The sequence below is a fragment of the Streptomyces sp. NPDC049813 genome, from assembly GCF_044465085.1.
Lineage (GTDB): Bacteria > Actinomycetota > Actinomycetes > Streptomycetales > Streptomycetaceae > Streptomyces.
The window spans coordinates 1-57,671 of sequence record NZ_JBITLI010000005.1 but is presented as its reverse complement, the minus strand read 5'-3'; the positions used below and the strand labels follow the sequence as shown (position 1 = coordinate 57,671).

The 57,671-nt window shown below is 72.9% G+C and carries 43 protein-coding genes and 2 pseudogenes (1 of these 45 running past the window's edge); 27 read left to right on the top strand and 18 right to left on the bottom strand.

Annotated features, from left to right (window positions below):
* Together ACIBW6_RS13045 and ACIBW6_RS13040 are read left to right on the top strand one after the other, a co-directional pair.
* Nucleotides 1-740 carry the 3' portion of an aminoglycoside adenylyltransferase domain-containing protein gene (locus tag ACIBW6_RS13045; RefSeq protein WP_399059348.1) on the top strand. 70 nt of this gene lie to the left of the window's left edge, so 740 of the gene's 810 nt are visible here — the last part of the coding sequence; its start codon lies beyond the left edge, outside the window; its stop codon occupies nt 738-740.
* A gap of 127 nt (nt 741-867) precedes the next feature.
* Nucleotides 868-1,077 carry a DUF4287 domain-containing protein gene (locus ACIBW6_RS13040; protein ID WP_399059347.1) on the top strand — a complete coding sequence of 70 codons (210 nt, stop codon included), beginning with the start codon at nt 868-870 and terminating at the stop codon, nt 1,075-1,077.
* 33 nt (nt 1,078-1,110) lie between these two features.
* Here ACIBW6_RS13040 and ACIBW6_RS13035 read toward each other — a convergent pair whose 3' ends face one another.
* A complete protein-coding gene (locus ACIBW6_RS13035) occupies nt 1,111-1,683 on the bottom strand; it encodes a hypothetical protein (RefSeq protein ID WP_399059346.1) in 573 nt (190 codons plus the stop codon).
* Nucleotides 1,684-1,901: 218 nt separating this feature from the next.
* Here ACIBW6_RS13035 and ACIBW6_RS13030 point away from each other — a divergent pair, with 218 nt between their 5' ends.
* Genes ACIBW6_RS13030 through rbsD form a run of 5 tightly spaced genes read left to right on the top strand, consistent with a single transcriptional unit; the run spans nt 1,902 to nt 7,763 of the window.
* The gene (locus ACIBW6_RS13030) at nt 1,902-2,945 is read left to right on the top strand and encodes a LacI family DNA-binding transcriptional regulator (protein ID WP_399059345.1); all 1,044 of its coding nucleotides are present in this window, start codon (nt 1,902-1,904) and stop codon (nt 2,943-2,945) included.
* On the top strand, nt 2,942-4,474 hold the full coding sequence (locus ACIBW6_RS13025) for a sugar ABC transporter ATP-binding protein (protein ID WP_399059344.1): 1,533 nt from the start codon (nt 2,942-2,944) through the stop codon (nt 4,472-4,474). The genes ACIBW6_RS13030 and ACIBW6_RS13025 overlap by 4 nt, the downstream gene beginning before the upstream one ends.
* A complete protein-coding gene (locus ACIBW6_RS13020) occupies nt 4,464-6,416 on the top strand; it encodes a substrate-binding domain-containing protein (protein ID WP_399059697.1) in 1,953 nt (650 codons plus the stop codon). The genes ACIBW6_RS13025 and ACIBW6_RS13020 overlap by 11 nt, the downstream gene beginning before the upstream one ends.
* Nucleotides 6,417-6,459: 43 nt before the next feature.
* Nucleotides 6,460-7,377 carry a ribokinase gene (locus ACIBW6_RS13015; RefSeq protein WP_399059343.1) on the top strand — a complete coding sequence of 306 codons (918 nt, stop codon included), beginning with the start codon at nt 6,460-6,462 and terminating at the stop codon, nt 7,375-7,377.
* Entirely contained in the window at nt 7,374-7,763 is a 390-nt protein-coding gene (gene rbsD / locus ACIBW6_RS13010) for a D-ribose pyranase (RefSeq protein WP_399059342.1), read from the top strand. Before ACIBW6_RS13015 ends, rbsD begins: the two co-directional genes overlap by 4 nt.
* Before the next feature lie 188 nt (nt 7,764-7,951).
* Here rbsD and ACIBW6_RS13005 read toward each other — a convergent pair whose 3' ends face one another.
* The 3 genes from ACIBW6_RS13005 to ACIBW6_RS12995 are packed head-to-tail and all read right to left on the bottom strand — an operon-like array spanning nt 7,952 to nt 11,093.
* Nucleotides 7,952-8,785: a sugar phosphate isomerase/epimerase family protein gene (locus tag ACIBW6_RS13005; protein ID WP_399059340.1), complete on the bottom strand. Its 834-nt coding sequence runs from the start codon at nt 8,783-8,785 to the stop codon at nt 7,952-7,954.
* Nucleotides 8,782-9,939, bottom strand: a complete 1,158-nt coding sequence (locus tag ACIBW6_RS13000; protein WP_399059339.1) for a dihydrodipicolinate synthase family protein — start codon at nt 9,937-9,939, stop codon at nt 8,782-8,784. The genes ACIBW6_RS13005 and ACIBW6_RS13000 overlap by 4 nt, the downstream gene beginning before the upstream one ends.
* Entirely contained in the window at nt 9,936-11,093 is a 1,158-nt protein-coding gene (locus ACIBW6_RS12995) for a Gfo/Idh/MocA family protein (protein ID WP_399059338.1), read from the bottom strand. Before ACIBW6_RS12995 ends, ACIBW6_RS13000 begins: the two co-directional genes overlap by 4 nt.
* Nucleotides 11,094-11,311: 218 nt before the next feature.
* Here ACIBW6_RS12995 and ACIBW6_RS12990 point away from each other — a divergent pair, with 218 nt between their 5' ends.
* A complete protein-coding gene (locus ACIBW6_RS12990) occupies nt 11,312-12,361 on the top strand; it encodes a LacI family DNA-binding transcriptional regulator (protein WP_399059337.1) in 1,050 nt (349 codons plus the stop codon).
* Nucleotides 12,362-12,904: 543 nt separating this feature from the next.
* Here the strand turns inward: ACIBW6_RS12990 and ACIBW6_RS12985 are convergent.
* Nucleotides 12,905-14,332 carry an alkaline phosphatase family protein gene (locus tag ACIBW6_RS12985; RefSeq protein ID WP_399059336.1) on the bottom strand — a complete coding sequence of 476 codons (1,428 nt, stop codon included), beginning with the start codon at nt 14,330-14,332 and terminating at the stop codon, nt 12,905-12,907.
* A 360-nt stretch (nt 14,333-14,692) separates the two neighbouring features.
* Between ACIBW6_RS12985 and ACIBW6_RS12980 the strand changes: the two are divergent.
* Together ACIBW6_RS12980 and ACIBW6_RS12975 are read left to right on the top strand one after the other, a co-directional pair.
* Nucleotides 14,693-14,820: pseudogene (locus ACIBW6_RS12980) on the top strand (MarR family transcriptional regulator); the annotation flags it as partial.
* Between the two features lie 107 nt (nt 14,821-14,927).
* On the top strand, nt 14,928-15,737 hold the full coding sequence (locus ACIBW6_RS12975; protein ID WP_399059335.1) for a sugar phosphate isomerase/epimerase family protein: 810 nt from the start codon (nt 14,928-14,930) through the stop codon (nt 15,735-15,737).
* Here ACIBW6_RS12975 and ACIBW6_RS12970 read toward each other — a convergent pair.
* Nucleotides 15,721-16,698, bottom strand: coding sequence for an EamA family transporter (locus ACIBW6_RS12970; protein ID WP_399059334.1), 978 nt, complete (start codon nt 16,696-16,698; stop codon nt 15,721-15,723). The two genes, ACIBW6_RS12975 and ACIBW6_RS12970, sit on opposite strands and share 17 nt — an antisense overlap.
* 126 nt (nt 16,699-16,824) lie before the next feature.
* Between ACIBW6_RS12970 and ACIBW6_RS12965 the strand changes: the two genes are divergently transcribed.
* Both ACIBW6_RS12965 and ACIBW6_RS12960 read left to right on the top strand, forming a co-directional pair.
* On the top strand, nt 16,825-17,736 hold the full coding sequence (locus ACIBW6_RS12965) for a LysR family transcriptional regulator (RefSeq protein WP_399059696.1): 912 nt from the start codon (nt 16,825-16,827) through the stop codon (nt 17,734-17,736).
* 641 nt (nt 17,737-18,377) lie between these two features.
* The gene (locus ACIBW6_RS12960) at nt 18,378-20,225 is read left to right on the top strand and encodes a glycoside hydrolase family 3 protein (protein WP_399059333.1); all 1,848 of its coding nucleotides are present in this window, start codon (nt 18,378-18,380) and stop codon (nt 20,223-20,225) included.
* 54 nt (nt 20,226-20,279) lie between these two features.
* On the opposite strand, the gene ACIBW6_RS12955 is transcribed toward ACIBW6_RS12960, so the two are convergent.
* The 3 genes from ACIBW6_RS12955 to ACIBW6_RS12945 all read right to left on the bottom strand — a co-directional run bounded on the left by ACIBW6_RS12955 (nt 20,280) and on the right by ACIBW6_RS12945 (nt 26,072).
* Nucleotides 20,280-21,686, bottom strand: coding sequence for a S28 family serine protease (locus ACIBW6_RS12955; protein ID WP_399059332.1), 1,407 nt, complete (start codon nt 21,684-21,686; stop codon nt 20,280-20,282).
* A gap of 114 nt (nt 21,687-21,800) precedes the next feature.
* Nucleotides 21,801-22,217 (bottom strand): hypothetical protein, encoded by a 417-nt coding sequence (locus tag ACIBW6_RS12950; RefSeq protein ID WP_399059695.1) that lies wholly within the window; start codon nt 22,215-22,217, stop codon nt 21,801-21,803.
* A 126-nt stretch (nt 22,218-22,343) separates the two neighbouring features.
* Nucleotides 22,344-26,072, bottom strand: a complete 3,729-nt coding sequence (locus ACIBW6_RS12945; protein ID WP_399059331.1) for an ABC transporter ATP-binding protein — start codon at nt 26,070-26,072, stop codon at nt 22,344-22,346.
* Nucleotides 26,073-26,237: 165 nt separating this feature from the next.
* On the opposite strand from ACIBW6_RS12945, the pseudogene ACIBW6_RS12940 reads away from it, so the two are divergent.
* Both ACIBW6_RS12940 and ACIBW6_RS12935 read left to right on the top strand, forming a co-directional pair.
* A pseudogene (locus ACIBW6_RS12940) lies at nt 26,238-28,548 on the top strand (ArnT family glycosyltransferase).
* A gap of 160 nt (nt 28,549-28,708) precedes the next feature.
* Nucleotides 28,709-29,503 carry an endonuclease I family protein gene (locus ACIBW6_RS12935; protein ID WP_399059330.1) on the top strand — a complete coding sequence of 265 codons (795 nt, stop codon included), beginning with the start codon at nt 28,709-28,711 and terminating at the stop codon, nt 29,501-29,503.
* A gap of 37 nt (nt 29,504-29,540) precedes the next feature.
* Here the strand turns inward: ACIBW6_RS12935 and ACIBW6_RS12930 are convergent, their stop codons facing one another.
* The 4 genes from ACIBW6_RS12930 to ACIBW6_RS12915 all read right to left on the bottom strand — a co-directional run bounded on the left by ACIBW6_RS12930 (nt 29,541) and on the right by ACIBW6_RS12915 (nt 34,698).
* On the bottom strand, nt 29,541-30,365 hold the full coding sequence (locus ACIBW6_RS12930; protein ID WP_399059329.1) for a nitrilase-related carbon-nitrogen hydrolase: 825 nt from the start codon (nt 30,363-30,365) through the stop codon (nt 29,541-29,543).
* Complete coding sequence (locus ACIBW6_RS12925) at nt 30,362-32,068, bottom strand: thiamine pyrophosphate-binding protein (protein ID WP_399059328.1); 1,707 nt, start codon at nt 32,066-32,068, stop codon at nt 30,362-30,364. The genes ACIBW6_RS12930 and ACIBW6_RS12925 overlap by 4 nt, the downstream gene beginning before the upstream one ends.
* Nucleotides 32,069-32,204: 136 nt before the next feature.
* Nucleotides 32,205-33,200 carry an agmatinase gene (gene speB / locus ACIBW6_RS12920; RefSeq protein ID WP_399059327.1) on the bottom strand — a complete coding sequence of 332 codons (996 nt, stop codon included), beginning with the start codon at nt 33,198-33,200 and terminating at the stop codon, nt 32,205-32,207.
* A 28-nt stretch (nt 33,201-33,228) separates the two neighbouring features.
* Complete coding sequence (locus tag ACIBW6_RS12915; protein ID WP_399059326.1) at nt 33,229-34,698, bottom strand: sodium:solute symporter; 1,470 nt, start codon at nt 34,696-34,698, stop codon at nt 33,229-33,231.
* 205 nt (nt 34,699-34,903) lie between these two features.
* On the opposite strand from ACIBW6_RS12915, the gene ACIBW6_RS12910 reads away from it, so the two are divergent.
* Nucleotides 34,904-36,319, top strand: a complete 1,416-nt coding sequence (locus tag ACIBW6_RS12910; RefSeq protein WP_399059694.1) for a PucR family transcriptional regulator — start codon at nt 34,904-34,906, stop codon at nt 36,317-36,319.
* Nucleotides 36,320-36,393: 74 nt separating this feature from the next.
* A complete protein-coding gene (locus ACIBW6_RS12905; RefSeq protein WP_399059325.1) occupies nt 36,394-37,197 on the top strand; it encodes a phosphatase in 804 nt (267 codons plus the stop codon).
* 365 nt (nt 37,198-37,562) lie between these two features.
* Here the strand turns inward: ACIBW6_RS12905 and ACIBW6_RS12900 are convergent, their stop codons facing one another.
* The 4 genes from ACIBW6_RS12900 to ACIBW6_RS12885 form a co-directional block, all read right to left on the bottom strand.
* Nucleotides 37,563-38,564, bottom strand: coding sequence for a cation diffusion facilitator family transporter (locus tag ACIBW6_RS12900; RefSeq protein ID WP_399059324.1), 1,002 nt, complete (start codon nt 38,562-38,564; stop codon nt 37,563-37,565).
* 20 nt (nt 38,565-38,584) lie between these two features.
* Entirely contained in the window at nt 38,585-39,472 is an 888-nt protein-coding gene (locus ACIBW6_RS12895; RefSeq protein ID WP_399059323.1) for an acyl-CoA thioesterase, read from the bottom strand.
* Nucleotides 39,473-39,508: 36 nt separating this feature from the next.
* Complete coding sequence (locus ACIBW6_RS12890; protein ID WP_399059322.1) at nt 39,509-40,666, bottom strand: acyl-CoA dehydrogenase family protein; 1,158 nt, start codon at nt 40,664-40,666, stop codon at nt 39,509-39,511.
* A gap of 127 nt (nt 40,667-40,793) precedes the next feature.
* Entirely contained in the window at nt 40,794-41,399 is a 606-nt protein-coding gene (locus ACIBW6_RS12885; RefSeq protein WP_399059321.1) for a TetR/AcrR family transcriptional regulator, read from the bottom strand.
* A gap of 129 nt (nt 41,400-41,528) precedes the next feature.
* On the opposite strand from ACIBW6_RS12885, the gene ACIBW6_RS12880 reads away from it, so the two are divergent.
* The 10 genes from ACIBW6_RS12880 to ACIBW6_RS12835 all read left to right on the top strand — a co-directional run bounded on the left by ACIBW6_RS12880 (nt 41,529) and on the right by ACIBW6_RS12835 (nt 54,800).
* Nucleotides 41,529-43,151: a carboxyl transferase domain-containing protein gene (locus ACIBW6_RS12880; protein ID WP_399059319.1), complete on the top strand. Its 1,623-nt coding sequence runs from the start codon at nt 41,529-41,531 to the stop codon at nt 43,149-43,151.
* A gap of 5 nt (nt 43,152-43,156) precedes the next feature.
* The gene (locus ACIBW6_RS12875) at nt 43,157-45,148 is read left to right on the top strand and encodes a biotin carboxylase N-terminal domain-containing protein (RefSeq protein WP_399059318.1); all 1,992 of its coding nucleotides are present in this window, start codon (nt 43,157-43,159) and stop codon (nt 45,146-45,148) included.
* Between the two features lie 228 nt (nt 45,149-45,376).
* Nucleotides 45,377-46,318: a hydroxymethylglutaryl-CoA lyase gene (locus tag ACIBW6_RS12870; protein WP_399059317.1), complete on the top strand. Its 942-nt coding sequence runs from the start codon at nt 45,377-45,379 to the stop codon at nt 46,316-46,318.
* Between the two features lie 7 nt (nt 46,319-46,325).
* Nucleotides 46,326-47,480, top strand: coding sequence for an acyl-CoA dehydrogenase family protein (locus ACIBW6_RS12865; protein ID WP_399059316.1), 1,155 nt, complete (start codon nt 46,326-46,328; stop codon nt 47,478-47,480).
* A gap of 179 nt (nt 47,481-47,659) precedes the next feature.
* Nucleotides 47,660-48,706 (top strand): ABC transporter substrate-binding protein, encoded by a 1,047-nt coding sequence (locus ACIBW6_RS12860; protein WP_399059315.1) that lies wholly within the window; start codon nt 47,660-47,662, stop codon nt 48,704-48,706.
* A gap of 4 nt (nt 48,707-48,710) precedes the next feature.
* The gene (locus ACIBW6_RS12855) at nt 48,711-49,589 is read left to right on the top strand and encodes a siderophore-interacting protein (RefSeq protein ID WP_399059314.1); all 879 of its coding nucleotides are present in this window, start codon (nt 48,711-48,713) and stop codon (nt 49,587-49,589) included.
* A 169-nt stretch (nt 49,590-49,758) separates the two neighbouring features.
* A complete protein-coding gene (gene desA / locus ACIBW6_RS12850) occupies nt 49,759-51,225 on the top strand; it encodes a lysine decarboxylase DesA (RefSeq protein ID WP_399059313.1) in 1,467 nt (488 codons plus the stop codon).
* Complete coding sequence (locus ACIBW6_RS12845) at nt 51,182-52,489, top strand: lysine N(6)-hydroxylase/L-ornithine N(5)-oxygenase family protein (RefSeq protein WP_399059312.1); 1,308 nt, start codon at nt 51,182-51,184, stop codon at nt 52,487-52,489. The genes desA and ACIBW6_RS12845 overlap by 44 nt, the downstream gene beginning before the upstream one ends.
* Nucleotides 52,486-53,028, top strand: a complete 543-nt coding sequence (locus ACIBW6_RS12840) for a GNAT family N-acetyltransferase (protein WP_399059311.1) — start codon at nt 52,486-52,488, stop codon at nt 53,026-53,028. The genes ACIBW6_RS12845 and ACIBW6_RS12840 overlap by 4 nt, the downstream gene beginning before the upstream one ends.
* Nucleotides 53,025-54,800 carry an IucA/IucC family protein gene (locus ACIBW6_RS12835; RefSeq protein ID WP_399059310.1) on the top strand — a complete coding sequence of 592 codons (1,776 nt, stop codon included), beginning with the start codon at nt 53,025-53,027 and terminating at the stop codon, nt 54,798-54,800. Before ACIBW6_RS12840 ends, ACIBW6_RS12835 begins: the two co-directional genes overlap by 4 nt.
* A gap of 68 nt (nt 54,801-54,868) precedes the next feature.
* Here ACIBW6_RS12835 and ACIBW6_RS12830 read toward each other — a convergent pair whose 3' ends face one another.
* On the bottom strand, nt 54,869-56,452 hold the full coding sequence (locus tag ACIBW6_RS12830; RefSeq protein WP_399059693.1) for a beta-N-acetylhexosaminidase: 1,584 nt from the start codon (nt 56,450-56,452) through the stop codon (nt 54,869-54,871).
* Between the two features lie 222 nt (nt 56,453-56,674).
* On the opposite strand from ACIBW6_RS12830, the gene ACIBW6_RS12825 reads away from it, so the two are divergent.
* Entirely contained in the window at nt 56,675-57,565 is an 891-nt protein-coding gene (locus ACIBW6_RS12825; protein ID WP_399059309.1) for a DUF4429 domain-containing protein, read from the top strand.
* Nucleotides 57,566-57,671 lie beyond the last annotated feature (106 nt).

Here is a 57,671-nt window from a genome sequence, read left to right as displayed (position 1 = left end):
CGGTCGTCGGCGAGCGGCTGGTGGGCGTCTGGCTGTACGGGTCCGCGGCGACCGGGTCGTTCGAGCGCGGGGTCAGCGACGTCGACGTGCTGGTGGGCACGGAAGGCTCCGGGCTCGGCTCCGGACCCGGCTTCGGGCTCGACGAGGTGCGGGCCGCCGAGGCGCGGGTCCTGCGGGCGCACCCCGGGTTCCGGGACCGGCTCGACCTGACCTTCGCGCCGGCCGCCGCCCTCGCCGGCAGCCTCCTCGAACCCCTGCTGGTGGTCTCCCCCGGCGAACCTCCCCACACCGCGCGCGTGCTGCCGCGCTGGGCGCTGACCCGGGCCCTGGTCCGGACGACGGGCCTGACCCTGGCCGGCCGGCCCGCGCGGGAGGCGCTGGCCCCCGCGCAGCCCCAGGAGGTGCGCACCGCGCTGATCGACTCCGTCGCGGGGCTGCGGGACCTGGCCCCGCGGGTGCGGCACCGGGGCGGCCACGCCTACCTGGTGCTGACCGCCTGCCGGGCCCTGCGCGCCCTGACCACCGGCGAACTGGCGGACAAGGCGCAGGCGGCGCAGTGGACGGCCGAGCGCCGGCCGCGGCTGCGGCCCCTGCTGGAGGCGGCGCTCGCCTGGCGCCGGACGCAGGCCGTCCGGGACGAGACCCCGCTGCCGGCGGAGCTGGCCGCGCTGCGGGACGAGCTCCTGGACCTCGCGGCGACGGCGGCGAGCGGCGGGGAGGCGGACCTGCGCGGCGGGTAGCGCCGGGCGGCGGCGCAGGGGCCGCCGCGGCGAGTGACGTGGATCACTGCACCGGACGGGTGAGTTCCGCGCGTGCGCGGCGTCCTACAGGGCGACACCATCCGCTCACGGCCGACAGGAACCCGCCATGACCAGCGTCAAGGGACCCGCCAGCTACTTCCCCTCCATCGAGAAGACGTACGGGCAGCCGGTCTCGCACTGGCAGCAGCTCATCCGGACCTCGCCGCTGACCAAGCACATGGAGCTGGTCGCCTGGCTCAAGGCCGAGCACGGCCTCGGGCACGGGCACGCCAACGCCCTGGTCGCCCACACCCTCTCCGAGGACCGGGGCAAGTGACGGCCGGCGGGGTCGACCCGCCCTTCCGGGCGGTCAGATCCCGCCCATCGGCTTCACGTCGACCTTCACCGCGGTCCCCCACACCCGCACCACCTCGTAGTCCGTGAACTCGTGCACCAGCCGGTAGGCCATCGCCGCGTCCGGGCGGCGGCGCTGGGCCGCCAGGTACAGGTCCGCCTCGCGCCGGTCGTGGCGCGGGGTGCCGCACAGCTGCCACACCTGCCCGTTCCACATCTCCGGGATCCAGCGCTGCTGGGGCTGCGGGCGGTCCTCGCGCGTGCCGTAGCGCGACATCACGGGCTGCTCCGCGGCCTGCGGGCGGGCGGGGCCGCCCCCGTACTCCGAGCGGCGCGCCTGGCGGCGGCGGGTCTCGCAGAGCAGGCACAGGTCCGGCGCCGACTCGTCGACCGCGCCCTGCGGGTGCTCGGCGCAGCGGGTCGTGGGCGCCGTGCCGGTGACCGTGTCGTCGAGGAGCTCCAGGGCCCGCTTCACGTCACCGCGCACCTCGTGGAGCCGGGCGTCCGAGGTGTCGCCCGTCAGGGCGTCGCCGTGCTCCCCGAGCAGGCGCAGAGCGCGTCCGAGTGCGGTGAGCTGCGCGTGGTTCACAGTCCTTGTCTCCGTTCGTCGCCGGGTCGGCGTCCCTCATGACCCCGCTCCCCACCATGGCATGCCCCACCGACAACGCCGCCCGCTCCGCCCCCGCCGCATCACAATCCGGTCACGACAACCGGAATCCCCCTTGCCAGCACCTCGTGTAATCGATTCCAATCCTCCATGCAGCACGATGTAATCGATTCCACGACGCCACAAGGAGGTGGCCCGTGATGCCGTCGAGCACGAGCATCAAGGACGTCGCGGCCGCGGCCGGGGTCTCCGTCGCCACGGTCTCCCGCGTCCTGAACAGCCACCCGTCCGTCAGCCCCGCCGCGCGGGCCCGGGTGCTGGCCGCCGTGGAGTCGCTCGGCTACCGGCCCAACGCCGTCGCCCGCTCCCTGCGCACCGACCAGACCCGCACCCTCGGCCTGGTCATCAGCGACGTGCTGAACCCGTACTTCACCGAGCTGGCCCGCTCGGTCGAGGAAGAGGCCCGCGCACTCGGCTACAGCGTGATCATCGGCAACGCCGACGAGCGGCCCGACCTCCAGGACCACCACGTACGGACCCTGCTCGACCGGCGGATCGACGGGCTGCTCGTCTCCCCCACCGACGGCGGCTCCCCACTGATGCTGGACGCGGCCAGGGGCGGCACCCCGATGGTCTTCGTCGACCGGTGGATCGCGGGCGTGGACGTGCCGGTGGTGCGCTCCGACGGCCGGGCCGCCATCACCGCGCTCGTCGCGCACCTGCACCGGCTCGGGCACCGCAGGCTCGCCATCATCGCGGGCCCGGCGGCCACCACGACGGGCAGTGAGCGCGTCGCCGCCTTCCGGGAGGCGCTCGCCTCGTACGCGATCGAGCTGCCGGAGGCCTACATAGGGCAGGGCGACTTCCAGGCGGGCAGCGGGCGCCGCGTGACGGACGGGTTCCTGGACCTGCCCGAGCCGCCCGAGGTCGTCTTCGCGGCCGACAACCTGATGGCGCTCGGCGCGCTCGACGCGATCCGCGCGCGCGGGCTGCGCGTCCCGGACGACATCGCGCTCGCCGCGTTCGACGACATCCCCTGGTTCGTGCACACCGACCCGCCGGTCACGGCGATCGCCCAGCCGACCAAGGAGCTGGGGCGGGCCGCGGTGCGCGCGCTGGTCGACCGCATCGAGGGCAGGCCGCCCGCGTCGGTGACGCTCCCCGCCCACCTCGTCGTACGGCACTCGTGCGGCGAGCCCCGCACCTCACAACCGCCCACCTCAACGGAGAGGAGAGCCCGGTGAAACAGCCGCGCAACCCGGACGAGTTGCTGCGTATCGAAGGGATACGGAAGACCTTCCCCGGTGTCGTCGCGCTCGACAGCGTCGACTTCGACCTGCGCCGGGGCGAGGTGCACGTCCTGCTCGGCGAGAACGGGGCCGGCAAGAGCACGCTGATCAAGATGCTCTCCGGCGCCTACACGCCCGACGCGGGCCGCATCACCGTCGGCGGCGAGCAGGTCCGCATCCACGGCGCGCAGGACGCCGAACGGCTGGGGATCGCCACGATCTACCAGGAGTTCAACCTCGTCCCCGACCTGACCGTGGCCGAGAACATCTTCCTGGGGCGCCAGCCGCGCCGCTTCGGTCTCATCGACCGCAAGAAGATGGAGGCCGACGCCGAGGCGCTGCTCGCGCGGGTGGGCGTCAGCGTGTCGCCCCGCGCGCGGGTGCGGGAACTCGGCATCGCCCGGCTCCAGATGGTCGAGATCGCCAAGGCGCTCAGCCTGGACGCCCGCGTACTGATCATGGACGAGCCGACCGCCGTGCTCACCTCGGAGGAGGTGGAGAAGCTCTTCGCCATCGTGCGCGCGCTGCGCGCGGACGGCGTCGGCGTCGTCTTCATCACCCACCACCTGGAGGAGATCGCCGCGCTCGGCGACCGGGTCACCGTCATCCGGGACGGCCGCAGCGTGGGCCAAGTGCCCGCCGCGACCCCCGAGGACGAACTCGTACGGCTCATGGTGGGACGCTCGATCGAGCAGCAGTACCCGCGCGAGCGGCCCGAGACGGGTGCCGCGCTGCTGAAGGTGGAGGGGCTGACCCGGGACGGCGTCTTCCAGGACGTCAGCTTCGAGGTGCGGGCCGGTGAGGTCGTCGGCATCGCCGGGCTCGTCGGCGCGGGCCGCACGGAGGTCGTGCGGGCCGTCTTCGGCGCCGACCCCTACGACGCGGGCCGGGTCGAGGTCGGCGGGGCGCCGCTGCCCCGGCACGACGTGAACGCCGCGATGGCCGCCGGGGTCGGGCTCGTGCCCGAGGACCGCAAGGGCCAGGGCCTGGTGCTCGACCAGTCGGTGGCGGAGAACCTGGGGCTCGTGACCCTGCGGACGGCGACCCGGGGCGGGTTCGTCGACCTCAAGGGCCAGTACGCCGCCGCCGGGCGGATCGCCGCCCAGCTCGGCGTGCGGATGGCCGGGCTCCACCAGCACGTGCGCACCCTGTCCGGCGGCAACCAGCAGAAGGTCGTCATCGGCAAGTGGCTGCTCGCCGACATCAAGGTGCTGATCCTCGACGAGCCGACGCGCGGCATCGACGTCGGCGCGAAGGTCGAGATCTACCAGCTGATCAACGAGCTGACCGCCGCCGGCCACGCCGTGCTGATGATCTCCAGCGACCTGCCCGAGGTGCTCGGCATGAGCGACCGCGTGCTGGTGATGGCGCAGGGGCGCCTCGCCGGTGAACTCGCCGCGGCCGACGCCACCCAGGACTCCGTGATGGCGCTCGCCGTCAGCACCCCCACGACCAAGGAAAGCGAGGCCCGTGGTGGCCACTGACACGCTGGAGAAGAACGCGGCGGGCTCGTCGCGCACGAGCGCCGCGGCCATCCGCCGCCTGCTGCTCGACAACGGCGCGCTGACCGCGCTGATCGTCCTGGTGATCGCCCTGTCGGCGCTCTCCGGTGACTTCCTGACCACCGACAACCTGCTCAACATCGGCGTGCAGGCGGCCGTGACCGCCATCCTCGCCTTCGGTGTCACCTTCGTGATCGTCTCGGCGGGCATCGACCTGTCGGTGGGTTCGGTGGCCGCGCTGTCGGCGACCGTCCTCGCGTGGAGCGCCACGAACCACGGGGTGCCGGTGGTGCTCGCGGTGGTGCTCGCCGTCGCCACGGGCGTGGTCGCGGGTCTGGTGAACGGTTTCCTCATCGCGTACGGGAAGCTGCCGCCGTTCATCGCGACGCTGGCGATGCTGTCGGTGGGCCGCGGGCTCGCGCTCGTGCTCTCGGACGGCTCGCCGATCCCGTTCCCCGACTCGGTCTCCCACCTGGGCGACACCCTCGGCGGCTGGCTGCCGGTGCCGGTGCTCGTGATGATCGTGATGGGTCTGATCGCTGCCGTGATCCTCGGCCGTACGTACATAGGCCGCTCGATGTACGCGATCGGCGGCAACGAGGAGGCCGCGCGCCTGTCGGGGCTGCGGGTGAAGAAGCAGAAGCTCGTCATCTACGCGCTGTCCGGCCTGTTCGCCGCCGCCGCGGGCATCGTGCTCGCCTCCCGGCTCTCCTCGGCGCAGCCGCAGGCCGCCGACGGCTACGAGCTGGACGCGATCGCCGCCGTCGTCATCGGCGGCGCCTCGCTCGCGGGCGGCACCGGCAAGGCGTCGGGCACTCTGATCGGCGCGCTGATCCTCGCGGTGCTGCGCAACGGCCTCAACCTGCTGAACGTGTCCGCGTTCTGGCAGCAGGTCGTCATCGGTGTCGTCATCGCGCTGGCCGTGCTCCTGGACACGCTGCGCCGCAAGGCCGGGGCCACCCCGGCGGCCGCGGGCGCCGGCGGCGGCAAGGGCAAGCAGGCCCTGACGTACGGGCTCGCCGCCGTGGTGACCGTCGCGATCGTGGGCGCCACGTCCTTCCTGCACGGCGGCTCCTCCGGCTCCGACCAGCGCAAGGTGGGCCTGTCGCTGTCGACGCTGAACAACCCGTTCTTCGTGCAGATCCGGGCCGGCGCGCAGGCCGAGGCCCGGAAGCTCGGCGTGGACCTGCGGGTCACCGACGCGCAGAACGACGCCTCGCAGCAGGCCAACCAGATGCAGAACTTCGCCAGCGCGGGCCTGGACGCCGTCATCCTCAACCCGGTCGACTCGGAGGCCGCGGGCAATTCGGTGAAGGCCGCCAACGACGACGGCACCCCCGTCGTCGCCGTGGACCGCGGCGTGAACAAGGGGAAGGTCGCCACCCTCGTCGCCTCCGACAACGTCGCGGGCGGGGTGCTGTCCGCGCGGACGATGGCCGAGAAGCTCGGCGGCAAGGGCCGGATCGTGATCCTCCAGGGGCAGGCCGGCACCTCTGCGGCCCGGGAGCGCGCGGCGGGCTTCGCCAAGGGGCTCAAGGAGTTCCCCGGCATCAAGGTCGTCGCCCAGCAGCCCGCCGACTTCGACCGCACCAAGGGCCTCGACGTGATGTCGAACCTGCTCCAGTCGCACCCGGACGTGCAGGGCGTGATCGCGGCGAACGACGAGATGGCGCTCGGCGCGATCAAGGCGCTCGGCGCCAAGGCCGGCAAGTCCGTCCCGGTGATCGGCTTCGACGGCGAGGCCGACGGGATCAAGGCGGTCGCCGCGGGCACGATGTACGCCTCGGTGGCCCAGCAGCCGCGCGAACTCGGCGAGATCGCCGTGCGCAACGCCCTGAAGGCGGCGCAGGGCGAGAAGATCGCGGGCGCGGTGAAGGTGCCGGTGAAGGTCGTGACGGAGAAGAACGCCGCCGACTTCGGCTGACACCCTCGTACTGTTTGCACACACGTACGAAGAAAGGCACAGCATGAACACGTACGACCTCCTCGTCGTCGGGTCGGCCAACGCCGACCTGGTGGTGGGCGTCGAGCGCCGCCCGGCCGCCGGGGAGACCGTCCTCGGCTCCGACCTCGTGGTCCACCCGGGCGGCAAGGGCGCCAACCAGGCGGTCGCCGCGGCCCGGCTCGGCGCCCGTACGGCGCTCCTCGCGCGGGTCGGCGACGACGGGCACGGGGCGCTGCTGCGGGAGTCGCTGGGGAGCGCGGGCGTCGACACCTCCGGCGTCCTGGTCGGCGGGGCGCCCACCGGGGTCGCGCTGATCACGGTCGACCCGTCCGGGGACAACTCCATCGTGGTGTCGCCGGGGGCGAACGGGCGGCTGACGCCGGACGACGTGCGGGCGGCGGGCGAGCTGTTCGCCGGGGCGAAGGTCGTCTCCACGCTCCTGGAGATCCCGCTGGAGACGGTCACGGAGGTGGCGCGCTCGCTGACCGACGGGGCCCGGCTCGTGCTGAACCCGTCGCCGCCCGCGCCGCTGCCGGACGAGGTCCTCGCGGTCTGCGACCCGCTGATCGTGAACGAGCACGAGGCCCGCGTGGTCCTCGGCGCGGACGCCGGGGCCGGCTCCGGGGACGGCGACGACTGGGACGCGTGGGCGCGGGCGCTGCTCGCGCTCGGCCCGCGCTCGGTCGTCATCACGCTCGGCGCCGAGGGCGCGCTCGTCGCGGACGCGTCGGGCTCCTCGCGGGTGGCGTCGGTGAAGGTGCGGGCGGTGGACACCACGGGCGCCGGGGACGCGTTCACGGCGGCGCTCGCCTGGCGGCTGGGGACCGGCGCGCCGCTCGCCGAGGCGGCGGCCTACGCGGCCCGGGTCGGCGCCGCGGCCGTCACCAAGCAGGGCGCGCAGGTGTCGTACCCGACCGCGGACGAGGTCGCGGCCCTGTGAAGAGATCCGGCGTGCTCAACCGCCATCTGGCGGGCGCCCTCGCCGAGTTGGGGCACGGGGACGGGGTGCTGATCTGTGACGCGGGGCTGCCGGTCCCGGCCGGGCCGCGCCTGGTCGACCTCGCCTTCCGGGCCGGGGTGCCGTCCTTCGCCGAGGTCCTCGACGGACTCCTCGACGAGCTGGTGGTCGAGGCGGGCACGGCCGCGCACGAGGTGCGGGCCGCCAACCCCGAGGCGGCCGGGCTGCTCCGCGAGCGGGTCCCCGCCCTGGGCTTCGTCGGCCACGAGGAGCTGAAGGGGCTGTCCGCGGGCGCGCGCCTGATCGTGCGGACCGGTGAGGCACGGCCGTACGCGAACGTGCTGCTGCGGTGCGGCGTCTTCTTCTGAACCCCGCCCCGGGGTGATCCGGAACCGACGAGGGGCCCGGTCCGCGGACCGGGCCCCTCGGGCCTTCCCCCTCCTGCGCCAGGACTTCCTCGATCCCCCCAGATCCCCCTCCGAAAGTCCTGACGCACGTTAGACCCGCGACCGCCGGAAAGGTTGCACGGCGGCGGAGCGTTTTCTTCCCGGGATTCTCAGCAGGCGTGCTCGGTGAACCTGGCCACGGTCTCCGCCAGCACCTCGCGGCCGTCGCGCGCCCACAGGCCGTCGTTGAACAACTCGACCTCGATGGGCCCGGAGTAGCCCTGCGCCTCCACCAGTGCGCGCCAGTGCCGCAGGTCGACGGAGCCGTCACCGAGCTGGCCGCGCCCGTTCAGCACCCCCGCGGGCAGCGGCGTCGTCCAGTCCGCGAGCTGGAAGGCCGCGATCCGGCCCTGCGCCCCGGCCCGCGCGAGCTGCGCGGGCGCCCGGTCGTCCCACCAGATGTGGTACGTGTCCACGCAGACGCCGACCTGGTGCGCCGGGAAGCGCTCGGCGAGGTCCAGGGCCTGGCCGAGCGTGGAGACGACACAGCGGTCCGACGCGAACATCGGGTGCAGCGGTTCGATGGCCAGCCGCACCCCGTGCGCGGCGGCGTACGGGGCGAGTTCGCCGAGGCCGTCGGCGATCCGCTCGCGGGCGCCCGCCAGGTCGTGCGAACCGGCCGGGAGCCCGCCCGAGACCAGGACGAGGACGTCCGTGCCGAGGATGGCGGCCTCGTCGACGGCCCGCTTGTTGTCCTCGACGGCGGCCTTGCGCGCGGCCGGTTCGACGGCGGTGAGGAAGCCGCCGCGGCAGTGCGTGGAGACGGTCAGGCCGGCGTCCTTGAACAGGGCGGCCGCCGCCTCGACGCCGTACGCCTGCACGGGCTCGCGCCAGGTGCCGACGGACTGGACGCCGGACTCGGCGCAGGCGGCGACGAGTTCGGGCAGGGCGAGCTGCTTGACGGTCATCTGGTTGAGGGAGAAGCGGGGGTCGGCGGCGCTCATGAGGTGACTCCGTACAGGGCGAGCAGGTGCGTCATCCGGGCCTCGGCCAGCACCGGATCGGGGAAGAGGCCCAGGCCGTCGGCGAGTTCGTAGGCGCGTGCCAGGTGCGGCAGCGAGCGCGCCGACTGCAGCCCGCCGACCATCGCGAAGTGCTCCTGGTGGCCGGCGAGCCAGGCCAGCAGGACCACACCGGTCTTGTAGAAGCGGGTCGGGGCCTGGAACAGGTGACGGGACAACTCGACGGTGGGGTCGAGGAGTTCACGGAAGCCCTTGGCGTCGCCGGTGTCCAGGACGCGGACGGCCTGCGCGGCGAGCGGGCCGAGCGGGTCGAAGACGCCGAGCAGCGCGTGGCTGAAGCCGCGGTCGTCGCCGGCGATCAGCTCGGGGTAGTGGAAGTCGTCGCCGGTGTAGCAGCGCACGCTCCGCGGCAGGCGGCGGCGCAGTGCGACCTCCCGCCGGGCGTCGAGCAGCGACACCTTGATGCCGTCGACCTTGTCCGGGTGCGCGGCGATGACCTCCAGGAAGGTCTCCGTGGCGGCGTCCAGGTCGGCGGAGCCCCAGTAGCCGTCGAGCGCCGGGTCGAACATCGGGCCGAGCCAGTGCAGGACGACGGGTTCGGCGGCCTGGCGCAGCAGGTGCCCGTAGACCTCCAGGTAGTCCTCGGGGCCCCGGGCCGCGGCGGCCAGGGCGCGGGAGGCCATGAGGATCGCCTGCGCGCCCGTCCCCTCCACGAGGGCGAGCTGTTCCTCGTACGCGGCCCGCACCTCGGCCAGGGTCGGGGCGGGGCCGGTGAGCTGGTCGGTGCCGACGCCGCAGGCGATGCGTCCGCCGACGGCCTTCGCTTCGGCGGCGGAGCGCCGGATGAGCTCGGCGGCGCCCGCCCAGTCCAGGCCCATGCCGCGCTGGGCGGTGTCCATCGCCTCGGCGACCCCGAGCCCGTGCGCCCACAGATGGCGCCGGAAGGCGAGGGTGGCGTCCCAGTCGACGGCGGCCGGCGAGTCGGGCGTGGTGTCGGCGAACGGGTCGGCGACGACGTGCGCCGCCGAGAAGACGACCCGGGACGTGAAGGGCGCGCCGGTGCCGAGGGCGAGGGGCGTGGCGCGCGGCTCGTAGCTCCGCAGTCCGCCGTCGCCGTCGGGCAGTCGCAGGGTCACAGCGTGATCTCCGATACGTCGACGCGGCGGCCCTCGGCGGACGACTTCAGGCCCAGCTCGGCGAGTTGCACGCCGCGGGCGCCGGCGAGCAGGTCCCAGTGGTAGGGCGCGTCGGCGTAGACGTGCTTGAGGAAGAGTTCCCACTGCGCCTTGAAGCCGTTGTCGAACTCGGCGTTGTCCGGCACCTCCTGCCACTGGTCGCGGAAGGAGTAGGTGGCGGGGATGTCCGGGTTCCAGACGGGCTTGGGGGTCGCGCTGCGGTGCTGGACGCGGCAGTTGCGCAGGCCCGCGACGGCGGAGCCCTCGGTGCCGTCGACCTGGAACTCGACGAGTTCGTCGCGGTTGACGCGCACCGCCCACGAGGAGTTGATCTGGGCGACCGCGCCGCCCTCCAGCTCGAAGATGCCGTACGCGGCGTCGTCGGCGGTGGCGTCGTAGGGCTTGCCGCTCTCGTCCCAGCGCTGCGGCACGTGCGTGGTGATCAGCGCCTGCACGGAGGCGACCCGGCCGAACAGCTCGTGCAGCACGTACTCCCAGTGCGGGAACATGTCGACGGCGATGCCGCCGCCGTCCTCGGCACGGTAGTTCCAGGACGGGCGCTGCGCCTCCTGCCAGTCGCCCTCGAAGACCCAGTACCCGAACTCGCCGCGCACGGACAGGATCGTGCCGAAGAAGCCGCCGTCGATGAGGCGCTTCAGCTTCAGCAGGCCCGGCAGGAAGATCTTGTCCTGGACGACGCCGGACTTGATGCCGGCGTCCCTGGCGAGCCGGGCGAGGTCCAGGGCTCCGGCGAGGCCGGTGGCGGTCGGCTTCTCGGTGTAGACGTGCTTGCCGGCGGCGATCGCCTTCTTCAGCGCCTCCTCGCGGGCGGAGGTGACCTGCGCGTCGAAGTAGATGTCCACCGAGTCGTCGGCGAGGACGGCGTCGAGGTCGGTGGAGACGTTCTCCTCGCCGAGCCCGTGCCGCTCGGCGAGCGCGCGCAGCGCGTGCTCGCGGCGGCCGACGAGGACCGGCTCGGGCCACAGCACCGTGCCGTCGCCGAGGTCGAGTCCGCCCTGCTCGCGCAGGGCCAGCAGCGAACGGACGAGGTGCTGGCGGTAACCCATGCGCCCCGTCACCCCGTTCATGGCGATGCGCACCGTCTTGCGTGTCACGTGAGTCCCTTCGTCATGCCTCGATCCGGGTCGGCCCGCCGTGCGGCGTCCGGTCCGTCGGCGTACGCCGCGGCTCGCTCGCCACGGTCCACGTAGCAAGCGCTTTCTACATGGAAAGAAGCTAGCCTCTGCACAGCCGCTCGGACAAGAGCGGATACCAGACCTGCCGGGGCTCCCCGACTCGGGAGCGCGTCCGGCCGTCGACGGAGGATGACTCGATGACCGTGACCCTGGCGGACGTGGCCGCCCGCGCGCAGGTGTCCCCCGCCACCGTCTCGCGCGTGCTCAATGGCAACTACCCGGTCGCCGCGGCCACGCGCGAGCGGGTGCTCAAGGCCGTGGACGACCTCGACTACGTCCTCAACGGTCCGGCCAGCGCGCTCGCGGCGGCCACCTCCGACCTGGTGGGGGTCCTCGTCAACGACATCGCCGACCCCTTCTTCGGGATCATGGCCTCCGCGGTCCAGTCCGAGATCGTCGGGCCCGGTGGCCGGGCCGGCGGGGAGCGGCTCGCGGTGGTCTGCAACACGGGCGGCTCGCCCGAGCGGGAGCTCACCTACCTGACCCTGCTCCAGCGCCAGCGGGCCGCGGCGGTCGTCCTCACCGGTGGCGCGATCGAGGACGCCGACCACGTCGCCGCGATGGCGAACAAGCTGCGGCGGCTGTCGGAGGCGGGCACCCGCGTGGTGCTGTGCGGGCGGCCGCCGGTGCCGGGGACGGACGCGGCGGCGCTGACGTTCGACAACCGGGGCGGCGCGAAGGAGCTGACCGGGCACCTGCTCTCCCTCGGGCACCGCCGGATCGGCTATGTGGCGGGTCCCCAGGAGCGCACGACGACGCGACACCGCCTGGAGGGGCACCGTGCCGCGCTGGCCGAGGCGGGGGTCACGGAGTCGGACGGGCTGGTCGTGCACGGGCCCTACGACCGGGAGGCGGGGTATGCGGCGACGGTCGAACTGCTGCGGGCGCGGCCCGGTCTGACCGCGGTGGTCGCGGCCAATGACACGGTGGCGCTGGGGGCGTGCGCCGCTCTGCGGGAGGCGGGGCTGCGGATTCCGCAGGACGTGTCGGTGGCGGGCTTCGACGATCTGCCGTTCAGTGTGGACGCGGTGCCTTCGCTGACGACGGTGCGGCTGCCGCTTGCGGGGGCGGCGGGTCGGGCGGGGCGTATCGCGATGAGCCGGGAGGGGTTGCCGCCCGGGGGGGTGGATGTGGTGCGGGGGGTTTTGATGGTGCGGGGTTCCACGGGGGTCCCCAGGGAGGTCTAGGGGGGCCGGGATACTCCAGCGCGGGCCGCTGCGATGTTGTGCGCAGTTCCCCGCGCCCCTGAAGGGTCGTGATTCGTCCGCGCCGCCGTCGTGGCTGGTCGCGCAGTTCCCCGCGCCCCTTACGGGGCTTGTCGTTCGGCTGACTCGCCGGTGGGGGCTGGTCGCGCAGTTCCCCGCGCCCCTGAGATGCGCACTTCGTGCGCTATCTCATCGGCCCCCGGTCGGCGGCCCTGAGGCAGCGGCGAAGCCGCATGCCTTCAGGGGCGCGGGGAACTGCGCGACCAGCCCCCACCGGGCGTGCAGCCGAAAACGGGGGCGCACGCAGTGCGCCCGTCAGGGGCGCGGGGAACGGCGCGAGAAGCCCCACCGGCCCGCAGCCGAAAAACGGTGGCGCACGCAGTGCGCCCCGCAGGGGCGCGGGGAACGGCGCGACCAGCCCCCGCCGGGCCCGCAGGTGAAGACAGCGGGTGCGCGCAGTGCACCTTTCAGGGGCGCGGGGAACTGCGCGAGATGCCCCCACCGGGCCGCGGCGCTCAAGCGGAGCTAGACGTGGGGGCGGCGGCCCTGTTCCTGGTAGGGGAAGGACTGGTCCGCCCCGGGCAGCGTCGGCTTGGGGAGGGACGCCACGTCCTCCTTGGCCTGCTTGAGCTGATCAGCGGTGTCCCGCGGCAGCAAGGGCACCCGCGGCGCCGCATGCGAGAACCGGAACGCCGACGTGAGATCCCCGAAGGTGGCCCGCCGCCAGTCGGTGATGTTGGGCTCCGCGACACCGGTGAACTCCTCCAGGAACTGGAGCACCGAGGTGTGGTCGAAGGCCTCCGTGGCGACCCACCCCCCGACCGTCCACGGCGAGACGACGATCGCCGGGACACGGAACCCGCCCCCGATCGGCAGCCCGTTCACGAACTCCCCCGCCGTCCCCGCCTTGGGCGTGGGCGGCGCGACATGGTCGAAGAGGCCGTCGTTCTCGTCGTAGTTGAGGATGAAGGCGGTCTTCGCCCACACCTTCGGGTTGGAGGCGATGGCCTCGATCTTCTGGGCCACGAAGTCGGCCCCCGCGGCCGGCAGGTAGTCGGGGTGCTCCGACTGGTAGCCGGTCGGCATGATCCAGCTGACCGCGGGGAGCCGGTCGTTGCGGGCGTCGTCCTCGAAGGTGCCCTCGGGCTGGGGCCGCACCCCGCGCTCGTAGAGCTCGGAGCCGGGCTGCGCGTCCTTGAAGGAGGCGAACTGCTCCAGCAGGTTGCAGCCGTAGTCGTCGTCCTGCTGGTAGACCTTCCAGCTCACGCCCGCCGCCTGGAGCCGCTCGGCGTACGTCGTCCAGCGGTACGGCGAGGGCGCCGTGTTGTTCAGGATCGGGCCGCCCTGGGTGCCGGACGGGTCGATCGTGCCCGTCATCCAGTAGAGGCGGTTGGGCCAGGTCGGGCCGAAGACCGAGCAGAAGTAGTTGTCGCAGATGGTGAAGGTCTCGGCCAGCGCGAACTGGAACGGGATGTCCTTGCGGGTGTAGTACCCCATGACGTACGGGCCGTTGACGCCGTCGGCCTTGCGGTGGGCGGGGAGCCACTGGTCCATGGCGCCGTTGTTCCACGCCTCGTGCTGGACCGACCAGGCGTGGCTCGTGGACGGGATGGCCTGGGCGCTGGTGGAGTGCGTGTCCAGGTGGAAGGGGAGCAGGTACCCCTTCGGGTTCTCGGCGTCGGGCTGGTAGAAGACCGAGCGGCCGGTGCTCAGCCGCAGCGCGTCGGGGTCGCTGAAGCCGCGGACGCCCTTGAGCGTGCCGAAGTAGTGGTCGAAGGACCGGTTCTCCTGCATGAGCAGCACGACGTGTTCGATGTCGCGCAGCGAGCCCTTGCGGGGCGGGCCCGCGGCGACGGCCTTCTGCACGCTGGGGGGAAGGAGCGAGAGCGCGGCGGCGCCGCCGACGGCGCCGGCCGCCGAGCCGAGGAGTCTGCGTCGGGTCAGTTCGGGCATGGGGGGCCTCCTGGGGGTGGAGTTGTCCTGACGGACGGTTCGGGCATGCCAACGGCCCGTGCGCGACGGGCCGTCGGCTTCACTGTGCGGGTCGCCCGACATGCGGCGGAGGGGGTGAACGATGAACTCGGGGCCAACGCGCGACCAGGGGTTGGCCAACCCATGGGCCGCTCTTGAACCGCTATACCTGCTGTATGCACGGACTTGACCCGGGGGCGCCCGCGGCCCTCCCCCGTGTCCGGTCCGTGGACGGGCTTGCCCGGCGGGCACCGCCCGGGCGCCGTCCCCCGGGCCGCCGGCCGCGCCGGCGCCGACGGGCCGGGGCCGGGAGCCGGCCGATCCGGCAACGCGAGGTGAGTCATGACCGTCCAGGGCATCCGTTCTCCGACCGCTTCCCCACGAGCGTCGTCGGCGCACCGGACCAGAGCCGTCACCTGTACGCCCCGTACACCCTCACGGAGTCCCGAGTCCGCGCTGAGCTGACCCATCCGGAGCACAGGCGCGGGCGCGGCCCTGATCTGATCGGGCAGGGCCGGCGGCCGCCGTCGCCCGAGCGACCTGAGTGACGGGCGTGAGCGCGGGTAAGGTCCGCCCCATGAAACTGGCGTTCTCCACCCTCGGTGTCCCCGGCCTCCCGCTGGCCGACGTCCTCAGCCTGGCCACCGCGCACGGCTTCCACGGTGTGGAGCTGCGCGCCCATCCCGAGGAGCCGGTCCACCCGGGCCTCGGCGCGGCCGCCCGGGCGGAGGCGGTGGCCGCCGCCAAGGCGGCGGGCGTCGAGATCCTGGCGGTCGCCGGGTACGCGCGGGTCGCTGCGCCGGGCGACGACGCGCCGGTGCTGGACGAGGTCCGCGCCCTCGTCGACCTCGCCCGCGACCTCGGGGCGCCGTACGTGCGGGTCTTCCCGGGCGGCGGGGACGGGCTCGACGAGGAGGGGCTCGCGGCGGCCGACGCCCGCGCGGCGGCCCGGCTCGGGGTCGCCGCGGAGTACGCGGCGGACCGGGGCGTACGAGTGCTGCTGGAGACGCACGACTCGCACCGCACCGGCGCCGCCGCGTCCCGCGTCGTCGGACCGGTCGGCCACCGGAACGTGGGCGTGCTGTGGGACGTCATGCACACCTGGCTGGGCGGCGAGCAGCCCTCGGTCTCCTACGCGGCGCTCTCCCCCTACCTCGGCTACGTGCAGGTCAAGGACATCGCGGGGGCCGACGACACGACGCCGCTGGCGCTCGGCGAGGGGGTGCTCCCGCTCGCCGAGTGCGTGGAGGTGCTCAGCCGCGAGGGCTGGGACGGCTGGCTCTGCTGGGAGTACGAGGCGCGTTGGTACGAGGCCGCCGCGCCGCTCCCCGAACTGCTCGGCCGGGGCCGGGAGCACCTGGCCCGGCTGCTCAACGAGTCGGCGTGAGCTCGGGGTCCGGCGGCGCCTCCGCGCTGGGCGGGGTCTCCGCCCGGTGCGGGGCGTGCGGGGTGAGCGGGGCGGCGCCGGACCCGGGGTGACGCGGGGCCCGGGCGCGCCGCTTCGGGGTGCTCGCCAGCGCGACGCCGGTGACCAGGAGCCCCGCCGCGCACCAGCGCAGCGGGGTCACGTCCTCGTGCAGGAACAGGGCGGCCGACGACATGCCGAAGACCGGCACGAGCAGCGAGTACGGAGCGACGGTCGAGGCGTCGTAGCGGCGCAGGAGCCGGCTCCAGACGCCGAACCCGAAGAGCGTGGTGACCAGGGCGACGAAGCCGATCGCGGCGACGCCCGGCAGGTCGAGGGCGGTCAGCGCGGCGGCGTCGCGGGCGGGCCCCTCGAAGAGCAGGGAGAGCGCGAGGAGCGGCAGCACCGGGACCGCGCTCGACCAGACCATGAAGGTGAACGGGGCGTCGGGCGCCGCCTTGCGGGTCAGTACGTTCGACACGCCCCAGAACGCCGCCGCCACCAGGACCAGCGCGAAGGCACCCAGCGGCCCCGAGCCGCCCTCGTCCACGGCGGCCACGGCGATGCCCGCGAGGGCCACGGCCATGCCCGCCACCCGGACGCGGCCGGGGCGTTCACCGAGGAACACGCAGGCGATCAGCGCCGTGAAGACGGCCTGCACCTGAAGGACGAGCGAGGAGAGCCCGGCGGGCATCCCGGCGTCCATGCCGACGAAGAGCAGCCCGAACTTGCCGACGCCCAGGGCGAGTCCGACCCCGATGACCCACCTCCACGGCACGGCCGGCCGGCCGACGAGCAGGACCGCGGGGAAGGCGGCGAACAGGAAACGCAGGGCGCAGAAGAGCAGCGGCGGGAAGTGGGCGAGGCCGATGTCGATGACGACGAAGTTGACGCCCCACAGGGCGGCGACGAGGACGGCGAGGCCGGTGTGCGCGGGTCTCATGCGTCGAGCATCGGCGGAGTGACCGTGTAGCACCAGCGATGATTGCTGCATGGTTGGATGAAGCACCGCTACATCCGAACCCAGGTGCGGCACGGTGGTGCCGGCGCCGACCGGCAGGGGGCCCACGTGCTCGACATCCAGCGGCTGCGCGCCCTGCACGCCGTCTCCGTCCACGGCACCGTCGGGGCCGCCGCGGCCGCCCTCGGGTACACCCCGTCCGCGGTGTCCCAGCAGATCGCGAAGTTGGAGCGGGAGACCAGGACGGTGCTCCTCGAACGCGCGGGGCGCGGCGTCCGGCTCACCGACGAGGCGCGGGAACTGGCGGCGACCGCACGGGAGTTGCTGGCCATCCTGGAGCGGGCCGAGACCGGCATCGAGGAGCGGCGCGGGGTGCCGGCCGGGCGGTTGACGGTCGCCGCGTTCGCCTCCGCGGCGCGCGGGCTGCTGCCGGGCGCGCTGGCCGCTCTCGCGGCGGAGCATCCGGCGCTCGACGTGCGGCTCACCGAGGTCGACCCGCATCTGTCGGTGGACCTCGTCGCCAAGGGCGCGGTCGATCTGGTCGTCGCGCACGACTGGGACATCGCGCCGCTGTCCGCCCCGCCCGGGGTGGAACAGGCCGTCCTCGGCGAGGACCTCTGCGATCTGCTCGTCCCGGCCGAGCACCCGCTGGCCGGGCGGACCACGGTGCGGCGCGCCGAACTCGGGGACGAGCGGTGGGTGTCGCAGCCGCCGGGCCGGGTGTGTCACGACTGGCTCGTCCGTACGATGCGCGCCGCGGGGTTCGAGCCGCGGATCGTGCATCGGGCGGACGAGAATCCGACGCTGGTGGCGTTGGTCGCGGCGGGGCTCGGGGTGGCGGTCATTCCGCGTCTCGGGCGTGGGCCGTTGCCGCCGGGGGTCGCGGTGGCGGGGCTGGATCCGATGCCGCGGCGTCGTGTGTATGCGCTCTGGCGGGCGGGGGCGGCTCGCCGTCCGGCGATCACCGAGACGATCCGCGCCCTGACCCTCCAGTCCCGGACCACCCTCCACACGCCTTGACCCCGACCACGCCCTAGTGGGGGCCGTTCGCGCAGTTCCCCGCGCCCCTGAAAGGCGCACTGCGTGCGCCGCCGCTTTTCGGCTGCGGGCCGGTGGGGCTTCTCGCGCCGTTCCCCGCGCCCCTGACGGGCGCACTGCGTGCGCCCCCGCTTTCGTCTGCACGCCCGGTGGGGGCTGGTCGCGCAGTTCCCCGCGCCCCTGAAGGCATGCGGCTTCGCCGCTGCCTCAGGGCCGCCGACCGGGGGCCGATGAGATAGCGCACGAAGTACGCATCTCAGGCGGACGCGGGGCCCGATGAGATGCCGCACGAAGTGCGCACCTCAGGGGCGCGGGGAACTGCGCGACCAGCCCCCACCGGCGCCGCAGACGAAAAACAGCCCCGTAAGGGGCGCGGGGAACTGCGCGACCAGCCACGACGGCGGCGCGGACGACTCACGACCCATCAGGGGCGCGGGGAACTGCGCAAAAAGGCCGACCCACCCGCACAAGCCGAGGAACCTCCACCCCGATCCGCCAAGGCGACGCCACGTCACCCCCCTTGACTGGCAGAAACTTTCCCGATATCCGTGACGCTCGGAAGTAATTTTCATCGGCCACCACCCCGCAGCCCGTGCCCCGCCCCTCCCCCGGAAGGAGCGCAAGTGCACCACCCCCAGCCCCGCAAGGGTCTCTCCAGAAGAACCCTGCTCGCCGCCACCACGGCCGCCGCAGCCACCGCAGGCCTGACCACCCCGGCCCAGGCCGCCGAAACCGAGGCCACCCAGTCCCCCCGGCCGGCCAGGCCCGACGCCAGGCTGAAGAAGATCATCTCCGGGATGTCCCTGGAGGAGAAGGTCGGCCAGCTCTTCGTGATGCGGGTCTACGGCCACTCGGCGACCGCCCCCGACCAGGCCGACATCGACGCCAACCTCAAGGAGATCGGCGTCCGCACCGCGGCCGAGCTGATCTCCACGTACAAGCTCGGCGGCATCATCTACTTCGCCTGGGCGCACAACGTCCGCGACCCGCACCAGATCGCCGCCCTCAGCAACGGCATCCAGGAGATCGGCGGCCAACAGCCCTCCCGCATCCCGCTGCTGGTCGCCACCGACCAGGAACACGGCATAGTGGCCCGGGTCGGCAAGCCCGCCACCCTGCTGCCCGGCGCGATGGCGCTGGGCGCGGGCGGCTCCCGCCCGGACGCGCGCGAGGCCGCCGCGATCGCCGGCGCCGAACTGCGCGCCCTCGGCATCAACCAGGACTACGCCCCCGACGCGGACGTCAACATCAACCCGGCCAACCCCGTCATCGGCGTCCGCTCCTTCGGCGCCGACCCGGCCGCGGTGGCCCGGCTCGCCGCCGCGCAGGTCAAGGGGTACCAGTCGGCCGGCATCGCCTCCACCGCCAAGCACTTCCCGGGCCACGGCGACACGGCGACCGACAGCCACACCGGCCTGCCGGTGATCACCCACACCCGCGAGGAGTGGGAGCGCCTGGACGCCCCCTCGTTCAAGGCCGTGATCGCCGCCGGGATCGACTCGATCATGACGGCGCACCTCGTCGTGCCGGCCCTGGACCCGGCGGAGGACCCGGCGACCCTCTCGCACCCGATCCTCACCGGCATCCTGCGCGAGAAGCTCGGCTACGACGGGGTCGTGATCACCGACTCGCTGGGCATGGAGGGCGTGCGCACCAAGTACGGCGACGACCGTGTCCCGGTGCTCGCCCTGAAGGCCGGCGTCGACCAGCTGCTCAACCCGCCGGACCTGGCCACCGCGTGGAACGGCGTGCTGTCGGCGGTCCGCAGCGGCGAGCTGACCGAGGAGCGCCTGGACGTCTCGCTCCTGCGCATCCTGCGCCTCAAGGACAAGCTGGGCCTCTTCAAGGACCCCTACGTCACCCAGCGCGGCGTCGACCGCACCGTGGGCACCCGCGCGCACCTGGCCGCGGCCGACCGGATCGCCGAGCGCACGACGACGGTCCTGGTCAACAAGGACCGGCTGCTGCCCCTGAACCGGCGCACCCACAAGAACGTCCTGGTGCTGGGCGCCAACCCGGCCTCGCCCTCGCTCAGCGACGGTCCGCCGACCACCGTGCTCGGCGCGGCCCTGACCGAACTGGGCTTCAGCGCCACGGTCCTGGCGACCGGCACCGCGCCGGGCCAGGCGGTCATCGCGCAGGCGGTGGCGGCGGCCGCGGGCAAGGACGCCGTGCTCGTCGGCACATACAACGTCACCGCGGGCAGCGCCCAGCAGGCCCTGGTGAACGCCGTGGCGGCGACCGGCGTACCGGTCGTCACCCTGTCCATGCGCAATCCCTACGACGTGGCACAGCTGCCCGCGGCCCGGGCCCACGTGGCGGCGTACTCCTGGATCGACGTCGAACTGCGGGCGGCGGTACGGGTGCTGGCGGGCCGGTCCGCGCCGCGCGGCAGGCTCCCGGTGCCGGTGCAGAAGGCCGAGGACCCCGCACAGGTCCTCTACCCGATCGGCTACGGCCGGCGGTACTGACCGGCAGGCGAAGAGGGGGGCCGCACGCGGCCCCCCTCTTCGCCGCGCCCCCGGCTAGGGGCGGAGCGTGAACTTGCGGACGTTCTCGACGCGGTCGAGCTTCGCGTCGTGCGGCGCCTTGGCCGTCGTACCGGACAGGCCGGCCCAGGCGAGGATGCGCTCGGTGGCGAGCGCCTTGTCGTCGGCCTCCAGGCCCGCGACGTTCGCGCCGTGGTTGGCGTGCGGCGCCGTCAGGACGTAGCTGTCCCGGGCCCCGGCACCGAGCCGGAAGCGCTCGGCGCCCCACGGGTCGTTGTCGCCGTAGACGTAGAGCATGCGCGTGGCGTGGTGGCGCACCCACGTGTCGACGTCCCGCATCGTGTGCTTCTGGAACGTCATCGGGATGGTGCGCGGCACGAAGTTGCGCGGCGGCTGGTAGCCGTAGCGGGACAGCTTGCCCAGCCAGGGCTGCCTGATGTCGGGCGAGCCGAGCTGGGTGCCCGCCTGGTAGTAGTACGGCGTGTACTGCTCCAGGCCCTGGTCGGCGTAGGACGACCAGCCGCCGACGGCGTCGACGTAGTCGAAGAGCGCCTGGTCGGTGACGGTTTTCGCGTCGGGCACGTCCGCGCAGGCCGACTCGGGCTGGTACTGCCAGAAGCCCCACACGAGGTCGAGGACGGTCGCCTCGTACGCCTTGTCCAGCGAACCCACCGTGTTGACGGTGTAGTCGTTGGCGGTGAGGTAGTCCTTGTACTTCTTCTCCAGCGCGGTGCGGCGCACCAGCGTCTCGCGCTGCACCTTCTGCAGGGCGACGCGGCAGTCCTTGGGGCCGACGTTCGCCAGGAAGCGGTCGTACGCCGAGTCCTCGTCGTTGACGACGTCGTTCGGCGCGACGTAGGCGACGACGCCGTCCATGTCGCGCGGGTAGAAGCGCTCGTAGTAGGTGGCGGTCATGCCGCCCTTCGAGCCGCCCGTGGTCAGCCAGTTCGCGCCGTAGAGGGGCTTGAGGGCCTGGTAGATGCGGTGCTGGTCGCTGGCGGCCTGCCAGATGTCGAGCTTCGACCAGTCGGCCGGCTGCGGCCGGGACGGGGTGAAGAAGCGGTACTCGACGGAGACCTGGTTGCCGTCCACGATGCGGGTCGGCTCGCTGCGCGAGGGGTTCGTCGAGACGTTGTAGCCGCTGGTGAACATCACCGTCGGACGGCTGACGTCCTTGTGCAGCACGGTGATCCGCTGCTGGAACGTGCCCTTGGACGGGTGCCGGTGGTCGACCGGCTGGGTGTAGTTGAGGACGAAGTAGCGGTAGCCGTCGTACGGCTTCTCCTCGATGAGGCTCATGCCCGGTACGGCGAGGAGCTGGTCCTTGATGTCGGCGGTGGCCGGGGCGTCGGCCGGCCGGGCCGCCGCGGTCGACATGCCGGCCGCGCTCACCGTGCCTATGAGCACCACGAGCGACAGCAGCCATCTGAGCGCTTTGCGCATACACCCTCCCCTGGAGTTACACAGATGCTCCGGAAACTATCGGAGCCGTCCGCGCACCACCAGGGGTACTCGGTGTCCGCTCAGTACGACATCGGACACCGCTTCCGCACGGTTTCAGCACAGAATCCAGCCCGAACCGACCGATTTCGCTCCCACGCGCCCCTGCACCCGGACACAGCGGTGGCCCGCGTGCACGATGACCGGTCCCGCGTGGTGGGTGAAGCGGCCCGCGTCGACGACGGCCCGGTTGCCGCGGGCCTGGACGCTGACCGTCATGGCCTGGCGCACCCCGGTGCGCCGGGCGAGGGTGACGGCGCAGACGTAGCCGCCGCGCTTGTAGACGACGGTCGTGCCGGTGGCGAACGACAGGGTGCGCGCCTTGTGACCGGCGCAGAGCGCGGCGGCCTGCGCGCCGCCGGTGCCGGGCCCCGCGACGACCAGCAGCGCGGCGGCGACCAGCCCGGTCAGCGCGAGCGCGCACAGCCGGCGCGACCGCCGGGCACCCCGCGGGGCGCCACGGCCGCCGGCTATGTCGCTGTCCTCACCTCTTCGCACCGCAGTCCCTCCCGTCACATCGGCACCAGAGTACGGAGGGACGGACGCACCGCGGGCCCCGCCCGGTTGCACGGCGGGCGGGGCACCGCCCGGTACCGGCCATCAGACGGCGCTCGTGCTGACGTCCTCCCCCACGAACGTCCGCCACAGCCGCGCGTACCGGCCGTCCAGGCGGAGCAGTTCGTCGTGGGTGCCGTCCTCGGCGACCCGCCCGCCGGCCATCACCACGACCCGGTCGGCGCGGGCCGCCGTGGTCAGGCGGTGGGCGACGACGAGCGTCGTGCGCTTGCCGGCGATCCGGTCGGTGGCCTGGTTGACCTGGGCCTCCGTGGCGAGGTCGAGGGCGGCCGTCGCCTCGTCGAGCAGCAGGACGTCCGGGTCGACGAGTTCGGCGCGGGCCAGCGCGATCAGCTGGCGCTGCCCGGCGGACAGGTTCCGGCCGCGCTCGGCGACCTCGTGCAGGTAGCCGCCCTCCAGGGTAGCGATCATGTCGTGCGCGCCGACCGCCCGGGCGGCCGCCTCGACCTGCGCGTCGCTCGCGTCGGGCCGCCCGTAGGCGATGGCGTCGCGGACCGTGCCGGGAAAGAGGTACGCCTCCTGCGGGACCACGCCGAGCCGGTGCCGGTAGCTCGTCAGGTCCAGGTCGCGCAGGTCGGTGCCGTCGACGGTGACCCGGCCGCCGGTCGGGTCGTAGAACCGGGCGACCAGCTTGACCAGCGTCGACTTGCCCGCGCCGGTCTCGCCGACGAAGGCGACGGTCTGCCCGGCGGGGATGCGCAGCCGCACGTCGCGCAGCGCCGCCTCGTCCGTGCCGTACGCGAAGTCGACGTCCTCGAACGCGATCTCGCCGCGCAGGGACAGCACCTCCAGGGGTTCGCGGGCGCTCTTGGTGGAGGTCGGTTCGCGCAGCAGCTCCTGGATGCGGCCGAGCGAGACGGTCGCCTGCTGGTAGCCGTCGAAGACCTGCGAGAGCTGCTGGACGGGGGCGAAGAACAGGTCGATGTAGAGGAGATAGGCGACGAGCGCACCGGTCGTCAGGGTGCCCGCGTCGATCCGGTGCGCCCCCACCATCAGCACGGCGGCGGCCGCCACCGAGGCCAGGAGCTGGACGAACGGGAAGTAGACCGAGATCAGCCACTGGCCGCGGATGCGGGCCTTGCGGTAGGCCTGGCTGCCCGCCGCGAAATGCTCGGCGCCGTCCTTCTCGCGCCGGAACGCCTGCACGATCCGCAGCCCGGCGACGGACTCCTGGAGGTCGGCGTTGACGACGGAGACCCGCTCGCGGGCCAGTTCGTACGCCTTCACGCTGGAGCGGCGGAAGAAGAACGTGCCGACGATCAGCGGCGGCAGCGTCGCGAAGACGACGAGCGCGAGCTGCACGTCGATGACGAGCAGCGTGACCATGATGCCGAAGAACGTGACGACGGAGACGAACGCGGTGACGAGGCCGGTCTGCAGGAACGTCGACAGGGCGTCCACGTCCGTCGTCATCCGGGTCATGATCCGCCCGGTCAGCTCCCGCTCGTAGTAGTCGAGCCCGAGCCGCTGGAGCTGGGAGAAGATCTTCAGCCGCAGTGAGTAGAGGACCCGCTCGCCGGTGCGTCCCGTCATCCGGGTCTCGCCGATCTGCGCGACCCACTGCACGAGCACCGCGGCCAGCGCGAGCCCGGCCGCCGTCCACACCGCGCCGAGCGCCAGCCGGGAGACGCCCTCGTCGATGCCGTGCCGGATGAGGATGGGCAGCAGCAGTCCGACGCCCGCGTCGACGGCGACGAGCGCGAGGCTGATCGCCAGCGCCGCCCCGAACCCGCGCAGCAGCCTGCGCAGCCCGTAGGAGTCCTCGGCGGTGACGGCCCGCACCTCGTCGACGTCGGGGACGTCGGTGGCCGGCGGCAGCGCGTCGACCTGGGCGAGCAGCTCGGGCGTCGCGGGCATCCCGGACAGCGCACTGTCCTTGGGCTCGCGGTCGCCCGTCCACAGCCGGGGGGTGACGCCCCGCTCGGCGTCGAACTCGGCGTCCAGCTCGTCACGGACGGAGGTGTCCGTCGTCTCGGCGGGCCCGGCCTGCCCGGCGGCGGGCAGGGCGTGCCCCGGGGAGACGCCGCCCAGCTCGTCCGGGTCGGTCAGCAGCCGCCGGTAGAGCGCGCTGTCCCGCTCCAGCTCCTCGTGCGTGCCCACGGCGGCGAGCCGGCCGCCGTCGAGCACCGCGATGCGGTCGGCGAGGCCGAGGGTGGAGCGGCGGTGCGCGATGAGCAGGGTGGTGCGGCCCGCCATGACGCCGCGCAGCGCCTCGTGGATCTCGTGCTCCACGCGCGCGTCCACCGCGGACGTGGCGTCGTCCAGGACGAGCAGGCGGGGGTCGGTGAGGATGGCGCGGGCCAGGGCGAGGCGCTGGCGCTGGCCGCCGGAGAGGGTGAGCCCCTGCTCGCCGACCAAGGTGTCGTACCCCTCGGGCAGCTCGGCGATGAACCGGTCGGCCTGGGCGGCGCGCACCGCGGCCTCGATCTGCTCGTCGGTGGCGTCCGGGGCGCCGTAGGCGAGGTTGGCGCGCACGGTGTCGGAGAAGAGGAAGGAGTCCTCGGGCACCATGCCGATCGCGGCGCGCAGCGAGTCCAGGGTCAGCTCGCGCACGTCGTGGCCGCCGACCAGGACGGCGCCGCGCGAGACGTCGTAGAAGCGGGGCAGCAGCAGCGAGACGGTGGACTTGCCGGAGCCGGAGGAGCCGACGACGGCGAGGGTCTCGCCCGCCCGGATCTCGAAGGAGAGCCCGTCGAGGACGGCCCGGTCGCTGCCCGCGTACTCGAAGGAGACGGAGTCGAACTCGACGGTCGCGGGGGCGTCGGCGGGCAGCTCCTTCGTGCCGTCCTGGAGGGAGGGCTCGGTGTCGATGAGTTCCAGGACGCGCTCGACGCCTGCGCGGGCCTGCTGGCCGACGGTGAGCACCATGGCGAGCATCCGGACCGGGCCGACGAGCTGGGCGAGGTAGGAGGAGAACGCGACGAACGTGCCGAGCGTGATCTGTCCGCGCACCGCGAGCCAGCCGCCGAGGGCGAGCATGGCGACCTGGCCGAGGGCGGGCACGGCCTGGAGGGCGGGGGTGAACTTCGAGTTCAGCCGGATGGTGCGCAGCCGCCCGGCGAAGAGCCGCCGCCCCACCTCGCGCAGCTTGCCGGTCTCCTGGTCCTCCTGCCCGAAGCCCTTGACGACGCGGACGCCGCTGACCGCGCCGTCCACGACCCCGGCGACGGCGGCGGCCTGCGCCTGCGCGTACCAGGTGGCGGGGTGCAGCCGGGAGCGGCTGCGCCGGGCGATGTACCAGAGGGCGGGGGCCACGGCGAGCGCGACGAGGGTCAGCGGCAGCGAGAGCCACGCCATGATCACCAGGGAGATGAGGAACAGCAGCACGTTCCCGATCGTCATCGGCAGCATGAACAGCAGGCCCTGGATGAGCTGGAGGTCGCTGGTGGCGCGGCCGACGACCTGGCCGGTGGAGAGCTCGTCCTGGCGGCGGCCGTCGAGCCGGGTGATCGTCGTGTACATCTCGGTGCGCAGGTCGTGCTGGACGTCCAGGGCGAGCCGGCCGCCGTAATAGCGGCGGACGTAGGTGAGCACGTACACGACGACGGCCGCGCCGACGAGCACGCCGGCCCACGTGCCCATGGACCGCGAGTGGTCCCCGATCACGTCGTCGATGATGACCTTGGTGATCAGCGGTACGAGCGCCATGACGGCCATGCCGCCGAGCGAGGCACCCAGCGCGAGCAGCACGTCCTTGGGGTACCGCCACGCGTACCCGGCGAGCCTGCGCGCCCAGCCCCGTTTCTCCGTCACTCCGCTGCCTCTCGCCGTACCACTCGTGCTGACCTGCCGAAGGGCCAACGCGACGGGGTACGGATTTCATCCCGTCGCAACAATCGGGCCGGCCGCGGCGGCATCCACAGGTGGCACCCAGCCTCAGCACAGCCCGCGCCCACACCGCACCGGCACCGTGCACGGGTGACCACCGCGACCGAACCCCACTCCCAGGCCCCCGTCCCGCCACCGCCCACGGCCCCGCCCGCGGCGCACCGCGCTCCGCGCTGGTCGCTGCCGGCGCTCCTCGCGATCCTCGTGCCGGCCGGGGTCCTGTACTCCTGGAACCTCTCCGCCGGCGGCCTCAACAGCTTCTACAGCGCCGCCGTCTACAGCGGCACGCAGAGCTGGAAGGCATGGTTCTTCGGCTCCATCGACGCGGGCAACTTCCTGACGGTGGACAAGCCGCCGTTCGCCCTCATGGCGATGGGCCTGTCCTGCCGGGTCCTCGGCTTCGGCACCTGGCAGATGATGCTGCCGCAGGTCGGCGCCGCGCTCGGCACGATCTGGATCCTGCACGCGTCGGTGAAGCGGGTCTGGGGGCATGCGGCCGCCGCCGTCGCCGCGCTGGTCCTCGCGCTCACCCCGATCACGGTCGCCATCAACCGCGACAACAACCCGGACACCCTCCTGGTGCTGCTGATGGTGGGCGGCGCGGCCCTCGCGCTGCGCGCCACCCGCACCGGCAGGCTGCTCCCGCTGCTCGCCTCGGCGGTCTGCTTCGGCCTGGCGTTCAACACGAAGATGCTCCAGGGCTACATCGCGCTGCCCGCGGTCCTCGGCGTCTACCTCTACGCCTGCCACCTGGGGTGGCGCAGGAAGGTCCGGAACCTGGCGCTCGCCGCCGTGGTGCTCGCCGTCTCCAGCTTCTGGTGGGCGACGGCCGTCTCGCTGACCCCGGCCGGCGACCGCCCCTACATCGGCGGTTCGACGGACGGCTCCGCCTGGGACCTGATCCTCGGCTACAACGGCCTGGGCCGGGTGCTGGGCGGCGAGGGCAACGGCGGGGGGTGGTGGCGGCATGGGCGGCGGCGGTTTCTCCGGCGCCGCGGGGCTCGGCCGGCTCTTCAACGACATCCTGGGCGGTCAGATCTCCTGGCTGATCCCGTTCGCGGCGATCGCCCTCGCCGGCGGCCTGGTGCTGCGCGGCCGGGTGCCGCGCACCGACCCGGCGCGGGCCGCGCTGCTGCTGTGGGGCGGGTGGCTGGTGCTGCACTACGGCACGTTCGCGACGGCCGAGGGCACCATGCACCCGTACTACACGACGGCGGTCGCGCCGGGTGTCGCGGCACTGTGCGGAGGCGGCGGTGTGATGCTGCTGCGCGCCTTCCGCACGGACCGGCGCTGGGCGTGGGTGCTCCCGGTCGCCCTCGGCGCGACGGGGATCTGGGCGGTCGTGCTGCTGCGGCGGGCCTCCGGCTGGAACGGGTGGCTGTGGCCGGTGGTCGCGCTCGTCATGGCCGCCGCCATCGCGGGCCTGCTCGTCTTCCGGACGGCGTCGGGTACGCGGCTGAAATTCTTCGCGGCGGCCGTGGCGGCGGCGGTCGTCGCGGCGGTGGCGGGCCCGGCGGCGTACGCCGGGGCCACGACGTTCTCCTCCGGCGCCGGTGGCGGCATGGGCGGGACGAACCCGACGGCCGGGCCCTCGACGGGCGGCGGCATGGGCGGCCCCGGCGGCCGGCCCGGCGGCGGCCGCGGCGGCTTCCCCGGCGGGGAGCAGCCGGGCGGCGGGCAGGGGCAGGCCTCGGGCCGGGCAGGCCAGGAAGGCGGCGTGCCGGGCCAGGGCGGCCAGGACGGCGGCGCGCCGGGCGAGAGCGGCCAGGAGGGCGGCTTCACGCCCCCCGACGGCGCGAGCGGTGGCGGCTTCCCGGGCGGCGGCGAGATGCCCGGGGGCGGTCAGGCCGGGGGCGAGATGCCGGGCGGCGGGTTCTCCGGCGGCGGTGAGATGCCCGGCGGCGAGACGCCGGGCGGTGAGCGGGGCGGCTCGGGGGGCGGCGCCCAGGAGAGCGGCGGCCGGCCCGCCGCGGGCATGGGCGGCGGCATGGGCGGCAGCGTCGACAGCGACCTGGTGGCGTACCTGGAGAAGCACCAGGACGGCGCGGAGTGGCTGCTCGCGGTCTCGAACTCGCAGTCCGCGGCACAGCTCGTCCTCAGCACCAAGAAGCCCGTGATCTCCATGTACGGCTTCACCGGCTCCGACAAGGGCATGACCGTGGCCAAGCTGAAGAAGCTGGTCAAGAGCGGCAAGTTGCACTACATCCAGGTCGGCGAGGGCGGCATGGGCGGCGGCAACGACGCCTCCACGGCGGTCACCGCATGGGTGAAGAAGCACGGCGCGGCGGTGAAGGAGAGCGCGTACAAGACGTCGTCCGACGACAAGGACACGGACACCGGCTCATCCGGGTCGAGCGAGGCGGCCTCCGTCTACCGACTGGACGCGTCAGACGTCTCCTGACCCCCTCCGGCGGAACTCCCGTCCGCACAACGGCCCCTGACGCTGCGTCAGGGGCCGTTTCCGACACACGATCGACGCCGGGCATTCACCCAATCTCTACGTGTTCATGCCACGCTCCCGTTCACCCGGTCAACCCGCGTAGAACGGACGGACACCCCCCATGCCCGGAACCCCCATACGCACCATCGCCCTCACGGCCGCCGGCCTGCTCGCCGCGGTCACGCTGCCCACGGCCACCGCGAGCCCGGCCGCCGCGACCACCACCGCGTACGACGCCACGTACTACAAGAACGCGGTCGGCAAGACCGGCGCGAGCCTCAAGTCCTCGCTGCACACGATCATCAGCAGCCAGACCAAGATCTCCTACTCGGCGGTCTGGAACGCGCTGATGGCCACCGACCAGGACCCGAACAACAGCAACAACGTGATCCTGCTGTACAGCGGCGTCTCCCGCGCCAAGTCCCTGAACGGCGGCGACGTCGGCGACTGGAACCGCGAGCACACCTGGGCCAAGTCCCACGGCGACTTCGGCGAGGCGACCGGCCCCGGCACCGACCTGCACCACCTGCGCCCCGCCGACGTCCAGGTCAACGGCGTGCGCGGCAACAAGGACTTCGACAACGGCGGCATCGCCGTGGCGGGCGGCGGGGGCAGCCTCACCGACTCCGACTCCTTCGAGCCGCGCGACGCGGACAAGGGCGACGTGGCCCGCATGATCCTCTACATGGCCGTGCGCTACGACGGCGGCGACGGCTTCGCCGACCTGGAGCCCAACGAGAAGGTCAGCAACGGCAGCGCCCCTAACATCGGCAAGCTCTCCGTACTGAAGCAGTGGAGCGACGAGGACCCGCCCAGCGCCTTCGAGGAGAAGCGCAACCAGGTCATCTACGACACCTACCAGCACAACCGCAACCCGTTCATCGACCACCCCGAGTGGGTCGAGGCGATCTGGTAGTCGCGGACCGTGCCCGTGGCCGGACCGGGCCTCGGCGTCAGCCCCCGTACAGTTCCGGCCTGCGGTCCGTGAAGACGTTGTTGTGGGGGCCGAGGCGTTTGTCGCGGGCCCGGTCGAGGTCGCAGGCGGCGAGCAGGAGCGTGGGGTCCGCGGCCGGGGTGTGCCCGGCCAGCGGGAAGCCGTCGGGGTCGGTGATCAGGGAGCCGCCGGTCCAGCGCACCCCGCGTTCGTCGCCCACGCGGTCGCAGGCGGCGACGTACATACGGTTCACGGCGGCGTCGGCCTGGACGCGGACGGCCTCGGCGGGGCGTTCGCCGGCCGGGCGCGGGAAGAGCGGCCAGTTGACCGGGGCGCAGAGCAGTTCGGTGCCGGCCAGGGCGGCGAGCCGTACCCACTCGGGGAATTCGAGGTCGTAGCAGATCATGACGCCGATGCGGCCGACGCCCTCGACGGCGACGACCGGGGGCCGCTCGTCGCCCGGCACGAAGAAGTCCTTCTCCGTGCCGAAGAGGTGCGCCTTGCGGTAGACGGCGCGCAGCGTACCGGTCGCGTCGATGACGACGGCCGAGTTGCGCACCAGGCCGTCCGCGTCGAGTTCGGCCAGGCCCGCGACGAGCGTGACGCCGCGGCGCCGGGCCGCCGCCGACCACGCGGTGACGGTCGGCCCGTCGACGGGCTCGGCGAGCGCCCGTGCCTCGGCGGCGTCCGCGAACACGTAACCGCTGTTGGCGAGTTCGGGAAGCACGAGGACGCGCGCACCGGCGTCCGCGGCGGCCTCGACGGCCGCTTCGGCGGCGGCGAGGTTCGCCGCCACGTCGCCCACCCGGAGGGCGAGCTGGGCACAGGCCACGGTCGTCGTCACGGCGTCTCCCGCGTCGGGCTCGTGGGGGCCGGGCTCGTGTGGGTCGGGGCGAACATGCGCAGCACGGCCGGGAGCACCACGAGGTGCGGGCCCGGCGTGGTCAGCGCCTTGGTGAGATCGTCGCGGAGCGTCTGCGGGCTCGTCCGCACCCCCGGCACGCCGAACGACTCGGCGAGGGCCACGAAGTCCGGCCGGGCCAGCTCCGTCGCCGTGGGCTCGCCGAAGGCGTCCGTCATGTACTCGCGCAGGATGCCGTAGCCGCCGTCGTCCACGATCAGCCAGGTGACGTCCAGGTCGTGCTGGCGCGCGGTGGCGAGCTCCGCGATGGAGTACAGGGCGCCGCCGTCGCCGGAGACGGCGAGGACGGGCCCGGTGGGGTCGGCGGCGGCCGCGCCGAGCGCCGCGGGGAAGCCGTAGCCGAGGCCGCCCGCGCCCTGCGCCGAGTGCATCGCGCCCGGCCACGCCGACCAGGCCCAGTAGGCGAGGATCGTCATGTCCCAGAAGGAGGGGGCGCCGGCCGGGAGCGCGTCCCGCACGGCGGCCAGCACCTGCTGTTCCAGGGTGAGTTCCTGCGCGTCGATGCGCTCCCGCACGGCGGCCAGGACCTGGGCCACGCGCTGCGGCGCCTTCTCGTCCGGGCGTTCCGCGACCGTCTCCAGCAGGGCCTGGAGGGCGAGGCGGGCGTCCGCGTGGATGCCGAGGGCGGGGTGGTTGGACTCCAGCTTGCCCGCGTCGGCCTCGATCTGGATCACCCGGCCGCGCGGCGCGAACGTGTGGTAGTTCGAGGAGAGTTCGCCGAGGCCCGAGCCGACGACGAGCAGGACGTCGGCGTCCTCCAGGAAGTCGGTGGTGTGCCGGTCCTCCAGCCATGACTGGAGGGACAGGGGGTGGTTCCAGGGGAAGGCGCCCTTGCCGCCGAAGGTGGTGACGACGGGCGCGCCGATCCGCTCGGCGAGCGCGCGGAGCTTGCCCGCGGCGTCGGCGCGGACGACACCGCCGCCCGCGATGATCGCCGGGCGCTCGGCCCCGGCGAGCAGGTCGGCGGCGACCGCGGTCAGTTCGGGGCGCGGGACCAGGTCGCGGGGGGTCGCGTCCATCGCCGTGACGACGGGCAGCGTCGTGGGCGCGAGGAGGACGTCCTGCGGGATCTCCACCCAGACCGGCCCGTGGGGCGCGCTCAGCGCGGACTCCCAGGCGGCGGCCATCGCCGACGGGATCTGGGAGGCGGTGCGCGCGGTGTGGACGGACTTGACCACGTCCCGGAACGAGGCCTGCTGGTCGCGCAGCTCGTGCAGGTAGCCGTGGCGTCCGCCGCCCAGTCCGGCGACGGGCACCTGGCTGCCGATGGCGAGTACGGGCGCGGAGGCCGCGGCCGACTCCTGGAGCGCGGCCAGCGACATCAGCGCGCCGGGGCCGGTGGACAGCAGCAGCGGGGCCACCTCTCCGGTGACCCGGCCGTACGCGTCCGCGGCGAAGCCCGCGTTGTTCTCCACGCGCAGGCCGACATAGCGCAGCGTGGAGCGGCGCAGCGCGTCGAACATGCCGAGCGCGTGCTGGCCGGGCAGGCCGAAGACGGTGGAGGCGCCGAGTCCGTGCAGCGTCTCGACGACGAGATCGCCGCCGGTGCGCCCGGGGGGCGGGTTGAGCGCCGCCTCGGTCTGTTCGGCCGTCGGCCGCAGTTCCAGGTCGTGGTCGTGGGTCATGGGGTGCGTGCCTCCGCGATCTGCGCCCGTGTGGTTCGCCCGCCCCGCTTCCGCGCGGGGGCCGGACGTCCTGCTCGTCCGGCCGCGGGCCCGGGGGCCGTCTCCCAGGAGACCACAGCCGGGCCGCGGCCCGCCGTCACGGGGTACGTGCCTGCGCGATCTGCCGGGACATGATCGTCGTCAGCTCGTACGCGGTGTGCGACGCGGCGACGGCGGTGATCTCGGCGTGGTCGTAGGCCGGCGCGACCTCGACGACATCGGCCGAGACGAGGTTGCAGGAGGCCAGGCCGCGCAGGATCTCCAGGAGCTCGCGGGAGGTCATGCCGCCCGCCTCGGGCGTGCCGGTGCCGGGCGCGTGGGCCGGGTCGAGGCAGTCGATGTCGATGGAGATGTACAGCGGGCGGTCGCCGATGCGCTGGCGCAGCTGGTCGGCGACCTCGTCGGCGCCGCGCCGGTAGACGTCGGCGGAGGTGACGATGCCGAAGCCCATCTTCTCGTCGTCGGTGAGGTCCTGCTTGCCGTAGAGCGGGCCGCGGGTGCCGACGTGGGAGAGGGCCGAGGTGTCGAGGATGCCCTCCTCCACCGCGCGGCGGAACGGCGTGCCGTGCGTGTACTCGGCGCCGAAGTAGGTGTCCCAGGTGTCGAGGTGCGCGTCGAAGTGGAGCAGCGCGACCGGGCCGTGCTTCTTGGCGACGGAGCGCAGCAGCGGCAGCGCGATGGTGTGGTCGCCGCCGAGCGTCATCATGCGGGCGCCGGAGGCGAGCAGGTCGTCGGCGGCGGCCTCGATGGTGTCGACGGCCTCGTTGATGTCGAACGGGTTCGCGGCGATGTCCCCGGCGTCGGCGACCTGGGCGAGCGCGAACGGGGAGGCGTCCTGCGCCGGGTTGTAGGGGCGCAGCAGCCGGGAGGCCTCGCGGATCGCGTTGCCGCCGAAGCGGGCGCCGGGCCGGTAGGAGACGCCGGTGTCGAAGGGCACGCCGACCACGGCCACGTCCGCCGCGGCGACCTCGTCCAGGCGCGGCAGCCGGGCGAAGGTGGCGGGGCCCGCGTAGCGCGGGACGCGGGAGGAGTCGACCGGTCCGACGGCACCGGTGGGGCCGGTGGGAACGCGGGGCGTCTCGTTGCTGGTCATGGGGTGTGTGCCTGCTTTCGGACGAGGGTTACGAGGCGGTGGGGGCGTGCTCGGGGGCCGGCGTCTCGCCGGCGCGTCCGGCGAGACGCTCGCGCCAGTGGGCGAGGACCGAGGCGTCGGTGGGCCGGGTGGCCAGGGAGACGACGGCATAGGTGACGAGGGAGGCGATCAGGCCGTAGTAGACGGGCTCGTTGGCGAGGATGCCGTAGTGCCACATCAGGCCGATGACGCCCAGGCCGCCGACCACGACGGAGGCGAGGGCGCCCTCGGCGGTGCCACGCTTCCACAGCAGTCCGCCGAGGATCGGCACGAGCAGCCCGGCGACGAGGAGGTTGTAGGCGACGGTCAGCGCCTCGACCACGTCGTTGAGCGCGATGGCGGTGACGATGGTGGCGGCGCCCATGACGAGGATGAAGGCGCGGTTACCCTTGATCTCGTCGTGCTCGTCCGCGCCCGTGCCGGCCGCCCGGCCGCGCAGCCGCTTCCAGATGTCGTTGTTGGCGACGGTGGCGCAGGCGATCAGGGCGCCGGAGGAGGTCGACATGACGGCGGCGAGCGCGGCGGCGAGGACCAGGCCGCGGACGCCGACGGGCAGTTCGTCCTTGACGATCCGGGCGAACGCCTCGTCGGCGCTGCCCAGCCCGGTCGGGTACATGACCTTGGCCGCGGTGCCGATCACGGCCCCGCCGATCGCGTAGAGCAGGCAGTAGACGCCGGAGACGGTGCCGCCCCAGCGGGCCACCTTGTCGGTGCGGGCGGTGAACACGCGCTGCCAGATGTCCTGGCCGATGAGCATGCCGAACGTGTAGATCAGCACGTAGGTGAAGATCGTCTCGCCGCCGATGCCCAGCGGGTCGAAGTAGGAGGTGGGCAGCTTCGCCCGCATCTCGCCGAAGCCGCCCGCCTTGACGACGGCGACGGGCAGCAGGATCAGCAGCACCCCGATCGTCTTGACGACGAACTGCACCATGTCGGTGATGGTGATCGACCACATGCCGCCGAGCGTGGAGTACGCGACCACGATCGCGCCGCCGATGACGATGGCGAGGGTGCGCGGCACGTCGAAGAGGACGTCGAAGATCGTCGCGTAGGCGATGGTGGAGGTGACGGCGAGCATCAGCGTGTACGCCCACATCACGAGCCCGGAGATCAGACCGGCCCGGCCGCCGTAGCGCAGGTCGAGCATCTCGGAGACCGTGTAGACCTTCAGGCGGGCGATCCGCGCCGAGAAGAACAGGGACAGGGCGAGGATGCCCAGGCCGATGGTGAACACCATCCAGGCGCCCGAGAGGCCGTACTGGTAGCCGAGGCCGACGCCGCCGATGGTGGAGGCGCCGCCGAGGACGATCGCGGCCATGGTGCCGGAGTACAGGGCGGGCCCGAGGCGGCGGCCCGCGACGAGGAAGTCGCTCTTGGACTTGGCGCGGCGCATGCCCCACCAGCCCATCGCCAGCATGCCTGCCAAGTAGGCGACGATCACTACGTAGTCGACGGCCATGGGGACGCCCTCCTCTGCCCACCTCAGTGGCGTGTCGTGCGGGGAATGTCCGGCTGCGAAGCGCCCGTGGGCCTTCCGACGACGGGGACATACGCCCGTACCCGCGTCACCGGTCCAGAGAAATCTAGGTGGCCGAAAAGAGTCACTGAAGAGTACGTTTCATCCCGTCGGTTCTCATCCAGTAGAGGATTCATCCACCGTGCCGGTGCCCGCGTCGCCCGTGCCGGGCGCACCTCCCACCCAGGGCGTCCCGCTCGCCGCCCTGCTCGCCCGCAGCGACCTGGGCCTGCGGCAGATCGCCGGGCCCGACGCGGCGGGCGTCCTGGTGCACGGCGCGCACACCTCGGAACTGGCCGACCCGCGCCCGTACCTGCTCGGCGGGGAGCTGCTGCTGACCGCGGGCGTCTTCGCCCCCGAGGACGGCGATTTCGACGCGTACGCCGTCCAGGTCGCCGCCGGTGGTGCGGTGGCCCTGGGCTTCGGAGTGGCACCGGTGCACGACACGGTGCCGGCGGCGCTCGCGGCCGCCTGCGACCGGCACGGGCTGCCGCTCGTCGAGGTGCCGCCGCACACGACGTTCAGCGGCGTCGGCCGGGCCGTGTGGGAGCTGATGGCCCGGGCCCGCCACGTCGAGCTGCGCCGGGTCACCGAGGCACAGCAGGCCCTCGCGTCGGCCGCGGCCAAGGCCGAACCGCTCGCCGCGGTCCTGCACCAGCTCGCCCAGCGCACCGGAGGGTTCACGGTGGCGGTCGGCGCGGACGGGGCGGAGCTGCACCACGCCGGGGTGCGGCCGCCGCGGCCGGCCGCCGAGGCGCTGACGGCCCTGACGGACGTGGTCCGGCCGCGGGCGGACCGGCCGCTGCCGGTGCCGTCGTCCGCGGCGGACTCGGTGGACGGCACGCACCTGTCGGCGTACGCGCTCAGCACGGGCGGCGCCCTCGGTCTCGCGACCCCGGCGCGCACGGCGGGCGACCACACGATCGCGGGCGCGGCGGTCGTCCTGCTGTCGCTGCTGACGGGCGAGCGGCACTCGGCCGACGACACCCGGCGCTCGGCCGCCCTCGTCGGCCTCCTCCTGGGCGCGGACCGCACCGAGGCGGCGGCACAACTGCTCGGTTCCGGCACGTGGCGGGTCGTCCATGCCCGCCCCCACGGCCCGGCGACGCGGCCGCCCGCCCTGGACACCCCGTTCGCCGCGTTCTCCGCCGACGGCACCCCGGCCCGGCTGCTGCTCCCCGCGGACCAGCAGGTCACCCCGTACGAGGGCTGGACGCTCGGCGTCAGCGCCGCCGCCCGCCCCGCCGACCTGCCGCTCGCCGACGCCCAGGCCGCCCGCGCCCTGGCCCGCGCCCGTGCGACCCGCGCCCCGGTCGCCCACCACCGCGCCGACGACGCCCCCGCGCCCACCCTGACCGCGCTCGCCCAGCATCCGGCGCTCCTGGAGACCCTGCGGGTCTGGCTGTCCCTGCACGGCGCGTGGGAGGGCGCGGCGCTCGGTCTCGGCGTGCACCGCAACACCGTGCGGCAGCGGATCGCGCGCTGCGCGTCCCTGCTCGGCGCCGACCTCGACGACCCCGACGTCCGCATGGAGCTGTGGTTCGCGCTGCGGCACACGGCGTGACGGCCGCGGTGCGCCCCGGTCCACCTTGCGGAACCGATCACCGCGGGACGGCCGGCCCTGGGCACAATGGACCCATGCCGATACCCGGGATTCCCAGCGACAGTCCGACCCGTGCCGCCCTGATCGAGCACCTCGTCCGTACCCGCATCGCGGGTGAGGTGGCGACCCCTCGCGAGAACAACCTCTCCCACTACCGCAAGCTCGCGAACGGCGACCGGCACTACTGGCTGGGCCTGGAACTGGGCGACCGCTGGAGCGACGAGCAGGACGTGCTCGCCGTGATGGCCGAGCGCTGCGGCGTCGTCGACGATCCGGAGCACCGGTACGGGCAGGACACCATCGACCCGGAGCTGACCGTCGACGCGCTGGAGCGGATGGCGGCCCGGCTGGCCAAGGCGGCCGAGGACCGGCAGCGCGTCCTGCTGGCCACCGGGCACCCCGGCGGGCTGCTCGACGTGCACCGGGCGACGGCGGCGGCGCTGCGGGCCGCGGGGTGCGAGATCGTGGTGATCCCCGAGGGGCTCGCCACCGAGGAGGGCATGGTCTTCCAGTTCGCCGACGTGGCGATGCTGGAGCGGGGGGCGACGCTGTGGCACACGCACGCGCCCGAGCCGATGACGCGGATCCTGGACGGTCTGGTGCGGGACGGGCGGGGGCTGCCCGATCTCGTCGTCGCCGATCACGGGTGGGCGGGGTGTGCCGCCCAGCGCGGGGTCGACTCCGTCGGGTACGCGGACTGCAACGACCCCGCGCTTTTCGTCGGGGAGGCGGAGGGGACGATGCAGGTCACCGTGCCGCTGGACGACCATGTGACGAGCCCGCGCCACTACGATCCTCTGACGGCCTATTTGCTGGGCGCGGCGGGGTTGCTGGACTAGGCCGCGCTACTACTCGCCGTAGGGGTCACGCCCCATCGCGACCGACCCGCCGTCGTGGCTGGTCGCGCAGTTCCCCGCGCCCCTGAAGGCGCACTACGTGCGCCACCCGTCGTCGGCTACCGGCCCGGTGGGGCTTCTCGCGCCGTTCCCCGCGCCCCTGAGGTGCGCACTGCGTGCGCCACCTCATCGGCCCCATGGGGCTGCGGCGAAGCCGCATGCCTCAGGGGCGCGGGGAACGGCGCGAGCAACCACGACGGCGCGTCGGCCGAACGACTGCCTTCAAGGGGCGCGGGGAACTGCGCGACCAGCCACAGCGGGAGCGCATCCGCACACGCACACCACGCCCCCACGGCGAACCGGCGGCCCTACCAGGGACTCAGCCCCTCCTCACGCCGCTGGGCGAACCCGGGGGTCGGATCCAGGTACACCCGCCGCACCGCAGGAAACCGCTCCTGCAACCGCCGAGCCGCATCCTCACAGGCCCACTCGATCTGCGCGGCGGTGGACGCGTCCCGGAAGTCCACCTTCGCGGCGACGAGCGCCTCCCGGGGCCCCTGCACCAGCGTGGTCAGTTCGAGCACCGCCTCGACGTGCTCCCCGGCGAGCAGCAGGGACCGGATCTCCGCCCGGACGGACTCCGGAAGGGGCCGCCCCACGAGCAGCCGCACATTGGACCGGCCGAGCACCCACGCCACCCAGAGCAGCAGCACCCCGATGCAGAGCGAGGCGATCCCGTCCCACACCCCGGACCCGGTGAGCTGCCCGCCGAGCAGCCCGCCCGCGGCGAGCGCGAGACCGATGAGCGCGGCGCTGTCCTCCAGGACGACGGCCTTCACGGCGGTGTCGGGCGTGTGCTTCAGATACGTACCGACGGGCGCCCGGTACCGCGCCGCCTCCCCCCGCGCCTGCCGGACGGCCGTCCGCAGCGAGAACCCCTCCAGCAGGCAGGCGATCGCCAGGACGATGTACGAGACCAGCGGGTCGCCGAGGTCCTCGCCCGCGACGAGCGTGTGGACGCCGTCGTACAGGGAGAAGACGGCGCCGCCGACGAACGTGGCGACGGCGGCGAGCAGCGCCCACACGTAGCGCTCGCCGCCGTGGCCGAGGGGGTGGTCCTCGTCGGCGGGTTTCTCGCTGCGCTTCAGGGCGGTGAGCAGGAGCAGTTCGGTGATGGTGTCGGCGAAGGAGTGCGCGGCCTCGGAGAGCATCGCGCTGGAGCCGCTGATGACGCCGGCGACCGCCTTGGCGAGGGCGATGCCCAGGTTGGCCGCGGCGGCGACGATCACGGTGAGGACGCTCTCCCCGCCCGCGGCTCCCTCGTCCTCGGCTGCTCCCCCGGCCCCCGCGCCCGCATTCCGTGCATCCATGTACCGGACGTTATGTCCGTTCAGCGCGGAACGCGAACGACGCCTTCCTGGATGACGGTGATCGCGAGCTGCCCGTCCCGGGTGTAGATCCGGGCCTGTCCGAGCCCCCGGCCGCCGGACGCGGAGGGCGACTCCTGGTCGTAGAGCAGCCATTCGTCGGCGCGGAACGGCCGGTGGAACCACATGGCGTGGTCGAGGGAGGCGCCGACCACGTCCCCGACGGCCCAGCCGCCGCGCCCGTGCGCGAGCAGCACGGAGTCGAGGAGGGTCATGTCGGAGACGTACGTGGCGAGGCAGACGTGCAGCAGGTGGGCGTCGGCCTCGGTGGCGCCGTCGAGCTTGCCGTTGGTGCGGAACCAGACCTGGGAGCGCGGCGGCTGCGGCTCGCCCACGAAGGCGAACGGCGGCGCGTCGGCGTAGCGCAGGTCGACGGCCTCGCGGGCTTCGAGGAGCCGGTCGACGACACCGGGGTCGACGAAGGCGCAGGCGTGGCGCGGCAGCAGCTCGGCGGCGGTGGGCAGCGTCTCCGGGTCGGGCGCGGCCGGCATGGGGGCCTGGTGGTCGAGCCCCTCCTCGTACGTCTGGAAGGACGCGGAGAGGTGGAAGATCGGCTGACCGTGCTGGATGGCGACGACGCGCCGGGTGGTGAAGGAGCGGCCGTCCCTGATCCGGTCCACGGTGTAGACGATGGGCGCGCCGGGGTCCCCCGCGACGAGGAAGTAGGCGTGCAGGGAGTGGGCGTGCCGGTCCGCCGGGACCGTGCGCCCGGCGGCGACGAGGGCCTGCGCGGCCACCTGTCCGCCGAAGACGCGCGGGACGACGGCGGACCGGGACTGGCCGCGGAAGACGTCCTGCTCGATCCGCTCCAGGTCGAGCAGATCGAGCAGGGACTGAAGTGCCTTGTTCATGAAGGTCAGTTGTACTTAATGGACGCGTCGGCCGGGTTACAGGCCCATGTTCTTCGCGATGATCATCTTCATGACCTCGCTGGTGCCGCCGTAGATGCGGTTGACCCGGTTGTCCGCGTAGAGCCGGGCGATCGGGTACTCGTTCATGAAGCCGTAGCCGCCGTGGAGCTGGAGGCAGCGGTCGATGACGCGGTGGGCGACCTCGGTGCAGAACAGCTTCGCGGAGGCGGCCTCGGCGGCCGTCAGCTCACCGGCGTCGAGGGCCTCCAGGGCACGGTCGGCGACGGCCTCGGCGGCGTCCACCTCGGCCTGGCAGGCGGCCAGCTCGAACTTGGTGTTCTGGAAGGAGGCGACCGGCTTGCCGAAGACGGTGCGCTCCTGGACGTACTCCTTGGCGAACCGGACGGCGGCCTTGGCCTGCGCGTACGCGCCGTAGGCGATGCCCCAGCGCTCGGAGGCGAGGTTGGTGCCGAGGTAGCCGAAGCCCTTGTTCTCCTCGCCGAGCAGGTCCTCGGCGGGCACCTTCACGTCGACGAACGCCAGCTCGGCGGTGTCGGAGGTGCGCAGGCCCAGCTTGTCGAGCTTGCGGCCGATGGAGTAGCCCTCGGACTTGGTGTCGACGGCGAACAGGGAGATGCCGAAGCGGCGGTCGTCCTCGCGCGGCGCGGAGGTGCGGGCGCAGACGATGACGCGGTCGGCGTGGACGCCGCCGGTGATGAAGGTCTTGGCGCCGTTGAGCACGTAGTGCGTGCCGTCGTCGGAGAGCTTGGCGGTGGTCTTCATGCCCGCGACGTCGGAGCCGGTGCCCGGCTCGGTCATCGCCAGGGCCCACATCTCCTCGCCGGAGACGAAGTTCGGCAGGTAGCGCTTCTTCTGCTCGTCGGTGGCGAGCATCTTGATGTACGGCAGGGCGAGCAGCACGTGCACGCCGGAGCCGCCGAAGGAGACGCCCGCGCGCGCGGTCTCCTCGTACTGGATGGCCTCGAACTTGTGGGTGTCCAGGCCGGCGCCGTCGTACTCCTCGGGCACGTTGATGCCGAACAGGCCCAGCTCCGCCATCTTGGCGTACAGCTCGCGCGGCACGACGCCCTGCTGGAACCACTCGTCGTAGTGCGGGACGACCTCGGCCTCGATGAAGGCGCGCAGGGTCTCCCGGAACGCCTCGTGGTCCTCATTGAAAACGGTACGGCGCACGGAGAACTCTCCCTCTACGACGGTCTCTGACGGTCTCTACGACGGCTGTGCGGACGGCGGCCACACTACTAAGCGCTTGCTCAGAGGCACGTTACCCGCCAGTTACGTGAGCGTCCAGAGATGCACGTCACTCCGGGGAGCCCGGCGCGGCGGCCGCCGCGAACGCGCCGCGCGCCAGCTTGTGCAGCAGCTCCGCGGTCGCCGCCCGGCCGGGGAGCGAGCTGGGGCGGCTGAGGTGCGGCGTGGAGTTCAGCAGCCCGAAGACCGCATGCACGGCCACGCGCGCGTGCGGCTCCGCGAGGTCCGGGTAGACCGTGCGCACGCACTCCACCCACAGCTCCACGTACTGGCGCTGCAACTGCCGCACCAGCTTGCGGTCGCTGTCGCGCAGCCGGTCCAGCTCCCGGTCGTGCAGCGTGATCAGGTCGCGGTCGTCGAGCGCGAAGTCGATGTGCCCCTCGATGAGCGAGTCGAGCAGCGCCTCGGGACCGTGCGCGGCCTCCGCGACGCGCCGCTTGCCCCCGGTCATCAGCTGCCCGCTGATCCCGACGAGCAGCTCGGCGAGCATCGCGTCCTTGCCCGCGAAGTGCCGGTACAGACCGGGGCCGCTGATGCCGACGGCGGCGCCTATCTCGTCCACCCCGACCCCGTGGAAGCCGCGTTCGGCGAAGAGCCGCGCGGCCTCCTGGAGGATCTGCTCGCGGCGGGTGGGGGCGTCGGTTCTGGTGGCCATGGAAGCAATTCTAGACAGGGAGGTTAGCGACCGTTAACCTGACCGCGAGAGGTTAACGGTCATTAACGTCGGTGGACCCCAGGGGCCGGGTGACCGGTGACCCCAGGGGCCGGGTGAGGAGACCGCAGGATGCACGAGGCACCGGAGCTGTCGAGCGCGGCGGATCCCGCGTCGCAGGCCTGGCGGGCCAACGAGGCGGCCCACCGGGCGCTCGGCGAGGAGCTGCGCGGCAAGCTCGCGGCGGCCCGCCTCGGGGGCGGCGAGAAGGCCAGGGCCCGGCACACCGCGCGCGGAAAGCTGCTGCCGCGCGAGCGCGTGGACTCCCTGCTCGACCCGGGCTCCCCCTTCCTGGAGCTGGCACCGCTGGCGGCGGACGGGATGTACGAGGGACAGGCGCCGGCCGCCGGAGTGATCGCCGGGATCGGCCGGGTCTCCGGCCGCACCTGCGTGATCGTCGCCAATGACGCGACGGTCAAGGGCGGCACGTACTACCCGATGACGGTGAAGAAGCACCTGCGCGCCCAGGAGGTGGCGCTGGAGAACCGGCTGCCGTGCCTCTACCTGGTGGACTCCGGCGGCGCCTTCCTGCCGATGCAGGACGAGGTCTTCCCGGACCGCGAGCACTTCGGGCGGATCTTCTACAACCAGGCGCGGATGTCGGGCGCGGGCATCCCGCAGATCGCGGCGGTGCTGGGCTCGTGCACGGCGGGCGGCGCGTACGTCCCGGCGATGAGCGACGAGGCCGTCATCGTGCGCAATCAGGGCACGATCTTCCTGGGCGGTCCGCCGCTGGTGAAGGCGGCCACGGGCGAGGTGGTGACGGCCGAGGAGCTGGGCGGCGGCGAGGTGCACTCCCGCGTCTCCGGCGTCACCGACCACCTCGCGGAGGACGACGCGCACGCGCTGCGGATCGTGCGGACCATCGTCTCGACGCTGCCGGAGCGCGGCCCGCTGCCGTGGTCGGTGCGGGCGGCCGTGGAGCCGAAGGTCGACCCGGCCGGCCTGTACGGAGCGGTGCCGGTCGACTCGCGCACCCCCTACGACGTCCGGGAGGTCATCGCGCGCGTGGTGGACGGCTCGCGGTTCGCCGAGTTCAAGGCGGAGTTCGGGCAGACGCTGGTCACCGGCTTCGCGCGGATCCACGGCCACCAGGTCGGCATCGTCGCGAACAACGGCATCCTGTTCGCCGAGTCCGCCCAGAAGGGCGCCCACTTCATCGAGCTGTGCGACCAGCGCGGCATCCCGCTGGTCTTCTTGCAGAACATCTCGGGGTTCATGGTCGGCAAGGACTACGAGGCGGGCGGCATCGCCAAGCACGGCGCCAAGATGGTCACGGCGGTGGCGTGCACGCGCGTGCCGAAGCTGACCGTCGTCATCGGCGGCTCGTACGGCGCGGGCAACTACTCGATGTGCGGCCGCGCCTATTCACCGCGCTTCCTGTGGATGTGGCCCGGCGCGAAGATCTCCGTCATGGGCGGCGAGCAGGCCGCGTCGGTGCTCGCCACCGTCAAGCGCGACCAGCTGGAGGCGCGCGGCGAGGAGTGGTCCGCCGAGGACGAGGAGACGTTCAAGTCCCCGGTCCGCGCCCAGTACGAGACGCAGGGCAGCGCCTACTACGCGACGGCCCGCCTCTGGGACGACGGGGTCATCGACCCGACGGAGACCCGCCAGGTCCTCGGCCTGGCCCTGACCGCCTGTGCCCACGCGCCCCTGCCGGAGAAGTCCGGCGGCTTCGGCGTCTTCCGGATGTGACGGCGATGACCACCATGACCGCTACGACCAGGGGAACGACGTTGTTCGAGACGGTACTTGTGGCCAACCGCGGGGAGATCGCCGTCCGCGTGATCCGCACGCTGCGCCAGCTCGGCATCCGCTCGGTGGCCGTGTACAGCGACGCGGACGCGGACGCGCGGCATGTGCGCGAGGCCGACGAGGCGGTGCGGATCGGGCCGCCCCCGGCCACCGAGAGCTACCTGTGCGTGGAGCGGCTGATCGAGGCGGCGGCCAGGACGGGCGCGCAGGCCGTCCACCCGGGCTACGGCTTCCTCGCGGAGAACGCGGGGTTCGCCCGCGCCTGCGAGCAGGCCGGGCTCGTCTTCATCGGCCCCTCCCCGGACGCCATCGCGCTGATGGGCGACAAGATCCGTGCCAAGGAGACCGTGGCCGCGGCCGGTGTGCCGGTGGTCCCGGGCGGCCGGGACCCGGATCTGGCCGGGGCAGCCCGGCAGTTGGGCGCTCCGGTCCTGCTCAAGCCGTCCGCGGGCGGCGGCGGCAAGGGCATGCGCCTGGTCCGCGACCTGACCGCACTGGAGGACGAGATCGCGGCGGCGCGGCGCGAGGCGCGCGCCTCGTTCGGCGACGACATGCTTCTGGTCGAGCGGTGGATCGACCGGCCCCGCCACATCGAGATCCAGGTGCTCGCCGACGCCCACGGCCACGTCGTGCACCTGGGCGAGCGCGAGTGCTCCCTCCAGCGCCGCCACCAGAAGATCGTCGAGGAGGCGCCGAGCGTCCTGCTCGACGAGGCCACGCGCGCGGCGATGGGCGCCGCGGCGGTGGAGGCGGCCCGCAGCTGCGGCTACCGGGGCGCGGGCACGGTGGAGTTCATCGTGCCGGGCGAGGACCCGGGCGCGTACTGCTTCATGGAGATGAACACCCGCCTCCAGGTCGAGCATCCGGTGACCGAGCTGATCACCGGCCTGGACCTGGTCGAGTGGCAGATCCGCGTCGCCGCGGGCGAGCCGCTCCCCTTCGCCCAGGACGACATCACGCTGACCGGGCACGCGGTGGAGGCGCGGCTCTGCGCCGAGGACCCGGCGCGCGGCTTCCTCCCCTCCGGCGGCACGGTCCTCGCCCTGAGCGAGCCGGACGGCGCCGGGGTGCGCACCGACTCGGGCCTCAGCGAGGGCACGGAGGTCTCCTCGCTCTACGACCCGATGCTGGCGAAGGTCATCGCGTACGGCCCCGACCGGGCGACGGCGCTGCGCCGGCTGCGGGCCGCGCTGGCCCGGACGGTGACGCTGGGCGTGCCGACGAACGCGGGGTTCCTGCGCCGCCTGCTGGCCCATCCGGACGTGGTGGCGGGCGCGCTCGACACCGGGCTGGTGGAGCGCGCGGCGGACGGACTCGTCGGCTCCGGGGTCCCGGCGGCGGTGTACGCGGCGGCGGGCGTCCTGCGCCAGGAGCGGCTCGCGCCGCCCCAGGAGGCGGGCTGGTCGGACCCGTTCGCCCGCGCCGACGGCTGGCGCCTGGGCGGCGAACCGGCCTGGACGGTCCACCATCTGCGCGTGCCGGGTCACGACCCGGTCGAGGTGCGGGTGCGCGGCGCCGAGGTCCTGGTCGACGGGGTCCCGGCCGCACCGGCCCGGCTCACCGCGGTGTCCGGCGACTGGCTGGGCCTGGACGGGGACGCCTGGCACGTCCAGGACCACGACCCGGTGGCGGCGAGCCTGACCGGCGCGGGCGCGGGCGGCGCGGGCTCCCTGACGGCGCCGATGCCCGGCACGGTGACGGTGGTGAAGGTGGCGGTGGGCGACGAGGTGAGCGCCGGCCAGAGCCTGCTGGTGGTGGAGGCCATGAAGATGGAGCACGTCATCGCGGCCCCGCACGCGGGAGTGGTGACAGAACTGGACGTGACCCCGGGCACGACGGTGGCGATGGACCAGGTACTGGCCGTGGTGAACCCCTCGGCTGCCGAGCACGAGAGCGCCCCTTCAGGGGCGCGGGGAACCGAGGAGGCGCACAAATGATCCGCCCCCGCCCCACACCAGCCCCGCCAGGGGCGCGGGGAACGGCGCGCCCAGCCACAAGGGACGCGCACCCGCCGGAGACAGGCACCTCCCACGGCGAGGAGGCGGACAAATGACCCGTCCCCGCCCCACACCAGCCCCGCCAGGGGCGCGGGGAACTGCGCGACCAGCCACGACGGCGCCGCACTCGCCGCTGACAGGAACCCCCAACGGCGAGGAGGCGTCAGCATGACCACCGAACTCCCCATGGTGGCCCCCGCCCAGAACCTGCCGAAAAGCATCCGCATCCACGAGGTGGGCCCGAGGGACGGCCTCCAGAACGAGAGATCCACGGTCCCCACGGAGGTCAAGGCGGAGTTCATCCACCGCCTGGCCGCCGCAGGCCTGACCACCATCGAGGCGACCAGCTTCGTCCACCCCAAGTGGGTGCCCCAACTGGCGGACGCGGAGACCCTGTTCCCCGCCCTCCAGGACCTCAAGGACGTCCACCTCCCCGTCCTCGTACCGAACGAGCGCGGCCTGCAAAGGGCCCTGTCCCTCGGCGCGAGCCGCCTCGCCGTGTTCGCCGCCGCCACCGAGTCCTTCGCGAAGGCGAACCTGAACCGGACGGTGGCCGAGTCCCTCGCCATGTTCGAACCGGTCGTGGCCCGTGCCAAGGAGGGCGGCGCGCACGTGCGCGGTTACCTCTCCATGTGCTTCGGCGACCCCTGGGAGGGCCCGGTCCCGGTCCCCCAGGTCGTCCGGGCCGCCACCGCGCTCACCGGCATGGGCTGCGACGAACTGAGCCTCGGCGACACCATCGGGGTGGCGACCCCGGGCCATGTGACGGCCCTGCTGACCGCACTGAACGAGGCCGGTGTGGGCACGGACCGCATTGGCGTCCACTTCCACGACACGTACGGCCAGGCGCTCGCCAACACCCTGGCGGCGCTGCAGCACGGCGTGACGACGGTCGACGCCTCCGCGGGCGGCCTCGGCGGCTGCCCCTACGCGAAGAGCGCCACCGGCAATCTCGCCACCGAGGACCTCGTCTGGATGCTGCGCGGGCTCGGCATCGAGACCGGGGTCGACCTGGACCGTCTGAGCGCCACGAGCGCCTGGATGGCCGACCGGCTGGGGCGCCCCAGCCCTTCCCGCACCGTCCGCGCCCTGACCCACCAGGAGCAGTGAGAGACCGATGGACCACCGACTCAGCCCCGAGCTGGACGAACTGCGCCGCACCGTCGAGGCGTTCGCGCACGACGTCGTCGCGCCGAAGATCGGCGACTACTACGAGCGCCACGAGTTCCCCTACGAGATCGTCCGCGAGATGGGCCGCATGGGCCTGTTCGGGCTGCCCTTCCCCGAGGAGTACGGCGGGATGGGCGGGGACTACTTCGCACTCGGGATCGCCCTGGAGGAGCTGGCCCGCGTCGACTCCTCCGTGGCGATCACCCTGGAGGCGGGCGTCTCGCTGGGCGCGATGCCGCTGCACCTGTTCGGCACGGAGGAGCAGAAGCGGCAGTGGCTGCCGAAGCTGTGCTCCGGCGAGGTCCTCGGCGCCTTCGGGCTGACCGAGCCGGACGGCGGCTCGGACGCGGGCGGTACCCGCACGACGGCCGTCCGGGACGGCGACGAGTGGGTGATCAACGGCTCGAAGTGCTTCATCACCAACTCCGGCACGGACATCACCGGCCTGGTCACCGTCACCGCGGTCACCGGCCGCAAGCCGGACGGCCGGCCGCTGATCTCGGCGATCATCGTGCCGTCGGGCACCCCCGGCTTCACGGTCGCGGCACCGTACTCGAAGGTGGGGTGGAACGCGTCGGACACCCGGGAGCTGTCCTTCGCCGACGTGCGCGTCCCCGCGGCGAACCTGCTGGGCGAGGAGGGCCGCGGGTACGCGCAGTTCCTGCGCATCCTCGACGAGGGCCGCGTCGCGATCTCCGCGCTGGCCACCGGGCTGGCCCAGGGCTGCGTGGACGAGTCGGTGAAGTACGCCGCCGAGCGGCACGCGTTCGGCAAGCCGATCGGGACGAACCAGGCGATCCAGTTCAAGCTGGCCGACATGGAGATGCGGGCGCACATGGCCCGGGTCGGCTGGTACGACGCGGCCTCGCGGATGGTCGCCGGGGAGCCGTTCAAGAAGGAGGCGGCGATCGCCAAGCTCTACTCCTCGACGGTGGCCGTGGACAACGCGCGCGAGGCGACCCAGATCCACGGCGGGTACGGGTTCATGAACGAGTACCCGGTGGCCCGGATGTGGCGGGACTCCAAGATCCTGGAGATCGGCGAGGGCACGAGCGAGGTGCAGCGCATGCTGATCGCGCGGGAGCTGGGCCTCACGCCGTAGACACCTGCGGCCCATATTCCGAGCCCCTGCGGCGATTGAGCAGCGGGGTCCGGGGCAGCGCCCCGTGACCCGCGCCTCACCACCCCCCGCCCCCTGGACATGCCAGGAACTTAGGTTAACCTTCCCTCAGTTCCAAGAACCAGCCAGCGCCGGTCCGGCACGTCCGAAAGCAGCTCGTCATGCCCATCGCCCAGCTGTCCCACCCCACCCGCCGCGGCGTGCTCGCCATCGGCGGCGCCCTCGGCCTCGGTGTCGCGCTCGCCGCCTGCGGCAACGACGACGGCGCCAAGGACAGCGGCGGTGACTCCGCGACGAAGGGCGCCTCCGGCCCCTGGTCCTTCAAGGACGACCGCGGCACCACGGTCAAGCTCGACAAGGCGCCCGCGACCATCGTCGCCTTCACCGGCGTCGGCGCGGCGCTGTGGGACTACGGCGTCAAGGTCAAGGGCGTCTTCGGCCCGACGACCACCAAGGGCGGCAAGCCGGACGTCCAGGCCGGCGACATGGACGTCTCCAAGGTGACGGTCCTCGGCAACGCCTGGGGCCAGTTCAACATCGAGAAGTACGCGAGCCTCGCCCCGGACGTGCTGGTCAGCACCACCTTCGACGACGCCGGCACCCTGTGGTCCGTGCCCGAGGAGTCCAAGGACAAGATCGCCAAGCTCGCCCCGAGCGTCGCGATCTCCGTCTTCGACCGGCAGCTGACGCAGCCGCTGGAGCGGATGTACGCGCTGGCCGGTTCGCTCGGCGCCGACCTGAAGGCCGCCAAGGTGGTCGCGGCGAAGAAGCGGTTCGAGGACGCGGCGGCCCGGCTGCGCAAGGCCGCCAAGGCCCACCCGGACATCAAGGTCCTCGCGGGCAGCGCCAGTCAGGACATCTTCTACGTCTCCGGCACGAACCTCTCCATCGACCTGGAGTACTTCAAGGCCCTGGGCGTGAACTTCGTCGAGCCGACGGAGGCCGCGAAGAAGGAGTCCGGCGGCTGGTTCGAGAACCTGAGCTGGGAGAACGTCGACAAGCACAAGGCCGACATCATCATGATGGACGACCGCAGCCAGACCATCCAGCCCGCCGACATCGACGAGCCGACCTGGAAGCAGCTGCCCGCCGTCAAGGCCGGCCAGGTCATCCCCCGCTCCCCCGAACCGATCCTGTCCTACGACAAGTGCGCTCCGCTCCTGGAGAACCTGGCCAAGGCCATCGAGACGGCGAAGAAGGTGTCCTGATCCCATGACCGTGACGGCCGAAGCCCCCACCGTCGCCCCTTTCCGATTCTTCGATCTGCAAGTGGTACGCACCCGGCGGCTCGGCCCGTCACTGCTCCGGGTCACCTTCACGGGCGAGGAACTGGCCGCCTTCCATGGCGGCGGCCGGGACCAGTCCCTCTCCCTGTTCCTGCCGCAGCCCGGCCAGCACGCGCCCGTCCTGCCGCCCGCCGAGCCGGGCGACGATGGCCGCGCCTGGCACGCGGCGTACCGGGCGATCCCGCCGCACGAGCGGGCCGTCATGCGCTCGTACACGCTGAGCGGCCAGCGCCGCGGCCCGGCCGGGACCGTGCAGGAGATCGACATCGACTTCGTCCTGCACGACGACGGCCCGGCCCCCGCGGGCCCCGCCTGCCGCTGGGCACGGGACGCCCGCCCCGGCGACCGGGCCACCGTGCTCGGCCCGGCGGTCACCGACAACGCGGCCGTGCGGTGCCGGCCCCCGCAGGACTTCGACCACATCCTCATGTGGGGCGACGAGACGGCCCTGCCCGCGGCGCTCGGCGTGCTCGCCTGGCTGCCGGCGTCCGCCTCCGCGCACGTCTTCCTGGAGGTCCCGCACCGCGACGACATCCAGCCGGTCGTGACGGCCGCCGACGTCTCCGTCACCTGGCTGGTGCGCGGCGAGGGGTGCGTCACCGCGCTGGAGGCCCTGCGCGCCACGCGGCTCCCGGAGTGCGCGCGCCCGTACGCCTGGCTGGCGGGCGAGTCCGGGACCATGAAGGAGCTGCGCCGCCACCTCGTGCGCGAACGCGGTTACGACAAGCGGACGGTGACGTTCGTGGGGTACTGGAAGCGCGGCCTGAGCGAGGACGCGCTGCGGGAGCAACCGGCCGCCGCATAGCGACGATCCGGCCATCACGGGGCAATCCGGTCACATACCCAGGGCGGGGTCGCGAGCTTAAGTTAGGTTAGGCTAACCTAACAACGAGTTCGCGTCCCCGCCTCTTTCTGACCCGCCTTTTTCCTGCCCCACCCGGGACCACCCGCATCCCCACCCGGAGGAACCGTTCATGCGCTCGCACCTGCTCAATGACACGACCGCGGAGCTGTACCGCAGTTCCGTGACCGAGGGAATCGAGCGGGTGGCGGCCAAACTCGCCACCACCGCACGGCCGTTCACGGGCATCACCCCGGACGCCCTCGCGCCGGCCATCGACGCCGTCGACCTGGACACGCCGCTGCACGACACCATGGCCGTGCTCGACGAGCTGGAGGACGTCTACCTCCGCGACGCCGTCTACTTCCACCACCCCCGCTACCTCGCCCACCTCAACTGCCCGGTCGTCATCCCGGCCGTGCTCGGCGAGGCCATCCTCTCCGCGGTCAACTCCTCCCTCGACACCTGGGACCAGTCCGCGGGCGGCACGCTCATCGAGCGCAAACTGATCGACTGGACCACCGCGCGGATCGGCCTCGGCGCCGCCGCCGACGGCGTCTTCACCTCCGGCGGCTCCCAGTCCAACCTCCAGGCGCTGCTCCTCGCCCGCCAGGAGGCCAAGCCGGGCCCGGAGGGCTGGCAGGGCCCCGCCTCGCTCGCGAAACTGCGTATCTTCGCCTCCGAGGCCAGCCACTTCAGCGTCAAGAAGTCCGCCCAGCTCCTCGGTCTCGGCGCCGACGCCGTCGTCTCCGTGCCCGTGGACCGCGAGAAGCGCATGCAGACCGTGGCGCTCGCCGCCGAACTGGAGCGTTGCCGCAGCGAGGGCCTCGTGCCGATGGCCGTCGTCGCCACCGCGGGCACCACCGACTTCGGCTCCATCGACCCGCTGCCCGAGATCGCCGAGCTGTGCGCCCAGTACGACACGTGGATGCACGTGGACGCCGCGTACGGCTGCGGGCTGCTCGTCTCGCCGAGGAACCGCGACCGGCTCACCGGCATCGAGCGCGCCGACTCCGTCACCGTCGACTACCACAAGTCCTTCTTCCAGCCGGTCAGTTCGAGCGCCGTGCTGGTCCGCGACGGCGCCACCCTGCGCCACGCGACGTACCACGCGGAGTACCTCAACCCGCGCCGCACCGTCGCCGAGCGCATCCCCAACCAGGTCGACAAGTCCCTCCAGACCACCCGCCGCTTCGACGCGCTCAAGCTGTGGATGACGCTGCGCGTGATGGGGGCCGACGGCATCGGCAACCTCTTCGACGAGGTCTGCGACCTGGCGCACGAGGGCTGGAAGGTGCTCGCCGCCGACCCGCGCTTCGACGTCGTCGTCGAGCCGAGCCTGTCCACGCTCGTCTACCGCTACATCCCGGCCGGGGTCAGCGACCCCACCGAGATCGACCGCGCCAACCTCCATGCCCGCAAAGCCCTGTTCGCCTCCGGCGACGCGGTCGTCGCGGGCACCAAGGTGGGCGACCGGCAGTACCTGAAGTTCACCCTGCTCAACCCCGAGACGACCCTCGCCGACATCTCGGCCGTCCTCGACCTCATCGCCGGCCATGCCGAGCAGTACCTGGGAGACACCCTTGACCGCGCTTCCTGAATCCCGTGACCGTCACGACTTCATCGGGATCGGACTCGGCCCGTTCAACCTCGGCCTCGCCTGCCTGACCGAACCGATAGCCGAACTGAACGGCGTCTTCCTGGAGTCCAAGCCGGACTTCGAGTGGCACTCGGGGATGTTCCTCGACGGCGCCCACCTGCAGACCCCGTTCATGTCCGACCTCGTCACCCTCGCCGACCCGACCTCCCCGTACTCCTTCCTCAACTACCTGAAGGAGTCCGGGCGGCTGTACTCGTTCTACATCCGCGAGAACTTCTATCCGCTGCGCGTCGAGTACAACGACTACTGCCGCTGGGCCGCCGCCAAGCTCTCCTCGATCCGCTTCTCCACCACCGTCGCCGCCGTCACCTACGACGAGAGCGACGGCCTGTACACGGTGACCACCGAGGATGGCACCCTCTACCGCGCCCCGCACCTGGTCCTCGGCACCGGCACCCCGCCGCACCTCCCCGAGGCCGTCCAGGGCCTCGGCGGCGACCTCCTGCACAACTCCCGCTACATGCAGCACAAGCAGGAGCTCCAGCGGAAGAAGTCGATCACGCTGGTCGGCAGCGGTCAGTCCGCCGCCGAGATCTACTACGACCTGCTCGCCGAGATCGACGTCCACGGCTACCAGCTCAACTGGGTCACGCGCTCCCCGCGGTTCTTCCCGCTGGAGTACACCAAGCTGACCCTGGAGATGACGTCCCCGGACTACATCGACTACTTCCACGCGCTGCCGGAAGCCACCCGGTACGGGCTCGAGGAGCGGCAGAAGGGCCTGTTCAAGGGCATCGACGGGGAACTCGTCAACGCCATCTTCGACCTGCTCTACCAGAAGAAGCTGGGCGGCCCGGTCCCCACCCGGCTGCTCACCAACTCGGCGCTGCGCAGCGCGCGATACGAGGACGGCACCTACACCCTCGGCCTGCACCAGGAGGAGCAGGACAAGGCGTACGAGGTGCAGACCGAGGGCCTGATCCTGGCCACCGGGTACAAGTACGCGATCCCCGCCTTCCTGGAGCCGGTCAAGGACCGCATCCGGCTGGACGGCCGGGGCCGCTTCGACGTCGCCCGCAACTACACGGTCGACACGACCGGGCGCGGCATCTTCCTGCAGAACGCGGGCGTGCACACGCACTCGATCACCAGCCCCGACCTGGGCATGGGCGCCTACCGCAACAGTTACATCATCGGCGAGCTGCTCGGCACCGAGTACTACCCCGTCGAGAAGACCATCGCCTTCCAGGAGTTCGCTGTATGACCTTCGCAATACGCACCCTCGACCCGGCGCGGGACGCCGAGCTGGTCCACGGCTGGGTGACGCACCCCAAGGCCGCGTTCTGGCTGATGGGCGACGCCTCCCTGCCGGACGTGGAGCGCGAGTACACCTCCATCGCCGCGGCCGAGCACCACGACGCCTTCATCGGCGAGCGGGACGGCGTCCCCGTCTTCCTGATGGAGCGGTACGACCCCCGTCACGTCGAGCTGGTCGGCCTGTACGAGCCCGAGCCCGGCGACGTCGGCATGCACTTCCTCGTCGCGCCGACCGACACCCCCGAGCACGGCTTCACCCGCGCCGTGATCACCGCGGTGATGGCGCACCTGTTCGCCGACCCGGCCGTGCGCCGCGTCGTCGTCGAGCCGGACGTCCGCAACAAGGCGGTGCACGCGCTCAACGCGGCCGTCGGCTTCGTCCCCGACCGGGAGATCGCCAAGCCGGAGAAGGAGGCGCTGCTCAGCTTCTGCACGCGCGCCCAGTTCGAAGCCGCGACGGCCGTGGCCGGGGAGGTGCGCGCATGAGCCTCGCCGACACCGTCTCCCACCTCTCCCCCGAGCGCTGGAGCGCGGCCAACCGCCTCCTGATCCGCAAGGCCCTCGCCGAGTTCAGCCACGAGCGCCTCCTCGCGCCCGAGGCCCTGGACGGCGACGGCCGGTACGCGGTACGCAGCGACGACGGTGCCACCCGCTACGAGTTCCGCGCCCGCCGGCTGCGCCTGGACCACTGGCAGATCGACGCCGCCTCCATCACCCGCCACCGGGACGGCGCCGAACTGCCGATCCAGGCACTGGAGTTCTTCGTCGAGCTGAAGGACTCGCTCGGCCTGTCCGACGCGATCCTGCCGGTCTACCTGGAGGAGATCTCCTCCACCCTCTCGGGCACCTGCTTCAAGCTGACCAAGCCCGACGTCTCCGCGGCCGAGCTCGCCGCGTCCGGTTCCTTCCAGGACATCGAGACGGGCATGACCGAGGGCCACCCCTGCTTCGTCGCCAACAACGGGCGGCTCGGCTTCGGCATCCACGAGTACCTCTCGTACGCCCCCGAGACGGCGAGCCCGGTCCGCCTGGTCTGGCTGGCGGCGACGCGCGAGCGGGCCGCGTTCACCGCCGGCGTCGGCCTGGACTACGAGTCGCTGCTCCGCGCCGAACTGGGCGAGGCGACCCTCGCCCGCTTCGACGCGACCCTGCGCGAGCAGGGCCTGGACCCGGCCGGCTACCTGCTCATCCCGGTCCACCCGTGGCAGTGGTGGAACAAGCTGTCCGTCACCTTCGCCGCCGAGGTCGCCCGGCGGCACCTGGTCTGCCTGGGCGAGGGCGACGACGAGTACCTGGCGCAGCAGTCGATCCGGACGTTCTTCAACTCCACCTCCCCCGAGAAGCACTACGTGAAGACGGCCCTGTCCGTCATCAACATGGGCTTCATGCGCGGCCTGTCAGCGGCGTACATGGAGGCGACGCCCGCCATCAACGACTGGCTGGCCGGGCTCATCGAGAACGACGAGGTACTCAAGGGCACGGGCCTGACGATCATCCGCGAGCGCGCGGCCGTCGGCTACCGGCACCTGGAGTACGAGGCCGCCACCGACCGCTACTCGCCCTACCGCAAGATGCTCGCCGCGCTGTGGCGCGAGTCGCCGGTGCCGACGCTGGCCGAGGGCGAGCGGCTCGCCACGATGGCGTCGCTGCTGCACGTGGACCGCGCGGGCCGCTCCTTCGCGGGCGCGCTGATCGAGCGCTCCGGGCTGACGCCACGGGAGTGGCTGAAGCCGTACCTCACGGCGTACCTGACGCCGCTGCTGCACAGCTTCTACGCCTACGACCTGGTGTTCATGCCGCACGGCGAGAACGTCATCCTGGTCCTGGACGAGCGGGGCACCGTGCGGCGGGCGGTCTTCAAGGACATCGCCGAGGAGATCGCGGTGATGGACACCGACGCGGTGCTGCCGCCGAAGGTGGACCGCATCCGGGCCGACGTCCCCGACGACATGAAGCTCCTGTCGATCTTCACGGACGTCTTCGACTGCTTCTTCCGCTTCCTCGCGGCGAACCTGGTCGAGGACGGCGTCCTGGACGAGGCCACGTTCTGGTCGGCGGTCGCCGACTGCGTGCGCGACTACCAGGAGTCGGCGCCGCACCTGGCGGAGAAGTTCGACCGGTTCGACATGTTCGCCCCGACGTTCGCGCTCTCCGCCCTCAACCGGCTCCAGCTGCGCAACAACGAGCAGATGGTGGACCTCGCCGACCCCTCGGGCGCGCTCCAGCTCGTCGGCGACCTGGAGAACCCGATCGCGTGAGCCGCTGACGCGACAGAGACCGGAAGGGGCTCGGGAGACGGTCCTCCCGGGCCCCTTTCACGCGTGCGCTACCGAGCGGGCCACGGCACCTGCGGCGACTTGTAGTAGCCGATGCCGAGCGCGTCCCAGCGCGGGGCCTGCGCGGCGAGCCGCACCTTGTAGGTGTCCCAGTCGTGGGTGGCCGCGGGCGACCAGCCGAGCTCGGCGACGCCCGGCAGCCGCGGGAAGGCCATGTAGTCGAGGTGCGCGGAGGTCGACAGGGTCTCCGACCACAGCGGCGCCTCGACGCCCTTGACCGCCGAGGCGGGCGCGCCGGGCAGGTAGCTGCCCGGGTCCCAGTCGTAGGAGCGCCGCACCTCCACGTACCCGGCCCAGGCCAGGCCCAGCGGCGTGTCCTTGGTGTACTTCATGTCGAGGTACGTCCGGTCGGCGGGCGAGACGATGAGCCCCGTGCCGTTCTTCGCGGCCTCGGCGACCTGGGCCTTCTCCGCGGCGCCGGTCCCCTCGGTGCCCCAGTACTGCGCGAGCGCTCCCTTGGCCGGGGTCGCCTGGACCAGCTGGTGCCACCCGACGACCGTCTTGCCGTACTTGGCGACGATCGGCTGCACCTTGTTCATGAAGGTGACGTAGTCCTCGTGGCTGGTGGAGTGCGCCTCGTCGCCGCCGATGTGGAGGTAGCGGCCGGGCGTGAGCGCGGCCACCTCCCGCACCACGTCGTCGATGAACTTGTAGGTGATGTCCTTGTCCACGCACAGCGAGCTGAAGCCGACCTCGGTGCCGGTGTACAGCGGCGGGGCGACACTGTCGCAGTTCAGTTCGGCGTACGAGGCGAGGGCCGCGTTCGTGTGGCTCGGCATGTCGATCTCGGGCACGACCTCCAGATAGCGGGAGGCGGCGTACCGCACGATCTCCTTGTACTGGGCCTTCGTGTAGTGGCCGCCCGCGCCGCCGCCGACCTGCGTCGAGCCGCCGTACGTCGCCAGCTTCGGCCAGGAGTCGATCGCGAGGCGCCAGCCCTGGTCGTCGCTGAGGTGCAGGTGCAGCTTGTTGACCTTGTAGAGCGCCAACTCGTCGATGTACCGCTTGACTTGCGGCACGGTGAAGAAGTGGCGGGCCACGTCCAGGTGGGCGCCGCGCCACGCGTAGCGCGGGGTGTCCTCGATGGTGCCGCCCGCGATCAGCCAGGGCCCGGGCCCGCGGCTGTCCGCCTCGACCGCGGCGGGCAGCTGCTGGCGCAGGGTCTGCACGCCGTGGAAGAGGCCCGCGGGCGCGTGGGCGACGATGGTCACGGACCGCCCGGTGCTGGTCAGCCGGTACCCCTCGGCGCCGAGCCCCGTCTCCTTGCCGCTCAACTGCAGCCGGATGCCGTCGTCGGCGCGGGCGCCGGTGACGGGCAGCCGGTAGCCGGTGGACGGGCGCAGCACCCCGGCGAGGTACTCCCCGACCCCGAGCGCGGCCCGGGAACCGTCCTCGACCCGGATGCGGGTCTTGCCGGTGATCCGGTACGCGGAGCCGCCCGCGGTCGCCTCGGCGGGCGCGGGGACGATCTGCCCGAGGGGCGTGGCGGCGGCCGGGGCGGAAGCGGAGGCGGTGGCCGGGCCTGCGCCGAGGCCACCGGCTCCCGCGGCGACGAGCAGCAGGGCGCCCAGCAGGGCCCTGGCCGGGCCGCGCCGGGGGCGGGGGCGTGGGTGCGAGCCGGGGTACGGGCCGGGGTGCGATCCGAAGTACGTCCTCACGAACAATCCCTTCGACGGAGTCGTTGGCGGAGTTCGTTGTGCGGGCTGAGCAACCGATCGGTCACCATGCGTACCGCCCGCCTCCCTGCCGGTCAAGGTGTAGACCACTTCCGCCGGGCCGGATGCCAGAATCGCCGTATGGCGGAAATCATCCAGCGCGACGGCACGTGGACGTTCGACGGGGAGGCGCTGCGGCTGGTGCCGGGGCACGACAAGAACGTGAGCCCGCTCCGCAAGACGCTGGGTGAAGTCACCGTCCCCTTGCGGGCGTTGGCCGCCGTCTCCTTCGAGCACGGCAAGAAGTCGGGGCGGCTGCGGCTGCGGCTGCGCGACGGCGCGGACCCGCTGCTCCAGGCGACCGGCGGCAAGCTCCCGGACGGCGCCGACCCCTACCAGCTGACCGTCGAGGCGGACCGGTACGGGGTCGCCGAGTACGTCGTGGACGAGGTGCGCACCGCGCTGCTCCTCGAACAGGTCCCGGCGTCGGCCTGTACGGAGTACGTGCTGCCGGGCCCCGCCGTGCCGCTGTCGGTCTCCGCCGGGGACGGCACGGCGAGCTTCGACGGGGAGCACGTCCGCCTGGAGTGGAACTGGAAGACGGAGGACGCCAAGGCCTCGGCCGGGCCGCGGCTGCTCGCCCTCGCCGACATCGCGGCGGTGCGGTGGCAGCCCGCGGTGGGCCTGGAGAACGGCTGCCTGCGCTTCGTCGTCCGCTCGTCCCCGACGAAGGCGCCGCCCAAGTACGACCCGAACTCCATCGAGCTGTGGGGCTTCAAGAAGGACCCGCTGACGGCCCTGGTCGCCGCCGCCGTCCAGGCCCGCCTCCCGCACCCGGGCGCGGGGCCCGCCACCCCGCAGGAGCCGGCGCCGCACCCGGCCCTGGCCCCGGACCCCGCGCCCGCCCCGCCGGAGGACGACCACGACGCGCTGCTGCGGCGGCTGCGGGAGCTGGGCGAGCTGCACCGGGCCGGGGTGCTCACGGACGAGGAGTTCACCGCCGCGAAAGGGGCGGTGCTGAAGCGGCTCTGACCAGCAAGAACCAGCCCCTCCGGCGCTTGAGGAGCGGGGTCCGGGGCGGAGCCCCGTGTCGTTCGCCGTCCTCGCGCCGGTGGGGGCCGAGCGCGCAGTTCCCCGC

Coding starts and splice junctions, on each gene's coding strand:
- ACIBW6_RS13040 (WP_399059347.1), top strand. CDS start 868: ATGACCAGCGTCAAGGGACCCGCCAGCTACTTCCCCTCCATCGAGAAG.
- ACIBW6_RS13030 (WP_399059345.1), top strand. CDS start 1,902: ATGCCGTCGAGCACGAGCATCAAGGACGTCGCGGCCGCGGCCGGGGTC.
- ACIBW6_RS13015 (WP_399059343.1), top strand. CDS start 6,460: ATGAACACGTACGACCTCCTCGTCGTCGGGTCGGCCAACGCCGACCTG.
- ACIBW6_RS13005 (WP_399059340.1), bottom strand. CDS start 8,785: ATGAGCGCCGCCGACCCCCGCTTCTCCCTCAACCAGATGACCGTCAAG.
- ACIBW6_RS12990 (WP_399059337.1), top strand. CDS start 11,312: ATGACCGTGACCCTGGCGGACGTGGCCGCCCGCGCGCAGGTGTCCCCC.
- ACIBW6_RS12985 (WP_399059336.1), bottom strand. CDS start 14,332: ATGCCCGAACTGACCCGACGCAGACTCCTCGGCTCGGCGGCCGGCGCC.
- ACIBW6_RS12975 (WP_399059335.1), top strand. CDS start 14,928: ATGAAACTGGCGTTCTCCACCCTCGGTGTCCCCGGCCTCCCGCTGGCC.
- ACIBW6_RS12970 (WP_399059334.1), bottom strand. CDS start 16,698: ATGAGACCCGCGCACACCGGCCTCGCCGTCCTCGTCGCCGCCCTGTGG.
- ACIBW6_RS12955 (WP_399059332.1), bottom strand. CDS start 21,686: ATGCGCAAAGCGCTCAGATGGCTGCTGTCGCTCGTGGTGCTCATAGGC.
- ACIBW6_RS12935 (WP_399059330.1), top strand. CDS start 28,709: ATGCCCGGAACCCCCATACGCACCATCGCCCTCACGGCCGCCGGCCTG.
- ACIBW6_RS12925 (WP_399059328.1), bottom strand. CDS start 32,068: ATGACCCACGACCACGACCTGGAACTGCGGCCGACGGCCGAACAGACC.
- speB (WP_399059327.1), bottom strand. CDS start 33,200: ATGACCAGCAACGAGACGCCCCGCGTTCCCACCGGCCCCACCGGTGCC.
- ACIBW6_RS12915 (WP_399059326.1), bottom strand. CDS start 34,698: ATGGCCGTCGACTACGTAGTGATCGTCGCCTACTTGGCAGGCATGCTG.
- ACIBW6_RS12905 (WP_399059325.1), top strand. CDS start 36,394: ATGCCGATACCCGGGATTCCCAGCGACAGTCCGACCCGTGCCGCCCTG.
- ACIBW6_RS12900 (WP_399059324.1), bottom strand. CDS start 38,564: ATGGATGCACGGAATGCGGGCGCGGGGGCCGGGGGAGCAGCCGAGGAC.
- ACIBW6_RS12895 (WP_399059323.1), bottom strand. CDS start 39,472: ATGAACAAGGCACTTCAGTCCCTGCTCGATCTGCTCGACCTGGAGCGG.
- ACIBW6_RS12885 (WP_399059321.1), bottom strand. CDS start 41,399: ATGGCCACCAGAACCGACGCCCCCACCCGCCGCGAGCAGATCCTCCAG.
- ACIBW6_RS12880 (WP_399059319.1), top strand. CDS start 41,529: ATGCACGAGGCACCGGAGCTGTCGAGCGCGGCGGATCCCGCGTCGCAG.
- ACIBW6_RS12875 (WP_399059318.1), top strand. CDS start 43,157: ATGACCACCATGACCGCTACGACCAGGGGAACGACGTTGTTCGAGACG.
- ACIBW6_RS12870 (WP_399059317.1), top strand. CDS start 45,377: ATGACCACCGAACTCCCCATGGTGGCCCCCGCCCAGAACCTGCCGAAA.
- ACIBW6_RS12865 (WP_399059316.1), top strand. CDS start 46,326: ATGGACCACCGACTCAGCCCCGAGCTGGACGAACTGCGCCGCACCGTC.
- ACIBW6_RS12860 (WP_399059315.1), top strand. CDS start 47,660: ATGCCCATCGCCCAGCTGTCCCACCCCACCCGCCGCGGCGTGCTCGCC.
- ACIBW6_RS12855 (WP_399059314.1), top strand. CDS start 48,711: ATGACCGTGACGGCCGAAGCCCCCACCGTCGCCCCTTTCCGATTCTTC.
- desA (WP_399059313.1), top strand. CDS start 49,759: ATGCGCTCGCACCTGCTCAATGACACGACCGCGGAGCTGTACCGCAGT.
- ACIBW6_RS12845 (WP_399059312.1), top strand. CDS start 51,182: ATGCCGAGCAGTACCTGGGAGACACCCTTGACCGCGCTTCCTGAATCC.
- ACIBW6_RS12840 (WP_399059311.1), top strand. CDS start 52,486: ATGACCTTCGCAATACGCACCCTCGACCCGGCGCGGGACGCCGAGCTG.
- ACIBW6_RS12835 (WP_399059310.1), top strand. CDS start 53,025: ATGAGCCTCGCCGACACCGTCTCCCACCTCTCCCCCGAGCGCTGGAGC.
- ACIBW6_RS12825 (WP_399059309.1), top strand. CDS start 56,675: ATGGCGGAAATCATCCAGCGCGACGGCACGTGGACGTTCGACGGGGAG.